Raw genomic sequence first — 57,671 nt, 5'->3', positions numbered from 1 at the left:
TCTCTTTGTTATTTAAGTAGTGCTCATGAAAGGTAAAGCAACGTCATTTGATATAGCCCATTATGCTGGAGTGTCGCAATCAACTGTATCTCGTGCTTTACGTAACAGCCCCTTGGTAAACGAAGAGACCCGTAAGCGCGTTTTCGATATAGCTAAAAAACTCAACTATAAAGTAGACAAAAACGCCAGCAATTTACGCACCCAACAAAGTAGCACCTTAGCGCTATTATTGTTTGAAGATCCAACCTCTGATGAATCACAAATTAACCCGTTTTTTTTAGCCATGCTAGGCAGTATTACCCGCGCTTGTGCTAAAGAAGGTTACGATTTACTGGTGTCGTTTCAATCGGCCAGTGCCGATTGGCAAGCCGACTACGAAGATAGCCACCGCGCCGATGGTATTATTTTACTCGGTTATGGTGATTACTTAGATTATCAACCTAAATTTAACACCCTGCTTGAGCAAAACACCAAGTTTGTTTGTTGGGGTGCAACGGTCGACAATCGCCCCGATCTAACGGTGTGCTGCGACAATTATGGTGGCGGAAAACTAGCTGCAGCGCATTTAATTGCGCGCAACAGAACCGACTGTGCGTTTATAGGCGACGCATCGGATCATAGCCCTGAGTTTTTTGCCCGTTTTCAAGGTTTTAAAGATGAACTAAGCGCTAATAACGTAACCTTAAACGAACGTAAAACAGCAAATGCAATATCGACTGAAGAGTCGGGGTATCATGCCACTCGCTCACTAATAGCCAATAACATAAAATTTAATGCACTCTTTGCAGCCAGCGATTTAATAGCCATTGGTGCAATACGCGCACTCAAAGAAGCCGGTATTAGCGTACCAAAAGATGTTGCCGTAATAGGTTTCGATAACATCGCCATTGCCAGCTATACCAACCCACCTTTAACCACAGTAGAGCAAAACACCACTATAGCCGGGCAAATGTTGGTAGAAAACCTATTAAAACTAATTCGAGGCGAAGCAGTACAAAGTACCCTACTCCCGCCAATATTAATTGCCCGAGGCTCAAGTTAACAGCCTGCATTACCTTGCTTTTAAATACCACCCAACAATATAAAGTGGCTCTAGGGCAATAACGGCTTAAAATTCAAAGTAACTTATTTTATTGTTTGCGGCCTATTGTCCTTCACCTTTTACAACCAACCCAAAGGTTTACCCCAATTTAACAGCCTATTTACGCATAAGTTTCGTATTAGTTTTTCTTATCTGAAGTAAGCGTTTTTAGCGTGATTTCTCACTCGTTATTTTGCTATTTTATCTATACAATCACGCCTTTATTATAAGTGTAAATTTCAAGTGACTATCTCATGCTATTAAGTATTGTTTTTATTATTGGTATTACAGCAGAAGCCATGACCGGAGCGCTAAGCGCTGGCCGAATGAAAATGGACTGGTTTGGCGTTAGCTTGGTGGCCAGTGCCACCGCCATAGGTGGTGGTAGCGTTCGAGATATTTTACTTGGTAACTACCCACTTACGTGGGTGCAACATCCAGAATATTTATTAATTACCTGTATGGCCGGTATTATCACCACTTGGTTGGCTAAATGGGTAGTTAAGTTTAAAGGTATATTTATGCGCTTAGATGCCCTTGGCCTAGCTGCATTTAGTATTATTGGCTGCCAAGTTGGGCTAAACATGGGTTTACACTATGGTATTTGCGTAGTTGCAGCCATAGTTACTGGCGTATTTGGTGGTTTGTTACGTGATTTAATATGTCGTCAAGCGCCATTGGTATTACACCACGAGCTGTATGCCAGTGTTTCACTTATCGTGGCGTGTTTATACCTAGCACTGCATCACTATAATATTGATGACAATATAAGTATTATTGTTAGCTTAGTTACAGGGTACTTAATACGTATGGCATCGGTACGCTTTAAATGGCGCTTACCTGTGTTTAGTTTATTAGAACCCGCTAAGTAACTAATATTGCATGTTGTTATATGAAAGCTAACTTAATAATGGCACCACTATAAAGTAAGGTGATTAGCAGCCCAATTGCTAAAGTAACTTTAGCTTTCATTGTTTGCTTTGGCTTTTGCGTAAATACAAAAACAGTTCTATACAGCGTACTAGGCACTATAAGCAACATGCTAAGTAACGCAGGAAGTACCCCCATAATAAAACCAAAACCGAATCCTGAATTTTCTACTTGAGAATATAAAGCTACAAACCCAAACCAGGCGATAGCTATTAAAAAGAAAACAGTTCCGAGTGAAATATAAAAAAGTGCCATTATTAAAAATCCCTTTTCACATAACGAGCCTGTATATTAACTCGTTTTTTATTTGTTTTTATTAATAAACAAACCATAGCCGAGTTCCTATTTTGGTTCAATTTATTACGTTATTTTATGCAGAATATAAAGTGAGAGCTAGGTATTGTTTTAATTGGTTGTTTTAATTGGTGTTTTAATTGGCTTTTTTAAAGATCCCCCTCATTTTCATGAGGCTAGCTGTTGAGAGAACTGGCTTTTTATTGGTTATTCGTTTTGGGCTAAAGCGTATTATGAGCAACAAAAAGCTAAGGGCAAGCCACATAAAAGCATTATTAAATCGCTGGCATTTAAATGGATAAGGATTGTATTTAGGTGTTGCAAAACGAATACACCCTACGATGAATCGACGTATTTAGCAGCATTAAAACGCAGAGGCTCACCACTAGTAAAATTTGCAATTAATAGCTAAATTTTAAAAGTGGTGAGCCTCTGGGCGTGTTGTTAGGGCTTGACCTGTCTTTATACACAGCTACAATGGTACTCATTATAGGTTTCGATAAGGAAACTCTGCATGAGTACCGAAATTAGCATCAAAGATGCAGCTAAGCAACTGAATATTAGTGAACAAAGAGTAAGAACATTGTGTAGACAAGGCGAACTAGAGTCGAGAAAGTTTGGGAACTCATGGATTATTAATGCAGAAAGCATTGATAAATATGGATTACGAACAGCCCATACAATTGCAGAAGATCACCCTGTTTATAATATTAATGAGAAATGTAAGAAGCCAATTGCACTAAGCTTTTTTTCTGGTGCTATGGGGTTGGACTTAGGAATAGAGAAGTCTGGATTTGATGTCAGGCTTGCTTGTGAAGTAGATAAATATTGTAGGCAAACCATTGCACTGAATAAACCAGATACCGCATTACTAACTGATATAAATAAATACAGTGCCAACGAGGTTAGATTGGCTGCTGGTTTAGGAAAAGAAGAAGAAGAAGAAATTGATCTAATAATGGGCGGCCCTCCTTGTCAAGCCTTCAGTACTGCTGGAAAAAGAAAGGGACTTAATGATGAAAGAGGAAACGTGTTTCTAAAATATATAGACCTCGCACTAGAATTAAGACCAAAATACTTTGTAATAGAAAATGTTCGGGGGCTTTTATCTTGTCCTATGGAGCATCGCCCACATGAAAAAAGAGGTGATGACTATCCTGAGCTTGGATTAGATGAGTTAAAAGGTGGCGCACTGAATTTTATTATTAATAGATTAGAAAACTCAGGTTACTCGTACTCTTTTAATTTATACAACTCAGCTAATTTTGGCACTCCTCAGATAAGAGAACGAGTGATCATAATTTGCTCTAGAGATGGAATAAAACCTCCATACTTGGTGCCTACCCATTCTGAATCTGGAAGTGATGGATTGCAAAAATGGAATACTGTAAAAAAAGCTATTTCTAATCTAACCAATCATGACCATTTAACTTTTCCAGAAAAAAGACTTCAATATTATAGAATGTTATCTGCCGGACAAAATTGGAAAAATTTACCTATTGAAACTCAAAAAGAAGCAATGGGAAAATCTTTTTACTCTGGTGGTGGCAAAACAGGGTTTTTAAGACGATTAAGTTGGGATAAACCATCTCCAACTTTGGTCACCCACCCAGCAATGCCTGCAACAGATCTTGCTCACCCAGTTGAAGATCGTCCTTTGTCTGTTCAAGAGTATAAAAGAATACAAGAATTTCCTGACGATTGGGATTTAGCCGGCCCTATAATTCAACAATATAAACAGGTTGGAAATGCAGTTCCAATTAGCATGGGGAATGCTGTAGGGACACTTATAATGAATTTATTAAATGGCAATAAAATTACAAGTTTTAATAATTTTAAATACTCTAGGTATAAAAATACGAGCGATGTTGATTGGAAGAAGCAGTTTGAAAAGCTAGTAAAATCCCACGAAGATAAATTTGAGCAACAATCATTAAGTTTAGCTGCTCAAACCTGAATGTTTAAAGTGCTATAAATACATTTTCAAGATCTACAATAAGGGATTTTACTTTATCTTCAAATATAGGGTAGTCAATACCAATTCTATTCCAAAATTCTGGCCCTGATATTCTAGGAATATTAGGGTCATTAAAAGTCCAGCCCCCTAAAGAAAAACAAGCACAGAATACTGGATTTTCATGTATTTCTAACTCCGAAACTGATCGTCCTTTTTGTGAACCGGTCAGAGTATCGTGTTTTGTTTTTAATTGTTGATATTCGACAATATTTGATTGTTTATTTTTAGAAATTAAATCTACCCCTTTGATTTTAATGTTAAATTCAATTTCAGGATTAACAGCATAAGGACTTATATTTGCAACTTTCTCCCAAAGTAAGCCCATCGTAGTGCTTAAATTTCTTGTTGCTTTATTTGCTCCGGCAAGTTTTGAAGCCCCCGCTAATTCATATAAATTTTTAGCATTTCTAATTAGGTTGGCTCTAGTGGGGTTTGCTTTATTCAATTCAGCAATAGCCAGAGGTCTGAATGATGCTATTTCAGCATCAATTTTTTGCCCTATATTTACTCTATCTAAGACACTGCCATTAGCATTGCTTTGATCGTTTTGAATCAGTAATACAAAATAATCATCAATAAAAGTGTTTATAACTCCGGATAGTTTTCTTGAAACTTCTATTTCGTTATCTGTAGCGAGTATTCCAGCTTGATTAGTTATTCTTATCTTTCTTTGTGCTGGTGTACAAGAAAATAAATCTACTGCATTTATCATTTAAACTCCATTTTGGATTGATACTCTGAGAGCCCTAACGCCTTGCTAAGCGGAAATTAATGGTTGGCTAAAATCGCGAAGCGATAGCCAACTGTTAATTTTCCGTTTAAGCAACTTGTTAGTTTTATTGGTATGAGACAAGCACACCATCCAAATACCCTTGAGCAAATGCGGCTTGGACACTTTTATGTCTCACTGTACCTGCTTGGCTATCTGGCAAAGTAGCATAATCAATATTAAGTGTTTGAATTTTATTAAGTCCAAGGTCGTAACCGTGATCATAAGCACAACCGGCACATTTATGACGACCATTAAATTTACTTTGATCATGTGGAAGACGGCTAAAATCTGGTTCATAGCGGTGTTGTTGTTGACAAGTCATAATTAACTCCAATTTAATTAGTTTGAGGATAAAGCTAATAGCTTATTGAACACCACTATGGGGTTTATAACACCCAAAACGGCGTATATTACATAATTCAATAGTTGCACCAAACAACTCCAATGTAAACAAGTGATTACGTGTGTTATAAAATTGCCTTTGTTAAAATATCCCAAAACGATTTTTAATAATGTTATAGGGCAAAATGCAAGTAAGTGCTTATATGCGCAGCTTTACTTTCATGTGATGTGATCTGATGTGTGACTTTGTGAAACTTCCCTTTAAATCGAGTTTCTACAAAGGCCAAACGAGAGGAGCTGTGCGTAGTAACAAATAGGGGCTAACGCATGTTAACCCCTATAATAAGTATGTTATTTACAGTGTGTTATTGAGCAACAATAAACCATAGCCTGCAAGTTGATCGCCATTGAGATCGTGCTGCCAACTGGCTATTAAACCGTCGCGTGCAATACTGCTGATGCTTTGAGCTTTATCGGTTAGGTTAAGTACAAAAACACTTTTGCTGCCGTTTAACTCTCGCGCTATTTCTACTATGCCATTGTCGTGCTGCGTTAACTGGTAACTGCCGTTAATAGTAAATTCTGGGCGCTGCTTTTTCATTGCGATTAAGTGCTGATATAAACGCCAAACTGAGTTTGGTTGTGCTTGCTGCGCTGCAACGCTGCGATCGCCTGCTGCTAGTTGCTTAGCAAGAAACTCTGGCCACCAGTTTTCAAAGTCATCACCAAATAATGCCGTTTCTTCAACCCAACTATTGTCACTTTGCGTAAAGCCCGCTTGATGACTATTGTCCCATTGCATGGGCGCACGTTTATAAACATCGTCACCGATGCGCTGCTGCGTTAAGCCTATTTCTTCACCGTAGTAAATATACGGTGTACCTGGTGAGCTAAATAACATGGCCGCAGCTAGTTTTGCTTTACCATCGTGCTCTTTAAGTTGATAAGCAACACGTTCTTGATCGTGATTAGTTAAAAACGGTGTAAAAAAGTGCAGTGGTGCTTGTGAGTCTTTACGTTGTTGTAGGTTTTCATCAAGGATGAGTGCATTTTTACCTTTGTGCTGCTCATTAGATGGCATAGTACCAAAGAGCACATCTGTGTCGGTATCGGTTTTAAGTAAGCTCAAAATTTTATAGCCTACTTCAAAGTCAAAGCCTTGATCTAGCCCCTTACCTTCCCCATAGTACTTTGCGGCAATCGGAAGGTCGGCCCATGCTTCGCCTACTAGGTAAGCTTGTGGATTTACACTTTTTATATATTGATTAAAGTCTTGCCAATATTCTATCGTTTCTTGGGTGTCGGCTTGTGCATTTGCACCGCCTTCCATAGCAAAGCGTACTGCATCAAGCCTAAATCCTGCTACGCCTTTGTCGAGCCAAAACTTTGCCATTTTTTTCATTTCATTAGCCACATCTGGGTGGCGTAAATTTAAATCGGGTTGGCTTGCACCAAATGCACCATAATAATATTGCTTACGCGTTTCACTCCAATGCCATACGGCTTCTGGCTTGTCGTTATCGCTCCAAGCATGCCCCCAACCACTGCCTGCTTTAGGCATATCGTCACGCCATACAAAATAGTCGCTAAATGGCGCTTGTTGTTTTTCAGATTGTTGAAACCAATCATGCTGACTAGATATATGATTGATCACTAAATCTAGTATAACTTTCATACCTTTGTCATCAGCCGCTTTTATAAACGCTTCAAACTCAGCCATGCTGCCATAGTCACTTTCAACTTTATAAAACTCTGTAAAGTCATAGCCATGATAAGAAGGCGCTTCGAAAATAGGCGTTAACCACAGTGCATTTACACCTAACTCTTCTAGGTATGGGAGTTTTGCGGTCATGCCATTAAAGTCGCCATGACCATCGTTATTGCTGTCGTAAAAGCTGCGCGGCCAAATTTGATAAAATATGGCAGTTTGCCACCAATCTGCTGGCTGTTCTACTGCTTTAGGTTGCGCAGTAGTTACTGCGTTATTAGTGTTAGTATTTGTTGATGGCGCTGGCTTACAACCAGTTAATGTTAGTGCCAGTGCTAATGCACTCAAGGTAAAGGTTTTCATTTTATCCCCTTTGTTTTTGTTGTTTATGCTAATTGCTGTATACCATTCAATTAAAGTGCACTGTAATATGTTGCGAATGGTTTTAGCCTAATGGTTAGTTATTTTGCTGCCTCTGCCCTTGCCTTAAAAATGCAATGGTAGAGGCAGTAATTTGCTTTTATTTATAAAAATTAAGATTGTTTAACGCGCAATACGGCAACGGCTGCCAGTAAAAACGACACCGCGCCTATTAACAAAGCGTATATTGGTTGATTCTCAAAAAAGTGGCGTAATATAAGCCCTAAAATGCTGGCGGCTAACAGCTGGGGTATAACAATAAAAAAGTTAAATATGCCCATATAAACACCCATTTTACTGCTCGGCACCGAGGTACTTAACATGGCGTATGGCAGTGATAAAATAGACGCCCACGCAAAGCCAATACCTATCATTGGCCAAATAAGTAAGGTGGGATCTTTAATAACAATAAAGCTGGCTAAGCCCAGCGCGCCTAAAATTAGGTTAAAACAATGGGCGAGCTTTAAACCAACGCGCTTAACTATTATCGGAATACATATTGCAGCAAGTGCTGCAAAGCCGTTATACGCGGCAAATAATATACCTACCCAGTCAGCGCCGTTGTTATAAGCTGGGGAACTGGTGTCGCTGCTGCCGTAATGAAAACCCGTTACCGCTGAAGTGGTATAAATCCACATTGCAAATAACGAAAACCAGCTAAAAAACTGCACCCACGCCAGCTGCTTCATGGCTTCGGGCATAGTAAATACGTCGTTTAATACCTGATAAAAACCGCCCGATGTAAGTTGTTTAGTTTGCAAGGCTGCCGCTATAAACTGAACAACCCCAAAACTCACTAAACCACCAGCCAATAAATACAGTTCTTTTTCTAAATTTAAGGCGCTTACCAAGGCTAAAACGGCTAAGCCTAAAACACTAAATATTATGCCCCCTTTGCTAAAGTTAATATTAGCTGTTGGTTGGCTTTGAGAAGCAGGCTCTTCTTGTTGATTAAATGCAGCGAGTTGCTCTGGCGAGTATTCTTTGGTGGTTAGAATACTCCAACCTACAGCAACCAGTAAAATTACCGCGCCAAAGTAAAACGAATATTTTACTGAATCAGGAATTTGCCCAGCCGGTGCAGTATTGGCAATACCAAACCAGTTAGCCATCATCCATGGTAGTGCTGATGCAACTACAGCGCCAATGCCGATAAAAAAGCTTTGCATGGCATAACCTGTTGCACGCTGTTTTTTAGGTAGGTTGTCGCCAACTAAAGCACGAAACGGTTCCATAGTAACGTTAATTGACGCATCCATAATCCACAACATACCGGCAGCAACCCACAGCGTTGGTGAGTTAGGCATTATAAATAACGACAGTGTAGTTAAAATTGCACCATATAAAAAAAACGGACGGCGGCGACCTAACTTACCCCAGGTTTTATCACTCCAGTAACCAATAATAGGCTGTACAATTAACCCCGTTAGCGGAGCGGCTACCCATAAAATAGGTATATCATCAATGTCGGCACCAAGCGTTTGAAATATACGACTAACGTTACCGTTTTGCAGGGCAAACCCAAATTGAATCCCTAAAAAACCAAAACACATGTTCCATATTTGCCAAAAGCTTAGGTCAGGTTTATTGCTATTATTATTGTTCATTATTTACCTTATTGGTTAATACCGCGCTACTTAGTGCATTAAGGGTAAGTGTAAAACTTGCACCTTGATCGTTATTGCTCACTAACACACCGCTATGTGTTTCGAGTAAATCGTGTAACGCTGAATTTGCGCCTATATTTGCAGTTGTTTGGCTATTTAAGTTAATAGTGATTGTTTGTTGTTGCTCGCTAAAGTTGCTTAGTACCAAAATAACTTGGCGACCTAAACTACGTGAAAACGCAACAACCCTGTCGCTACCCTGTACGTTTAAAGCGTGCATATCACCGCCCACTACCGCAGGTAAGTTATTTAACGCCATTATGGCTTTGTAGTATTTTTGTAAGCTAGCTTGCTCAGGTGTTAAATTAGCACCATCGAACTGGCCGTTATTCATCCACGCTTGATGCGCAGGAACGCCAATATAATCAAAAATACTGGTACGGGTTGGCGTGCCAAACCCGGCGTTTTCAGAGCCATCTTCGCCTACATCTTGGCCAAAATATAACAAGCTAGGCGAGCGGCTAATTAACGTAGATACCACCATGGCTGGTTTGCCCCATAGCGCGTTACCTGCAAAATCGGGGCTGGCAATACGTTGCTCGTCGTGGTTTTCTAAAAAGTGCAGCATGTGCTGTTCTATATCGGCAACTTGCTGTTGTGCATCAAAAATAGTGCTCGCAGCTTGCTTATTTTGCATAATAGCTTTTAGCGTGTCGTAAAAACCCACCTTGTCGTATAAGTAATCCATTTTGCCCTGATGAATATAACCTCGGTACATTTTTGGGTTATATACTTCGGCAAGTAAAAAGGCATTAGGGTTTTGCATTTTGATTGCCGAATTTAAAAAGCTCCAAAATTCAACTGGCACCATTTCGGCCATGTCATAGCGAAAGCCATCTACGCCTTTATCTAACCAAAATAGTGCAATATCGCGAAATTTATACCAGCTGTTAGGTAGGTTTTTGTCTTGCCAAAATTCATAGTGCGCTCGGGCATCTTTAGTTGCAAAGCTTGCAGGTAGGGTTGGAAAGTCATAACTGCCATCGGGTTTAACCCCGTAGTTTACTTTTACAGTTTCGTACCAGTCGTTTATATCGGGCTTGGCTGCACGCGCGCCGTTTCCTGTCCATTTAGCAGGGCTTTCGTTAAACAAGCCATCGGCTAATGGGTGTGCATCTCCTCCTAAAACTTGGTATTGATCAGAGCTAGGTACTTGAAACGACTGCCCTGGCACATAATAAAAGTTATTATCACGCGCATATTCTTTGCTGGTATCGTCTTGCTCGCCAAAGTCTTTTACACCAGCAGGCCTAGCAATTGAATGATAGTTACGCGCCACATGGTTTGGCACAATATCAATAACCACTTTCATACCATGTTGATGAGTGCGCTCAATAAGTGCAGAAAACTCCACTAAGCGACGCTCTGGGTTTACTGCAAGATCTGGGTTTACATCGTAGTAATCTTTTATTGCATAAGGCGAACCCGCACGGCCTTTAACTACATCAGGGTCGTCTTGTTTTATCCCGTATTGGCTATAATCGCCCACCAGCGCATGATGCAACACGCCGGTATACCAAACATGGGTGGTGCCTAAATCTTTAATGCCTTGCAATGCGGCGTCATTAAAGTCGGCAAATTTGCCAACCCCATTTTGCTCCTTAGTGCCCCAAGGTACATTCACCGTTTGGGTGTTACCAAACAAACGAGTGAATACTTGGTATACAACTGGTTTGCTGATCTCATCTGCAGATTTAGTTAATTGCTCATTAACCTGATTAGCTTGTGTTTCGCTATCTGAGCAGCCTGTTAGGTAAATGCTGCTGGCTAAAAACAAAGGGCTATATTTAATTATCTTCATTATTGTCATAGTCTACTCTACTACTTTGTCGTTTTTGTTATGAATTTAATACTAGTGTGAAGCGCGACTGACTGACAGTCGCTGCATACGTATTCAGTTAAGCAATTTACTCTATCACTAATACTGTGGCGCTCATGGGTGCTAATGTTATTGCATCAGTTAAATTAATTTGCTGCTTAGTAAACAAGTTTGTTGCTGTTGTATGCAGCTTAAGCACCTCTTGCATATACTCTAATGACCAATTTTTAGCCTGCTTATTTTTATTCAAAAATACCAACACTATTTGCTCATCGGCTATACGTGCATAACTGTAAATACCTTGATGTGGACTAAAATGCGTTAGCTTGCCATAACCTAATGCAGGGCTTTGCTTTCTAAAATTAAGTAACGTACGTAGGGTTTGGTGCATATCACGCTGTGCATTTGTGAGCCCTTTACCTGTAAAGGCATTAACTGTTTGCCCAGCAAAGCCGCCCGGAAAATCAATACGAATATCGCCGTGGTCATTACTGCCTGTGTTATCGAGTAATACTTCGGTGCCATAATACATTTGTGCAATACCGCGGGTGGTAAGCAGCATGGTCATCGCCATTTTGGTTTTATTTAGATTTTGCTTTAGCTCAGTATAAACACGGCTCATATCGTGGTTATCGGCAAATACTAAAAGGTTATTTGGATTAGGGTATAAAAAATCATTGGCAAGTGATTGGTATACTTTAACCCAACCTGTGTTCCAGCTTTCATCTTCGTTTAAAGCTTGAATGAGCGCCTCTTGCAGCGAAAAGTCCATCACACTGGGTAAACTTGAAGTATAACCGTCGCTGTTATTTTTGCCCGCTTGCCAATACGATGCAATTGCTGGATTGGTAGTCCACTCTTCAACAACAATATTAAACGCTGGGTATTCGCTCATAATTGCTTTGGTCCAATTGGCTAAAAAAGCTTTGTCTGAGTATGAATATGTATCTACTCGAATACCGCTTAAATTTGCATACTCAATCCACCAAATGGTGTTTTGAATTAGGTAGGTTGCCAACAAAGGTTGACGCTGGTTTAAATCGGGCATGGTTTCTACAAACCAGCCATCGCTAAATTGACGTTTATCGAACTGGCTGGCGTGAGGGTCTTGAATGGTTTGCCTTGCATGACTAGTGGCATGTTTACCATTGGCAAACTCACCATTAAAATTAATCCAATCAGACGTTGGCTTGTCATTCATCCACACATGCTCAGAGCCAAAGTGATTAAGTACAAAATCCATCACTAAACCAATCCCCTGTTGCTGCGCTTTATTTGACAGCTCTTGGTAGAGTTCATTACTGCCCATACGGGGATCTATATTATAAAAGTCAGTAATAGCATAACCATGGTAAGAGTAGCTTGGCATATTGTTTTCAAGCGCTGGGGTTAACCACAATTGAGTTACCCCTAAATCATTTAAATATGGAAGTGCATTGATCACCCCTTGTAAGTCGCCACCGTGGCGCCCGCCTTTACTTTTTGGATCAGCGGCCTCTAACATGCCTGCTGCGGTGTCGTTACTGCTATCGCCATTTACAAAACGGTCTGGGTTAATTAAATAAAGGGTATCTTGGCTGTTAAAGCCTTTACGCTTGGCACTGTTGCGAGTATGTAACGGGTATTCAAAGCGCTCACCCGTTGGGCTGGTAAACACTAAGTCACCAGGCTTTGCTTGCGGCGTTATTTTTAGGTTTAAAAACGCATAATTAGGGTTATCTGTTTTGCTAATACTGATTAACTTAATCCCATTGTAGGGGATTAATTGCCACTGTTGTTTAGCAATGTTTGGCTCATGCAACATAACTTGCAATGCCTCATTTTGCATGCCAACCCACCAATTTTGTGGCGATACAGACATGGCCTGTGCCTTTGTTGCAGTAAATGGTATTGCAGTAAACAATGTTGTAGCAAACAGTGCTTTAATTAGCTTTTTCATTTAATTATTTTTCATCCTAGATAAAAATTCACTATGGGAAGGGAGTTGTTCAACCGTGTGGTTAATCAAAGCTTTTAAATCAGAAAATAATGCGAGCAGCTGCTCATCAGTTAGGGCGTTGGCTAATGGGTGATAATCATCTGCTTCAAGCCCCTGACCTATCATTACTTGCTGCCACGCTGGCTCGGAAAAAAGTTCGTCGTCTTCTCGAATGAGCTTGCCTGTTTGCTTGAACAAGGTTATTTTTTGTTGCAGAGTTTCGGGAATACTCATTTGCTGACATTGACGCCCAAATGCGCTATCTGTGCGGGTGGTAAGCTTATAATGTAAAATTATAAAGTCGCGTATGCGTTCTATTTCGGTTTTACTTTGCAGGTTATATGTAGTTACTTGCGAGTGTTTAATCCCATTATGCGGAAACAACTTAATTAATCGAATAGCCGCTGTTTGAATTAAATGAATACTGGTTGACTCTAATGGCTCTAAAAACCCACTTGAGAGTCCAATAGCAACTACATTTTTATGCCATTGTAAGCGTCGGCGCCCCGTTTTAAAACGGATCACCCGCGGCTCTGTTATTGCTTTGCCGGGCAAATTAGCGAGTAATTGCTGCTTTGCTTCATCATCTGTTAAATAGCGGCTCGAGAACACTAAGCCGTTACCAACTCTGTGCTGTAAAGGTATTTGCCATTGCCAACCAGCATTTTGGGCAATAGAGCGAGTATAAGGTACTGGCTCATTCGCTGATTCACTTTGCACTGCTACTGCGCTGTCGCAAGGTAGCCAATGCGACCAGTCTTCAAAGCCTGTATTTAAGGTTTTTTCAATTAATAATGCACTTAGCCCAGTGCAGTCAATAAATAAGTCGCCCTTAATTACTGAGCCACTCTCAAGTGTTAATGCTTGTATATCACCTGACTGCTGACACTGCTGCACGCTTTTTATTTTACCTTCTACACGTTTAACACCGCGCTGCTGCGCAAGTTTTTTTAACAGTTTGGCATATAAGGTTGCGTCAAAATGATAAGCATAATGTAACCCTGGTAATTGGGTATTAGGCAAATTACGTAAATGGGCGAATTTACCTGCTTTTGCCGCTTGGTAGTTAACAGAAAAATCCCACAAGTCGGGGGCGTGGTTTTGCTGTTTTGCTTTTAGCCAAAAGTGATGAAACTCACAAAATGGAAAATCTTTACCTATGCTGCCAAAGGCATGCATGTATTTATGATTTTGCTCGCGCCAGTTTTCAAACTCAATCCCTAATTTAATCGTTGCTTGAGTGGCATTAATAAACTCATGTTCATTTATGCCCAACGCGCCATTTAAATGCGAAATTGGCGGAATACTCGCCTCTCCTACGCCAATAGTCCCTATTTGATCAGACTCAACTAAGGTGATGTTGATCACGTTACCCAATACTTTATTTAATAAGGCTGCCGTGATCCAGCCTGCAGTGCCCCCACCGGCAATTACCACATTTGTTATTTTATTATTCATTTAGTTTTCACCATGGTTGTTGAATAAACCAGTATTGAATGTGATATAAAAAAGCCCTTGTAAAGCAAATCACAAGGGCTTTTCAACGCTAAATAAAACTAGAGTTTATAACTAAAGCCTAGTAAAAATGTACGGCCATAATCTTGGTAGTCACGTATTTGTAGGTCGTTATCGCCTTGCAGCGATACAAAAGGTTCTTCGGTAATATTTTGCACTTGGAAGGTAACACTTAAGCCAGCTAAGCTATCAAAACCGCCTTCGCTAAAGTCATAACCTAATTGTGCATCCCAAATTGTTTCGCCTTTGATATCAACTTGAGTGGTTTCAAAGCCTAAACCATATACGTCACCTTTAAAGTCACTACGTTTGCGCATACTGGTACGTGCTTGAAAACCGCTGTGCTCATAATAAAAGGTTAAGCTGTCGATTTGGTCTGATAAGCCTGGTAACTCATATTCGTTACCATTTTGATCACTCAAGTCTTGCTCTACACCTGTATGGCTAGCAATTAAACCAAAACCTTCTAGGCTTGGATGAAATACGCTAAATGGTAATGATAAAGATAGCTCATAACCCCAAAGGTCGCCTTCACCGCCATTTACTTTACCTGAGCCTGTGCCGGTAGACGTAGCTGGAATTTCACCTGTAGATGGGTCTGCAACACCTGTCATATCTACATCATAGGTACCATCAAAAATCCATTGCGTAATATCTTTGTAGAAGAATGCTGCAGCAAAGTAACCTTCTGCATCAAAATAGTTTTCGTAGCTTAGGTCAAAGCCTGTCGCTTCTTTAGGCTCAAGCTTTGGATTACCACCCGAAATGCTCCAAAAATTACCGTTATCGTCTGGTTGTGTTTGGCTGTAAGTGGCATTTATTGATGCATTCATTTCATCAAGACGTGCGCGCGAAATTGTTTTTGCTGCACCAAAACGTATTGTTTGCTCTTCATCAATTGCAAACGATAAGTTTATGCTTGGTAAAAAGTGGCTATAGTCATGGCTAACATCGGTAGGCGTTACAACCACTAAGCCATTAACTGTATTAGCAGCAGAGCCTTGTGATGATTGATCTGTTTGTACATAACGCGCACCAATATTACCCGTTACCGGAATTGAGCCAATTTCTGCGTTAATATCTAGCTGTGCAAATACTGCAATTACTTCTTCTTGAACAGTCCAAGATTGCGTTTTGTGTTTTTGGTTTGTAAGGCTTTCTTGTAATAGATCGTAGTAGCCATCGTTTACTAAGCCGTTTGTATCGTAGGCAACCATGTTACCCATACCAATAAAATCTAAGCTAGCAGACCCTTCACGGTATTGCTCAGGAATAGCCAACATACCTGGATTGGCAAGCGAGAAGTCTTTTAAGGTCATGTAATACCCTTCAGACAACTTACTTTTTTCGCGATCCCGATATGAAACACCAAAGCTTACTTTACTAAAATACTCATTTTCGAGTGCTTTGCTCGCAGCAAGCTTTAATGTTTGTAGTTCATCGTTAATTTCTGGGGCATTAATAAAACCGTCTTGTGCTGTGTTTTCATAAGCAGTGCCCATTAAACCGTATTTGTCGTTAAGGGCTGAACTCGCTCCCCAAGATAACGGGCCGCCTAATTGAATAAGATCATAATCACTGTAATCTAATTCATGACTAAATTGCGCGCCAGTATTGCCACCATCAAAGGCATAACCTATGTTATCAGCCACGCCATTTGCATCGCCACGCCCTGTACCAGAGTAACTTTCGATACTCCAAATTTGACGTTTTACTTCAGATACACTGGCATCAAACTCTAACGACCATGAATCATTAATATCGTATTTAGTGTTAAAACCAAATTGCGTTAGCTCAGCATTACGTTCTTCATAATCGTTACGAACGACAACTCGTTGCCCTTGTGTCACTGCACTGGTGATAAAACCAGACGACTCATCTATTTCAGCGCTTGAAGCATCTATTGTGCCTTGGCCCCATGCAAAAGGTACTTCTATACCACGTAATATCTTCTCATCTGAAAAATCAACATAAAGCGCATCAAACGTCATGTTTAAACGATCAGTTGGTGCGGCTTCAAGTACAAACATTGCTGAATCACGTTCAAGTGTTGATGAGCGCACATAAGGTTTTGCACCACCTAATATAGAATATTGCTCGCCAGCTGCTTCAAATTCAGGGTAGCCCCATGAGTTCCATCGTTTTTCTTGGTTTGGTGAACTCATTTTATTATAAGCAAACGCAACACCTATGGTGTCATCTGCAAACTGGTCAATGTACGAAATTGTGCCGCGGTAACCACTGTCGTTGCCATCAGGGTTTAATTTATCAAAACCTGTTTGCTCTAATTGGCCATTAAACATGATCACACGCTCACCTTTACTTAAAGGCTTAACGGTTTGCATGTCGATTACACCAGCAATACCTTCTGCATCAAGACTTGCATTAGGCGTTTTATAAACGGTTACACCGCTCATTATTTCTGATGGGTACAGGTCAAATTCAACACCACGGTTGTCACCAATAGAAACTTGCTCGCGACCATTAAAGGTAGTGGCACTTTCATTTTCGCTAAAGCCACGCACACTTACACGACTTGCTCGGCCATCAAGACGCTGCGCGGTTAAACCCGGTAAGCGTGCAATAGATTCTGCAATAGATGAGTCTGGTAATTTACCAATATCTTCAGCAGAAATTGACTCTACAACCTGTGTAGAAAAACGTTTGGTGTTTATTGACTCAACTAAACTGCCACGAAAACCTTTAACTTCGATGATTTCAACGTCTTCTTTTTTTATTGTATTTTCTTGCGCGGCAGCAGTAGCAAAGCTTGATAAACCAGCAGCTGTTAATGCCAACGTTAATATACTTGGTTTGAACATAGACATGATGTTTTTCCCGTTACCCATATTGTGATCCTCGCTTTGTTTGAGTGATAGTCAAACAAAGTGAGCTAATTTTGTTGTCAGGATTAATGTTAACGCTCTCTTCATTTTATTAACAACTTTATGCATACGTATTCAACACTTGCACATTGACATCATATTAACATAAAAACAACCTGAAACACCATAAGTCATTGTTTTTATTGCTTTTTCGTAACTTTACATTAATTTCTTAATAAATTTGGTTAAGTAATTATATTTATCAATAAAAGGAGCATGTTGTTAAATTTAAACTGAATAAAAATAACCATATTTAAGCTGATCCCTGCTCTGTATACGCTTATTGTTGGGCGTACAATTGGTAAGACCAATGAAGTATAGAGGCGATTAACTCAAGCCATTGTTAATAATGATTAAAATAAGAATTAACCTATAAATCAATTTAAAAACCTTAATTGGTAAGGTTGTTTTCTCGCTAATTTAAAATATTTAATTGGTTTTTAGTGATTTTTTTAATACTTAAAAAGTGTGTATTTTAGTGCATACGTATGCAGTATTTTTACAGAATCACGGGCTTCACGTATGCTTTTTAGAAATATTATATGGTGAGTTAACAAACCATATTTAGCGTAATCGAAATACGGTGTGCAATGACGGAGAAAAGCATGGCCCAACAGCAGTGGTACAAAGGTGCGGTAATTTATCAGGTTTATCCGCGTAGCTTTCAAGATAGCAACAATGATGGTATTGGTGACTTAAAGGGGATAATTAATCGCATTGATTATATTAAAAGCTTAGGTGTTGATGCTATTTGGATTTCACCTTTTTTTAAATCGCCAATGAAAGACTTTGGTTACGATATTAGCGACTACCGAGATATTGACCCAATATTTGGTGATTTAAACGATTTTGATGCGCTAATTGAACAAGCGCATGCCCGCGATATTAAAATTATTATTGACCAAGTACTCAGCCATACCTCTGATCAACATCAATGGTTTTTAGATAGCCGCGAAAATACCACTAATGATAAGTCTGATTGGTATGTTTGGGCTGAGTCAAAAGAAGATGGTACAGCACCTAATAATTGGTTATCTATTTTTGGCGGCCCGGCATGGCAGTGGGAGCCGCGCCGAGGTCAGTATTATTTACACAACTTTTTTACCGAGCAGCCCGATTTAAACTTTCATAATCCAGATGTTAGACAAGCTGTGCTTGATAACGTGGAATTTTGGCTGAAAAAAGGTGTAGATGGCTTTAGGCTCGATGCAATTAACTTTTGCTACCACGATGCGCAATTACGCGACAATCCTGCAAAACCAAAAGATAAGCGCCAAGGCCGCGGTTTTAGTGAAGATAACCCGTACGCGTTTCAGTATCACTATTACAACAACACCCAACCAGAAAACATCGAATTTATGCAAGATATTCGTGCCTTACTTAATAAGTATCCAGGTGCGGTTTCATTGGGTGAAATATCATCTGAAGATTCACTCGCTACCATGGCGCAGTATACCCAAGGTGACGATAAGCTACACATGGGCTACAGCTTTGAATTACTCACTGATGACTACTCTAGTGAATACATTAGAACAACAGTGCAAACGCTTGAGCAGCAAATGACTGAAGGTTGGCCTTGCTGGGCGTTTAGTAACCATGATGTAGAACGTGTTGCGAGCCGTTGGAGCGACAATGGCGAAATTAACCCTGCCCAATGTAAAATGCTTACAGCCCTACTCGCTTCACTGCGTGGTAGTGTATGTATGTATCAAGGGGAAGAGCTAGGTTTGGGCGAAGCAAACGTGGCCTTTGAAGACTTACAAGACCCTTACGGAATTACATTTTGGCCTAACTTTAAAGGACGTGATGGCTGTAGAACTCCAATACCTTGGGAAAATGAGCAAGTAGATTATGCTGGGTTTAGTGAAAATAAGCCTTGGTTGCCTGTAGACACAGCACACAAATCTCAATCGGTAGCAGAGCAAAATAGCGATAAAAACTCTATTTTAAACGCGTACCGTGAATTTATGGCTTGGCGTAAAACGCAAGCGGTGATGATTACAGGCGATATTGAGTTTATCCAAACGGCTGAACCGATCCTGGCGTTTTATAGAACACTTAATAATGAAAAAATGCTGTGTGTATTTAATTTAAGTGCGCAACAAGCAAGATTAAGTTTGCCGGTAGCTATAACTAAAGCGTATGACACGCTTTCGCATCACAATGCTACTTTGAGTAATAACCAGCTAATAATGAATGGTTTTGGCTGCTATTACGCCCAATGTAGCTAAAAGTCATTTAATATAAAAAGCCCCCAGTAATTGGAATATCCAACTATTGGGGGTCACTTCAGAGTAACTCAGGCTTTTTGTAGCTAACGAATATAAAACACTCCAATATCGATTCTATTTATTTGTTTTGGTTGGCTTAGAGCTTGATGATTCGTCCATGTATGATCCTAATTACCATTAAAATTTAACACTCAACTTACTTATCCTGACGATAAAAATATTTCGTTATCTTTTATTTCAAATTCGATTAAAAATCAGCATACCAACAGAGTTGTTCTGGCTTGGGTACACTTGTTTTAAATAACAATTGTCATAACATTTTTTAGGAATAAACAAATGAACAAAGCATTGCTAGCATTAATCATAGCACCTCTATTTGCACTGTCTGCACTTAATGTGGTTGCAGAAGATGCGGCGGACGCTTCAGCTGAAACAGTTAAAGAATACACAGAAATGTGTGTTAACTGGGCTAAAGATGACGACGTAAGCAATGAAGAGCTTTATGGCTATGTATTAAAGTGCGTGAATGATGAGCTTGTATCTGAAGGCTACAAAAAGGTCTCTGCAGTAAAAATTTAATTAAGTTTATTGTCTAATTAAGTTTATTGCTAATAAAGCCGTTGCGAACACTTTTAATTAGATATAAAAAAACCGGAATCGACACTCAAAGTGTATTCCGGTTTTTTATTGCTTTCAAAAAGAGAAAAATTAAATACTTATATTAGTATTATTTATTCATCATCTTTTTTAGTTTTTGCTTTAGCCTTAGTTTTAGCAGGCGCTTTTTTGACAGCTGCTTTCTTTTTTGGTGCTGCTTTTTTCTTCGCTTCTTCAACCCACTTACCCGCAACATAATGCGCAGTCCAACCGGTCGCTTTACCGTCGACTTCGGTCATTACATACTGCTCTTTATTTTTACGGCTGTAGCGTACAACAGCTAAGTTTCCATCTGGATCTTGTGCTGGTGCATCGGCTAAGTAATAAAACTTAGGTGAAATACGGTCTCTAAAGCGTTGTAACTCTTCAACCTTAGGCGCACGTGTTTCGCGCGATTTAGGGAAGGTATTTGCAGCCAAGAAAATACCTGCAGCGCCATCACGTAAAACAAAATACGCATCTGACTTTTCACATTCTAATTCGGTAATGTGAACAGGGTCTTCTTTTGGCGGCGCAGCTTCGCCGTTTTTAAGTAACTTACGGGTATTTTTACACTCATCGTTATTACAACCAAAGTACTTACCAAAACGTCCCGATTTTAATTCCATATCCGCGCCACACTTATCACATTCAATAAGTGGCCCGTCATAGCCTTTAATTTTAAACGTGCCCTGCTCAACTACGTGTCCACTACATGCTGGGTTATTACCACATACATGTAATTTACGGGTTTCGTCGATTAGATATGAATCCATTGCCGTTTCACAAATTGGGCAACGTTTCATTTGCATTAATGTTTCGGTTTCAAGATCTTCTGCATCGGCACTGTCTGCGGCAACTGCTTCATCGCCCGATACTAAGTTCATCGTTGTTGTACAACGCTCTTTAGGCGGTAAGTTATAACCAGTACACCCTAAGAACACGCCAGTAGATGCGGTACGGATACCCATTTTACGGCTACAAGTCGGACATTCAATATCAGTTTCGACCATTTCATTAAGACGCATTCCGCCATTTTCAGGCTCGTCTTTCGCAACAGTTAATTGCGTTGAAAAGTCGGCATAAAACTTATCGAGTACTTCGGTCCAAATGCGCTCGCCTTCGGCGATATCATCTAAACGACCTTCCATTTTGGCGGTAAAGTCAAAGTTCATTAAGTCTTCAAAATTTTCTACTAAGCGGTCGGTAACTATTTCACCCATTTTTTCAGCGAAGAAACGACGGTTTTCAACCCGTACATAACCGCGATCTTGAATAGTAGAAATAATAGATGCATAAGTAGATGGGCGGCCAATACCACGTTTTTCAAGCTCTTTTACTAAACTCGCTTCGCTAAAACGCGCTGGCGGTTTAGTAAAGTGTTGCTTAGGGTCAAGTTCAATTAACGTTAATGTTTCGCCTACTGTTACTGCAGGTAAAGACTGATCTTCTTCGTTCTTTTTACGAATAGCAGGCTGTACTTTAGTCCAACCATCAAAGCGTAGTACACGGCCTTTGGCTTTTAGTTGGAAGTCATTTGCTGCTACCGTTAATGTCGTTAAGTCGTATTCTGCAGGTACCATTTGGCACGCTACAAATTGACGCCAAATTAGCTCATATAGTTTTTTAGCATCGGCATCAACCCCTTCAATATGCCCCGAAAGCACAGTTACACTAGATGGACGAATTGCTTCATGCGCCTCTTGTGCATTGCCTTTTGAGCTATAATTAATAGGATCTTTAGGTAAGTATTTTTCACCAAATTGCTCTGTTACATATTCGCGACACATAGCAACCGCATCTTTTGACAGATTAGTTGAGTCGGTACGCATATAGGTAATGTAACCGCCTTCGTACAAGCGCTGCGCTAGCATCATGGTTTTTTTAACGCCATAGCCTAAACGTGTACTGGCTGCTTGTTGCATAGTTGAGGTGATTAAAGGCGCACTTGGGCGACTTTTACTTGGTTTTTCGTCAACGCTTATAACTTTATATTCTGCATTCTCAAGGCTTTTAACTGCTGCGCTTGCCTGAGCTTCATTTACTGGCTTAAATGGCTTGTCTGCTTGTTTGGCTACTTCTAAGCGTAACTCTGACTCTGCATTTTTAACGTCAGCATGAATATCCCAAAACTCTTCAGGTATAAACGCTTTAATTTCGCGTTCACGCTCAACGAGTAAGCGCACTGCTACCGATTGTACGCGTCCAGCCGAAAGTCCACGTGCCACTTTTGCCCACAGTAAGGGCGATACCATAAAACCAACAACACGGTCTAAAAAGCGACGTGTTTGCTGTGCATATACCATATCGGTATTAAGCTCACCGGGTGTTTCGAATGCTTGCTGAATTGCGTTTTTTGTAATTTCGTTAAAAACTACACGCTTATATTTTGCAGGTTCACCGCCAATAATTTCTTGAAGGTGCCAAGCAATTGCTTCCCCTTCTCTATCCAAATCCGTTGCGAGATATATTTGGTCAGCGTTTTCGGCAAGCTTTTTAAGCTCTTGTACTACCTTTTCTTTTCCTGGCAGTATTTCGTAATGTGGTTCCCAGCCTTTATCAGGGTCAATGCCCATACGCGCGACTAAGTTAGAATAGTCTCGTTGCTTTTTATACGCTGCTTTCTCTTCAGGTGGTAATTTACGCACTTCAGCCGGCGTTTTAGTCGCTGGCACTTTGTTTTTTCCAGAACCTGAAGTAGGTAAATCTCGCACGTGTCCAATACTGGACTTTACGATGAAGTCATTACCTAAATATTTATTAATTGTTTTAGCCTTAGCAGGTGACTCTACAATTACTAGCGATTTGCCCATAGTTGCCTATTTCTAACCAAGTTTTTTAAAATGTGTTTAGCCGACATAAGCGGCACGAATATTTATAGGTATATCTACAAACACTAATTGTTACAAGCTTTTAATACAAACTTTTCAGTTTTAAGCGAATAAACGAACAATTTCTGCGTTTAATTTAAACAAACAGGTGTTTTTAGAGTAATTGATGGGGAATATATAGAATAGAAACAAAAAATGCCAACCTTATGGTTGGCATTTTTCAATTTAGTTTTTATTTACTGTCAAATATCGCGATACCTTTTTTAACTGTTTTAGTACTACCCGACTGAGTTTTGAACTCGAATGCTATAGATAGTATGCCATCAAACTTATCGTTACCATCGGCTTCTCGTGAGATCCTAACATCTGAATACATTGGCGTATCGCGGTTAGTATTCGGAACCACATCACTACTTTCAATGATGGATAAGTCACCATTAGTAGTTGAAAGCGAAATAGTTGTACCTGCTGGTAATGGATTACCAAATTCGTCAGTATAATGGATACGAACTGTGATGCCGCCTAAACCAATATCTACTTTTTCTGGTACTGAAGGATCGGTCCCATCGTATGCCGGATTATCGACACTCACCGTAGATAAATCGATTGCATCAACATCACAACGCTCTATGGTATCTGAGGTTTCGAAATTACCCGCAATAGAAGCGGAACAATCTGCCGGCACATAAACTTGATAAGGCGCTGGTAATATATTGTTAGTTTTTAATACTGAAAAACGCAAATATGGATCATCGCCTGACATTACTAGCTCAAACTGCTTGCGTACTTCAATCAATTCGCGTGAACATTCTCCTGCTGTACTAGCCGCTTCACTACATAGTAAACCATTGTATTTACCATCGGCTAAATTATAAATTCCGTCATTATTTAGGTCACGCCAAGTTTCGTTATGGCCGCCACGTGAATTGAGTTCTGAACACGCATCACTTGCTGGATCATTAGCGTCACCGCAATTAACTTTATCGAACGAGGCATTTTCATTATGGTCAATAAACGCTTCTGGTAAGTCGTAACTTGCATAGTATTCACCGATATCAAATAAGCCATTTCTGCGTTGCACTGTCGCTGTTGACTCTTCATCAACAAAGTTTTCTTGACCTTTTGTAACAGCCAGAATGCTCACGCGACCACCCATAACAACACCATCGGGACTATTTTTAGCGCGCTTAATACCATTAATACACGGCGCTGCAGAGCCAAAGTAAGGGTCACAGTTTACTAACCCTGTTTTTGGGTTAATTCCTTCTGTTGTTGAAGGATCGTTGTCAATTTCGCCAATACGATTACCCCATTTCTTTTCATAAAAAGGGCGGTCGCCTTGTGATCGCCAAGTAACAACACAGGTCGCATCATTTGTTTTACAGGTAACTTCATTACTTGATGAGCCTATAACGCCAGCTTCTGCTAAAATGGTGGCTTCAACACCGTCGCCATTATAGTTATTAAACTGGTCACCAAAAAACACCGTAATATCAGTAGTTACGCCATTATAATTTAATGAATTTGTATTGAATATAACTGGGCTCGCATCAAAACTATTTTGATCAGTTACTCCAGATGCCAAAGTTAATTGTGATGAAACTGAGCTAATTTGCTCCGATAGTGGTACTAAGTTAAGTGTACCTTCCGGACAAATTGCATTATTTGGATCCGTTTGGCAAAGTTCAAAATCATCAACCCAACAGGTTAAATCATCACCTGCAGGTAAATTGCTTACATCAACTTTAGAAATGTAACAGGCTTTAACAACTAACGGGCCTGGAACTATACCTGACGTTACAGTAGTTTGGACAAAGCCATTACTATCTGTGTTGCCACTTAACGATGTTAACTTAGCAGCACCAATTGAATCGGTTAGTTTAAAATCGATACGTTGTTGTGTTGATACAATGCCGTCTGCATCTAACAATTTAAATTTAACAATAGATTGTGTTGGCGCACCGCCTTCACCCGGAGGAAGCGCTATAAATGTTTCACTTACATCAACAAATTGAATTGACTGCACCGCTGAGGTTTCTACTGGGATAGTCGTCGCTATAGTAAAGTTTTTACCGCCAGTTTCTACCGTGATATTAATATCGTCATCAATGCTACAACCTGTTGCACGATACGTGGAGGTCGCGATACCACCAGAAGATTTAACCGAGGCGTCTATTACTGACTGACCACTAATAACACAAGTTGAACTAAACTCAACATCCGTCGGGGTTAAATATAAATTGCCTGCTTCATCACGCAGTGTTACTTCGATAACTGTACTGCCGCCTGCTTTTAAAGGAATAACATTTCCAGCAGCATCTTTATTTAAACCGTTGTTAACCTCAAGGGTTAAATCTGCAATCCCTACTGCAAAGTTAATGGCTGCACTTTCACCTAACGATCTCGCTGTTACAGTTCCTGCACCGCCTGTATTTCCTGGTTGTAATTTAAGTAATGCAACACCAAAATTATCGGTAAGTGCTGTACCAGAAGAGGGCAATACTGACCCTAAGTTAGTCGATATATTTACTAGTGAACTCTTAGTACCTTCGCCACTTTGCTCATCTGTTACCTCTATAAATAACTCACCTAACTCAGAAGATGAAATAGTATTCGCTATTGTACATCCAGATGAAACTTGAGTTGGATCGAGCTTAACCGCATCTCGATTATCATCCCAGCCAGGCAAACATCCGGTTAATAATTTAACCGATACCGAAAAGCGTGCCAAATTAATTGGGGCAGAGTCACCCGATGAATAAAAAACGGCTGTATTACTTACTGAAGCTGAATTACTTGATGTATAACTAGCAACAACTTGGCCAGCACCTTTAAAGTTACCACTAGAGAGTGTTACACGTGCTTCGCCTGCGCTATTTGTAATCGCAGTACCAAGATCTGGAGTGATTTTGCCAGTAAACTTAGTTGTAAACGTGATCAGTTGTTCACTAAGTGCAACGCCATCATTTTGTAACGTAGCTATTACTGTGCCTGGATTAATTGCAGTGACTGGATTAGTGTCTGAAAACTTTTCACCTATCTTATCAACAATATTAACCGTTAGCGTGGTGGAACCAGACACGCCAGTATCGTCGCCCTGACCTCCTGTTGATTGAAAAGCAAAGGTCCCCTCATAACTCTCACCATCAACAATGTATGACGCAGTAACTTCACCAGCTCCGGCATCTACGCCTGCAGTTAATTCCACGGTAGCAATACCATCATTTTGTGTAAGTGCTGACAAAGGATTCAAATCACCAATATCGTCAACAAGGGTAAAAGTAATTCGTTTACCGGCAACCACTTCACCATCTCGTTTTAGTGTAGCCCGTAAATCTAGCGCAGAGGCCGCTGTAACAGTATTCGATGCGCTGCCATCCTCTTGGGAGTAGCCTTGAAGTGTAACGGCGTAGGTGGGTACATCAGGTGTTGTTCCTCCGTTACCATCACCTATACTGCCCTCCTTTTCAAGTGAGCCACCACCACCACAAGCTGTGATAAAAAAGCTGAGCATCATAATGCTTAGCAGTCGTGTTAAAGGCATAAACCTCTCCCTAGCGTTATTATTATTAACTTTGTATTGTTTACCTCATGTTAACCTATAACTTAGTCTAAAATCACAGTTTTTTGATACTTTCTTTGATAAAAAAATTTAAATTATTAATAAATTTTTCTGTATAAATATTTACATGCTGGTAGGCTGTGCCAAATTTATAAAAAATAGATTGGAAATATGTCGAAAATACGTTCAATGAGCTTAACAACTCGCATAATGATAGGCATGGCATTAGGTATTGCCGTAGGCTTTTTATTTCAAGCTATATTAGCTGGTGAAGACGATTACCTAATACCACTTGGGTTATTCTCTTTGCCAATTAAAGCTTTTTTTGTTGATGGAATTTTTCACATTGGTGGGCAAATATTTATTGCCAGCTTAAAAATGCTGGTTGTTCCTTTAGTATTTGTATCTTTAGTGTGTGGCACATGTAGCTTAAGCGATCCTAAAAAATTAGGCAGCTTGGGTGGTAAATCAATTGGTTTATATTTAATTACCACAGCCTTAGCTATTACTCTGGCTATTACTTTGGCTTTACTGTTTAGCCCTGGCGTAGGTATTGACTTGCCAACAGATGCAAGTTACGACGTATCTGAGGCACCTACCTTAGCGCGCGTTATTATAGATATGTTTCCAACCAACCCTTTTGAAGCTATGGCAAAAGGTAATATGCTTCAAGTTATTGTTTTCGCATTACTGTTTGGTATTGCTATGGCACTTAGTGGTAATGCAGGAAAACGCGTAGCGGTGGTTTTTGAAGACCTTAATACGGTAATTTTAAAACTAGTTACTTTGTTAATGAACGTTGCGCCTTACGGGGTGTTTTTCTTAATGGCAAAGTTATTTACTACCATAGAGTTAAACTTAATTGTTAGCTTGGCTAAGTACTTTTTTGTAGTGGTTGCCGCTTTATTATTACATGCGTTTGTAAATTACAGTTTGTTATTAAAACTATTGACGGGTTTAAACCCTGTAACTTTTTTAAAGAAAATGAAACACGCTTGTTTATTTGGTTTTAGTACTTCAAGCTCAAGTGCAACTATGCCAATTACTCTTGAAACAGCCACTAAAAAACTCGGGGTTAATAACTCTGTTGCTTCATTTACAATTCCGCTAGGTGCAACCATAAACATGGATGGCACTGCCATTATGCAAGGGGTTGCCACTGTATTTATTGCACAAGTGTTTAGTGTTGATTTAACCATTTCTGATTACTTAATGGTAATTTTAACGGCTACGTTAGCGTCTGTTGGCACGGCCGGCGTACCGGGTGTTGGCTTAATTATGTTAGCAATGGTACTTAATCAAGTAGGCCTACCAGTAGAGGGTATTGCAATAATTATTGGTGTAGATAGATTGCTAGATATGACCCGCACTGCAGTTAATATTACGGGTGACTGTATGGTTACCTGTGTGGTTGCTAAATCTGAAGGTCAGCTAGATGAGTCTATTTATAATGACCCAAATGCAGCGAAAGATTTAGAAAACATAAGTAAATCTATGAATTAGTAAATAACTTCGCATTAAAAAACCCTTGATTAATTCAAGGGTTTTTTATTGGTCAAAGCTAATTAAGCTTAAAGTAATCCACTATTTATGGATTTAATGATTTAAACTTAGAAACTAAATTAACCCCTGCCTTATTAACTGCACTACTAAAGCCAAGTGCTAACTTGTCACTTAAACCTTTTTTAATCTTATATTTAATCTTATAAATTTGACGCTCATCTTGTTGTTCAAGCAAAGCATCATCACTGGTTTTTATAACATCCACCAAGCCTTTCTCTATTGCTTGAGTTGCAAACCAATGCTCACCTGTAGCCACTGAGCTTATATCTAAACTTGGGCGCTGTGTGCTTACGAAAGTTTTGAATAAGCCATGAGTTTGCTCAATTTCTTCACGAAACTTTTCACGCGCTTTATCGGTGTTCTCACCAAATAAAGTAAGAGTACGTTTAAACTCCCCCGCAGTAATTTGCTCAAATTCAACATCGTTTTTCTTTAATATTTTATTAAAGTTAGGTATTTGCGCTATTACGCCAATCGAGCCTACAATAGCAAATGGCGCTGCAATAATTTCATCAGCAACACATGCCATCATATAACCACCGCTTGCTGCTACTTTATCTATAGCAACACTCAAAGGTATACCTGCATTTTTAATGCGCTGTAACTGTGAAGCTGCAAGTCCATAACCATGCACTACTCCTCCACCACTTTCTAAGCGAATAAGTACTTTATCTTTGCTCGCATCTGCAATAGAAATAATAGCGGTTATTTCCTCTCTTAAACTCTCTACTTCATGTGCATCCATACTGCCTATAAAGTCAACCACATATAATCGCGGTTTTGGCTCTTTACTGTCATTTTTTTTATTGTCTGCCTTAAGCTTTTTTTGATGTGCTTTAAGTTCTTTTTTACCTAAAGTATTGTGTAAAAAGCTGTGTTTAATATTATCTAGTTGCTCAGAAATATTATCTATTTGTATTTCACCCTTTTTAGCTTTTGGCTTAACTGCCGCGCCAACTATCAGCATTAAAATGATGGCTATAGCAATAACAAAAGTAACCGTTTTAGCGAAAAACAAACCGTATTCGTATAAAAATTCCAACACTTTTCTCCATTTATAAATTTCAGCTAATTTAGCATGCTTTTTAACAAAAAAAAGCCACTAAACAGTGGCTTTGGTTACTTAATTGCGTTGTAAGCTATTAATCGGTCACAACATCACTATTTGTAATTAACAACAAACGACCACGAGCGGCTAAGTAAGTTGCAATTTGCAATTGCATTTCAGAGTTAGCAGCAAAGCTACCTGCAGCATCCGATCCCGCCTCTTCACTAGGCGCTGGTGTTAATACTGAACCGTGATGCCCTTTTGTAAATTTAACTAAATAGCTAGACGGCGTGGCACTAGGTGCTTGTGATGTGCTCACTGTTTCTAAGCCCATAAAGTTGGCCAGTGGTAAACTACCTGCAAGCGGATTGCTAGCAACACTTGGAGGTATAACTTGGTCTGGCTTATTGCCTGCGCCATCGCCCACTACCACGTTCATATATACAGGCGTTTCGAGTGCTTTAACGGTTACGGCATAATTAGTTGGGTCGCCACTATCTAGTGCAGTTTGTGCTGCAAAAGCAAATTGTGTCATTACGCCTTTAATATTTGCCAGCTTACCCGTTTCGCCAGCCATAGTTAAAGCCGTTGCATATTCGGTGTAACCACATGATAGGAAATCTTGCATATTTGGCAGTAATACACCGCAGTTAGAAATTGCATCACCTTGTAAAAATGCATTAAATTCCGTTGCTTCGGTTGTACCTGCTTGTGATAACACCGAGCCTTGAATAAATGGGCCAAACGCAGGTGATTCTAATAAGAAACTGGCAATACCACCGCCGCCACTTGCAAGCGCAACTGTATTAACGTTAAACAGTGGGTCAAGTGTTTCAGCCATTGGGCTATTTGCTTGGGCAATAAACGCCGGCGCTACAATTGAACCCAGTGAGTGACCAACATAGCTCACATCTTTACTGTTTATACTTGTATCATTAATAAAGTTTAGGCCAAGACGCAAGCCTAATAAATCGGCGCTTGATTGACGTAGACTATCACGGGCAACAAGCAGTGAGCTTAGGTTCATATAACTAAGTACCGAACCTGTGGTTGCATTAAAGTCATCGTTACCGTCTGCATCTACGTCAATTCCTCGCTCGCCATGGCGCGGGTGATCAATTGCAATTGTGGCAAAACCCTGAATAGAAAGCTGCGCCGTTAATGTCAGCATGGTTTCTTTATTGGTAGTAATACCGTGCTGCATAATAACCACAGGCCAGCCACTTTCAGGCATAGCAATAGGTGCTAATTGTAAACTTGCGCGCACACCATTAATTATAGGCAAAATAGGTTTAGTCACTTGCACTGGCACATTGGCCATACTTTGCACTTTAGGAATTGAATTATATTTGGTTAAATGACGCGTGCTATCTAACCCTAAATCACGTAATTTACCACCGCTTAATGCGGCACATGCGCCGTCATTTTCACTAATTGGATCAGTAGGAAATGCAGCACCTGCTTGTGCTTTATAACCCAATACAGCAACTGCGTTATCACACATGCCTTGCCAATAAGTGTCGTTTAAATCGCTAATTTCTTTACCTGTAGGCGTACCTAAATACATAGGTAACATAATGCTACCTTTTTGGTATTGCACACCTTGAAAGGCATCACTAACAGTAACACCTTGTGATTGAAATACTTGCTGTACATTTACCATTGGCTGAGTAGGTACAGTAATTGCTGGTGTCGGTAAATTTGGATTTTGCAGGCTCGCTGCTAATAACTTTTTAATTGTACCAAGCACAGGGCCTGCCGATTGCATGGTCATTGCAGCAGAAAAAATAATTTCATCTTTAGTAATATTGCCTGAACTAATAACCACATTTTCGTAGCTATTAACAGCCCCCTGTAGCGCTAGTTGTGATGGCGTAATTAACGGCGCTTCTTGTTTTACTGTAGCGTAAGTAGATGACGGCTCAATAGCACGCCCTTGTGAGTCTTTAAGCTCTGTGGTTAATACATTAATATAAGAGCTGCCGGCTTTAAATGGCTTAAGTGGAATAACCGCCACCGCATCACCAGATGCCTGGGTGATAAAGTCCACACCAAATTGTAGTTCACCTACTAATTTACAGGCAGCACCTGCAGGTGCTTGTGAGCATTGTTCATCTGTTAAACTTGCTCCCATTATTACTTCAAAAATACGTACTGAACCTGGTGTACCTGCAGAGGTGGCATCTAGGCTTACATTTGGTGGGAAAGTTAAATCTATTTTAAAAGGAACTTGAGTAGACCAGCCATCAAGCGCACCTAGTGCAAGTTGAGGGTTAGCATAAGCAGCACGAGGAATTGACACATTAGCGTCATTTAACTCCCCAGGAATATTTAAAGTACCATCTTGGGTACCGCTCATTAATAAATCATTGGGTACAGATATAACCCCATTAGCGGGATCAAACTTTACCGTCGCCTTTGGGATAACTGTAACCGAATCGTTTTTAACATCTTCTAGCGTTTCTCCGCCGCCACAACCTGCAAGAGCAGCTGTAACCGAGAGTGAGAGTAGCATTTTTTTCATATTGTTGGCTCCGCACATATCTTATTTTTATAGTGTGTTTATTAAGTATATTAAGTTAAAACAATGTAATCAGTTTATTAATGAGACATTAGACCAGTTAAACTTAACGTAAACTTTCTACTTTCGCCACCTAAATTTACAATAAATTCGATTACTTAATGTTTTGCTATGTTAAAATCAAAAAAAATTCATCCATGGGTACTTTTATGAACACCTATCAAGCTGCTGAAAATGCACTTAAAGATAAAGTTATTTTAATCACCGGCGCAGGTGATGGAATTGGCCGAGTAGCTGCAATTACATACGCTAAATACGGCGCAACTGTTATTTTATTAGGCAAAACAACTAATAAACTAGAATGTGTTTATGATGAAATTGTTAAAGCAGGTTATCCACAACCGGCAATAGTCCCTATGGATTTAAAAGGCGCAACTAAGCAAAACTACCGCGATCTAGCTGCCACTATAGAGTCTCAATTTGGCTGTCTTGATGGTTTATTAAATAATGCGGGCATTTTAGGCACGTTAGGGCCACTTGAGCATTTTTGTTCGTCAACCTTTGAAAACATAATGAAGGTTAATGTCACCGCGCAAGCTATGATCACTAAAGCGCTGTTTCCGGTACTGCGCAAATCTAAAAATGCATCCGTGGTATTTACATCATCTGGCGTGGGCCGCAAAGGTCGCGAATTTTGGGGGCCTTATGCTATTTCGAAATTTGCTGTAGAGGGCATGATGCAAACATGGGCATGTGAAGTAGGTAAAACCAATATACGTATTAATTGTATTAACCCTGGTGCTACACGCACTTCAATGCGCGCTAGTGCTTATCCTGGTGAAGACCGAGATAAACTTGCAACACCTGAAGACTTAATGCCTACTTACTTATATTTAATGAGTGATGATTCGAGTAATGTGAATGGCGAGTCGCTTGACGCTCAAGTAAAAAAATAGCTATTACTCTAATGTAGATACAAAAAAAGCCGCTCAAAATTTTGAGCGGCTTTTTTAATGCCTAACTAATTTAACTAATTTAACTAAATAGCAGGTTACTTACGTTTAGTTGGTTTAACACGCTGATTGTGCTTTTTAACCGCTTTACGTATTTGGTTTATTTTGGCACGCTTATCTTTGCGTTTTTCAGGCATTACAGAAAGCTTAGTTTGTGTTTCACGTCCTAACTTAACTGTTTTTCGTAAATAGTTTACAGTGTCTAGGTCGTATTCAATCCAACCACCTTGTGGTACGCGCTTATCCAGCTCTAATTTACCGTAACGAATACGAATTAAGCGAGAAACTTCCACCTCTTGTGATTGCCATAAACGACGAACTTCTCGGTTACGTCCTTCATTAAGCGTTACATTGTACCAACGGTTTATACCTTCGCCGCCCATAGGATTAACCGTTAGAAATTTTGCTGGGCCATCTTCAAGTTCAACACCACGGGTTAAATTTTTAATGGTTTCTTTGGTTACTTCACCAAATACACGGGCTGAGTATTCACGTTCAACTTCGTAACTTGGGTGCATGAGTCGGTTTGCTAATTCACCATCGTTAGTAAATAGCATCAAGCCTGCGGTATTAATATCTAATCGGCCAACCGCAATCCAGCGCTCGCCATCAATACGAGGGAGTCGGTCAAATACAGTACGACGACCTTCAGGATCTTTACGCGTGCTTAACTCACCTTCAGGCTTGTTATACATAATTACGCGACAAATTCTATCCGCTTTTTCTTCAATTTTTACTGTATGGCCATCAACGCGAATTGAATCTGTTTCTTCAACACGATCGCCTAATTTAGCCACTTTGCCGTTAACGCTAACGCGGTTTGCATCAATGTATTTTTCCATTTCACGGCGTGAGCCTACGCCAGCACGGGCTAGGACTTTTTGTAACTTTTCACCTTGTATAACACTCATTCGGATGGTTCTCTCACAGAAGGATCACTTAATAACTGGTTAATTTTACTTTGCTGTTGCTCTGGCAAGGCAGGTAAATTATCTAAACCTGTTATCGAAAAATAATCTAAAAATTGTTTAGTAGTCGCATATAGCGCCGGCTTACCCGGCACTTCTTTGTGGCCTACCACTTTAACCCACTCTCTTTCGAGTAGTGTTTTAATAATATTTGACCCCGTAGTAACACCACGCACTTGTTCAATTTCGGCGCGTGTAATTGGCTGCCTATAAGCAATTAGCGATAATGTTTCGAGCAAAGCACGCGAATATTTGGGCGCGCGTTCTTGCCATAAATTACTTAGCCAAGGGCTTAAGCTACTACATGCCTGAAAACGATAACCACTGCCTACTTCTACCAAACGAATACCACGGGTCTGAAAATGTGTTTGTATTGCTATTATTGCATCGTTTATACGCACCATAGATATTGCTAAATCGGCTAAAACAACATCCTTTAGATGACGTTTACTTAATGGTTTGTCAGCAACAAAAATCGCCGCTTCAATGATCTCAATTAATTGCTCATCACTAACTCGCCGACCCACCATAAACGCTCTTAAACTAATAAACACACACAGCCAACTATTATGCCAGAACTACAGCAAAGTAGGAAAACATATCGAGCAATTTAGTAAATCAAAGCCACAAAAAAAGCCAGTGCACAGCACTGGCTCCTTCCTCACACTTTAAAATGGTGTGCTTAGCTGTTATTGGCGCTTTTAAGTGCGTCGTCTTCAGCGACTGCATTGCGATATTTTTTTATGTAAGTTACAAATTCACGTTTGCTAACACGCTTGTCTTTATTTAAATCCATATAGCCAAAGTGATTTGAAATATCATCATCGTCTGCTTCTTCAACCGAAATATAGCCACTTTTATCGTTATCTAAACTCGAGAAGCTGCTTTGTATTTTATCAAATTTAGTAATATCCGCTTTAAATGCTGATTCGCTTACTTCACTGTCTGTGGCAACTTTTCCGGTATTTAATTGCATGTACGCATTAAATTCATTGCGACTTATTTGATTATCCATATTGGTATCAATATTTGAAAAGTGTTGCCAAATATTATCGTCATCGGCTTCAACTTTCGAAATAAAACCATCACTATCGTTATCTAAACTTGCAAAGTCACTATCAATTTTATCTAACCCTTGGTTAGATGCACAAGCTGCTAAGCTTAACGTTGCTAAAATAGTAGAGGCTAATGTTAACTTTTTCATAAGACGTATCCTTGTAGTTAATTAATGTCACTTTAACTAATACAAGTTAAATGCCAAAAACGCTAATCTATTAAAATCAATTAGTTACAACAAAAACATAAATAAAAAACTAACGTAGCGCATTATAGTAATGAAAGCTTTGCTTCATGCCTTGTAATTTTTGCAAAAAATATTGGTGTAATACCGGACATTACAGCGAGTGTTTTTACACTTAAAAGTTCAGCCAATAACTTCCTTGTTTCGGGCGTGTTATGTAAGTGTATTTACTGATATAATTTAACGCATTATATAGAACCAATTTTAAGGTATATGCTATGAAAGTGATTTCTTTCAATATCAATGGTCTGCGTGCGCGTCTTCATCAATTACAAGCTATTATCGACAAACATCAACCCGATATTATTGGCCTACAAGAAATTAAAGTTCATGACGAAGCGTTCCCACTAGAAGATGTACAAAAAATGGGATATCACGTTTACTATCATGGCCAAAAAGCCCATTACGGCGTAGCTATGTTATGCAAAAAAGAACCTAAATCGGTATTTAAAGGCTTTGCCACTGATACTGAAGAATCACAAAAGCGCATGATTAGTGTTACCATAGAGCAAGACAATGGCCGCGATTTAACGGTAATGAATGGTTATTTTCCGCAAGGTGAAAACATTAATCACGAAACCAAGTTCCCATATAAACGTCAGTTTTATAAAGATTTAATGACCCACCTGCAAACAAATCATACCCCTGATGAAGACGTGATTGTAATGGGCGATATTAATATTTCACCTACCAACCTAGATATAGGTATTGGCGAAGTAAATGCTAAACGTTGGTTAAAAACCGGTAAATGCTCTTTTCAACCGATAGAGCGTGAATGGCTGGCAACATTACTTAATTGGGGCTTTAAAGACACCTTTAGAGAGCAAAACCCAGAAACCAGCGATCAATACTCGTGGTTTGACTACCGCTCAAAAGGGTTTTTAGATAACCGTGGCCTACGAATTGATGTTGTACTTGCAACACATGAGCTAGCCGCGCGTTGTATAGACACAGGTATAGATTACGAATTACGTGGCATCGAAAAGCCATCGGATCATGCCCCTATTTGGTCTGAATTTAAATAACCCTATGCTTAGCCTCCCAATGCAAGGGCTACTTTGGGCCCTTGTAATCGCTATAAGCTTATTTAGTATTGATAAAGCGACCTATAAAGCACTCTACAATGTACCCATACGCCAAACAGGAGTACTTGCATGTGCGTTGGTGTTTGCTGTTTTATGGCGCATTAAAGCTGGTATTTTAACGGGCCTTGATTTACATATTTTAGGTATTACTGCAGCTACACTTATACTCGGTTGGCGTTTAACTATTTTAAGTAGTGTTCTGGCAACGGCGCTATTAGCCGCATTTGGTTTAATTGAGTTTGAGTTACTGCCAGTGCAATTGCTTATTGGCGCATTTATTCCTATTTTATTGAGCTACTTGGCTTTTATTGTTAGTTATCAGTATTTACCGCGCCACTTTTTTGTTTATATATTTGTATGTGCGTTTATTACGGCTGGGTTTATCGCCTGTATAAAAATAGCTTTAGGGGCATTATTTTATCTTGCTATTGGTCAATATAGCTGGCAACAATTAGCAGATAATTACGTTTACTTAAGCGCTATTATTTGGCTGCCAGAAGCCATGTTAAACGGTATGGCTATTACAATTATGATCACTTATCGCCCACATTGGGTAAAAACTTTTTACGATAAGGACTACCTAGGCTCATGAGTCTTGAATATAGCTGCCCACTGTGTAGCAACTCACTAATAAAAACAGCTAATATGCTTCGCTGTGAAAACAACCATAGTTTTGACTTTGCAAAAGAAGGCTATGTAAATTTATTGCCTGTACAGCAAAAAAACTCAAAACAACCTGGTGACTCATTAGAAATGGTGCAAGCCAGGCGCGCTTTTTTAGAGCGCAACTATTATGCTTTTTTACAGCACGAACTTGGCCAAATTATTAGTGATATAGCAGCTAATAATATTATTGATTTAGGGTGTGGTGAAGGGTTTTACACCCAAGCTTTAGCTAATAATACCCAAGCCACTGTGTACGGGGTTGATATATCGAAGGCGGCGGTAAAATATGCGGCAAAACGCTATAGCAATTGCCACTTTAGCGTGGCATCTATTAGCCAAGCACCTTTTAAAAGCTACTTTGCCGATGTATTGGTCAGTGTATTCGCACCATTATTTACTCAAGAACTAGCAAGACTTGCTAAACCCGGTTCAACACTCGTAGTGGCAAGCCCCGGACCTAAGCATTTAAAAGAGTTAAAAGAGTATATTTACTCCAGTGTTAATGAACATACACAAATAGAAGTGCCTGCAATGTTTACACAAACGTCGCAAACACTTATCACAGAGCAAGTTACCTTGAACTTTAGTGACGTTAAAAACTTAATAATGATGACACCATTCGCGTGGAAGTTCAGACCCGAGCACTGGCTAGCGCTCGAAGAAAAAGGTGAGCATAGTGTCACCTTATCGTTTTATATTACACAATTTACAAGAGACAAAAGCGTAGCTGTTGCGCATATATAAAGGCAACAGGCGCTTAAAATTGCTCTTTAGTGAACGTTTTGTCCATTTTATCAAACATATCGTTAAGTAATTCTTCAAGCTCCAAGTAACGGGGCTTTTTTTCGCTGCGCTGTGCTTGATAGCCATTAGCGACCATTTTAGCATAAAGCTCGTTATACCAACGTTGCATAGCAGGCTCTAACTCGGTTTGCGCTCGTTTTCCTAACCATAACAAACCTTGTAAAGGGAGCGATATAAAAAAAAGCGCGCTTGCAATTGCTTGCGGTAAAAAGTCAGAGCCAAGATAATTTAACTGAAAAAATAACGTTAGCATGGCTAATATTGGCATTACCGTAATCGCCAACTCTGTCGCCTTTATTACTTTAAACTCAGCAAACAAGGGGGCTAATTCTTTTCGCATTGGCCATTTTTTAGCGTACACACGCCCTATTTGTACTTGCGACATCACACTTTTTTGCATCATGACTCCTCATACATAATATCAACACTACCAATAATATTGGTTGTTTTTATGGTAGTGTAACACAAATTATTTTATATGGAATTTTCATAAAAACGCACTGAATGAGTAAAAAATCACTCATGCTTTAAGGCCTTTTAGTATGAACAGGTTTCACCTGAATATTAATACATACGCTATTAAGTGCTAAATGGATCTTTTCTAAACTAATAATTTTAGACATTATAATCAGTATGTTAAACCACTTATACGCCACAATTCCCACAGTTATCCACAGAAAATGTGGACAACATAATTACCCTTACTTTTGCTAACGTAACCACAACTCGCTTAGTTACTGTTACTGCTTTAATTTAGGGTTAATAATCTATACTATAACCTTATAGTTATTGCTGTTCGTCGGGCTTTTAATGTCAAAACAAACATTACAATTGCATAGCACTGTCGATACCGATTATATATTAATAAAAAAACACACTGTAGATTTAGCTATTACCGCTTTAAAAAAAGATGGCTATAACATAATTTTTGAGTGACTTATGAAACCGCAAACAATAGATTATTTAGCTCAAAATAAATTACCTCGTCATGCCATTAATATTACTAGCCCATTTTCAGGAAAAGTAATAGCACTTAACGAACACCCCGAACCTCTTTTTCGCTTTGGCACATTAGGGCCAGGCATTATGGTACAGCTAAGCAACCATAAAATTTTAGCCCCATTTGATGGCACTTTGCTGCAAGTAAAAAATGCCGGCACCGAATTTATTTTACAAGCTAAAAACGGCCTAAAAGTACTAATTAATTTAACTATTTTGAGTTCGCAACACATTACCCATACCCACATAGCTCAGTTAAATGGTAGCAAAATATGTAAAGGCCAACGCCTTGCTTATTTTGATTTACGCGAACTTGACGCACCTATGCTAGCAAGTTTAATTTTGCTCAATGGCCACAGCCTAGGTACATTTCACTTTTCACACTCGCAGGTAAATGCGGGTGTCGATACTTTATTAACTATTATTAAAAAGAAGTAGATTTATGATCACCCTTTACGGCATAAGCAATTGCGACACTATAAAAAAAGCTAAAAAATACTTAACCGATAACAACATTGAGTTTACTTTTCATGACTATCGCAAAGATGGCGTAAACGAGAGTATGGTTAGTAACTTTGCTGATAAACTTGATTGGGAGCAGCTTGTAAACAAGCGTGGCACCACTTACCGCGCCTTAAGCGATGATGAAAAACAAAGCTTAACTAAAGAAAAAGCGATACCGTTATTAGTTGAGCAACCTGCAATGATAAAACGCCCTGTATTGGTTAATAACAACGAGTACCACTTAGGTTTTAAAGCAGCACAATACGATGAGATTTTTAAATAATGACAGATGACGTAATCGCTCTAGCGCAAGCGTTAATACAACGCGAGTCGGTAACACCTGAAGATGCTGGCTGCCAACAAATGATGAACGATAGATTGCAAGCAGTTGGCTTTAACATCGAATCGTTATTTTTTACCGACACCTTAAATACCTGGGCACGCAAAGGGACGCAATCGCCACATTTTTGTTTTGCCGGGCACACCGATGTAGTCCCCACTGGCCCTGAAAAAAACTGGCAGTACCCGCCATTTTCTGGCCTAGTTGAAAATGGTTTATTACACGGGCGCGGTGCAGCCGATATGAAAGGCTCATTGGCTGCTATGCTGGTTGCTACTGAACGTTTTGTAACAAAGCACCCAGACCATAAAGGCTCTATTTCTTTTTTAATTACTTCAGATGAAGAAGGCCCATTTATAAACGGCACTACTCGGGTAATTGACACCCTTGAAGCTCGCGGTGAAAAAATAGATATGTGTTTAGTTGGCGAGCCTTCATCTCGTGATGTATTAGGCGATGTAGTTAAAAATGGACGCCGAGGCTCACTTACCGGCTTTTTAACTGTTAAAGGTATACAAGGGCATGTGGCATACCCGCAGTTAGCGCAAAACCCTATTCATTTAACTACCCCTGCACTCACTGAGCTAAGCCAAACACTATGGGATCACGGTAACGAGTACTTTCCCGCCACTAGTTTTCAAATTTCAAATATAAATGGCGGCACTGGGGCCGGTAATGTGATCCCCGGGGAGTTAGAAGTACAGTTTAACTTTAGGTTTAGTACTGAAGTTACTCATACGCAATTACAACAACGCGTTAACGCTATTTTACAGCAGCATAATTTAAATTATGAATTAAGCTGGATTGTAAACGGCCAACCGTTTTTAACAGAGCACGGCCCACTGGTTGACGCCACAGTAAAGGCAATTAAATCGGTAACCGGTTTAACAACAAATCTAGAAACGACTGGCGGTACATCAGACGGGCGTTTTATTGCTCAAACCGGCGCTAAAGTAATTGAGCTTGGCCCGCGCAATGCCACTATTCATAAAGTAGATGAATGTGTAAGTACCGATGACTTAATTGCACTGTGCGATATTTACGAGCAAATTTTAGAAAACCTACTAACGTAATGAACTCAAAAAAAATAACCACAATGTGTATTACAGGACAAAGTGATACGCATTTAACCCAAATTCAAAATCATCGTTTGCACTGCAATATCGTTAATGATTTTTTAGCACTGCAAAGTGCCGCAAAAACAGCAGGGTTTGAGCTTACAATAGCTTCCAGCTTTCGTGACTTTAACCGCCAAGCGGCTATTTTTAACGCTAAATTTTCAGGTGCACGCCCTGTTTATAATAAACAACAGCAAGTTGTTGAATTAGATAACTTAAGCGATATAGATAAATGTATTGCCATTATGCTCTACTCTGCACTGCCTGGCGCAAGTAGGCATCATTTAGGGACCGATTTAGATGTGTTTGATAAAGCGGCAGTGAGTGATGATTACCAGTTGCAACTCACGCCCGATGAATATCAACAAAGCGGCCCATTTGCCCCACTGAGCGACTGGCTAGATGCTAACTTAGCACTATTTGGGTTTTATCGGCCTTATCTGCATGACTTAGGTGGTGTAGCCCCCGAGCTTTGGCATATTAGCCATATTAAGCAGTCGCAATTACTGGTTAATATGCTTAGTCTGCAAGTACTGCATGAGTGTATAAGTAATAGTGACCTATTAGCCAAAGAGGCTATTTTAGCCAACTTACCCATGCTTTATGAGCGCTTTATAATAAACGTTAGCCCTGTTTAACTGGGCTGTTTTTTATTGAGCGTAAATACCAGCACTGCCCCCAAAATAATACTGCTGGCAACTATAAATTGCACGGTTAACTGCTCAGATAAAAACACCACGCCCGCAATGGCAGCAAGCACAGGTACACATAGCTGCACCACTGCTGCTTGGGTGCTTTTTAATTTTGGCATTGCCGTATACCAAATACTGTAACCAATACCTGAAGCTATTGCGCCACTGGCACATGCAAGTAACACCCCTTCTATGCGGATACTTTTTATATAACCCATACCTATTATTAGCAATATAGGCAAAGCAACTAAGCTGCGAATAAAGTTAAATGCAGAGGTTCTCAGTGGTGATATACAAGCTTTGCCTCGTATACTATAAACACCCCACGCTATGCCACTAATGGCCATAAGGGTCGCTCCAAATAATGAAGGTATTGCTGCAGAGGGCAACATTAAATAAACAAAACCGGCAAAAGCGCTTATAAATGCCAACCATTGTAATAGACTCAATTGCTCTTTTTTATAAATTCCCCAGCCAATCATAGTAAGTTGTACCGCGGAAAATAAAATAAGTGCACCAGTGCCGGTATCAAGCTCTATATACGCGATAGAAAAACACAATGCATAAACAAGCAAACTAATACTACTTCGCCAACTTCCTGTATCTTTTAATATTTCGCTATTAAACGTACCGTTACGTTTTGTAGTATTAGTATAAAGCAGCATAATAATGGCTAAACATACAGCCCCGCTAAGTAAGCGAATAACAGTAAAGTTCCATGCATCTATATACCCTTGTGCGAGCGCCATTCTGCACAATAAAGAGTTAGCGGCAAACGCAATTAAAGCACTTAAAGTGTACAACGTTGTTTTCAAAAACAATCCTTAGCTAAAATAAGTACAGTTAACACTGCTAATTTAATGATTTTTAGATTTAGTTATTATAATAACATTACAATATTAATACGATTAACGCTTCGTTCACTGCTCGGCAGTTATGCTACGCTTTTTTACAATATTTCACATATTTTTTTAATGGGTGTATGTTAATCTTATTAAGTAAATTTAAAGGAGTGCTCAGTGCGCCGTAGCTTAATATTTAGTTTTTGTTTTATTTTAAGTGGTTGTAGTACCATAGGATTTAGCGATCTATTTAATGACTATGCGACTCAAGTAACCCCTGTAAGACAAGCAATAGAGAGTAACAACATAGCACAAGCGCAGTCGCTTATTGCTAAAAATAGTAGTATGCACAGTAGCTACTTACTTAATCAACTAGAGCAAGCGCGCCTTGCCGACTTAGCTAATATGCAAACCGATGCGCAAAGCCAATTTGAAAACGTTTATCAACAAGTACAAAACAAGCGCGAGGCTGCCAAAGTTCAGCTCAGTAGTGGGCTTGAACAAAGTAATGCTTTATTTACCAACGACTCGGCTATTACTTATATACCCGCCCCTTATGAAATGAGCATGCTGCATAGTTATAAAGCGCTTAATTACGTATATAAAAATGATGTTGAAGGTGCATTAGTTGAAGTTAGGCGGGCTAATAAAGTACAAGTAGACGCACTTATTCAAAATCAGGCAGCGCTAGATTCCGCTACAAAAGAAGCGCAGCAGCATTATCCAAGTATGAGCAAGGTTACCCGAGACGTTAAAAATGGCTTTCAAAATGCTTATACTTTTTATTTATCCGCTTTATTGTACCAAAGCAGTAAACAGTATGATGATGCCTACATTGACTATAAAAAAGCACTCGAAATACAACCCAACAATATTTATTTGCAACGTGATGTACTTCGCCTTGCTAAAAAACAAGGCTTTGATCAAGACCTAAGCGACTTTAAAAAGCGCTTTGGTGAGGCAGCAAATATACCGTCTGAACAAGGCGAAGTAGTTATATTATTTGAACAAGGCTTAGTGCCTAAGCAACACGAATTTAAATTACGTTTACCTATTTTTACCTCTGGTGGTAATGCACGTTTTTATAGCTTAGCTATGCCAGTTTATAAAGACAACGCCTATGTTCGTAGCATTAATAACATCAGTATTAATGCCCAAAACTTAGTATTAAGCCCGCTAGTGCACATAGAATCACTGGCTGCTAAAACGTTAGAAGATCAAATACCTGCCAGAATAGCGCGGCAAATACTACGTTTAGTCGCCAAAGAAAAAGTACGAGCCGAACTGGCTCGTAGCACCGGAGACGTAGGTAATATAATTGCGAACATTTATAACTTAGCCTCTGAGCAAGCCGATACACGTAGTTGGCTCACGCTACCAAATCAAATAAGTGTGGCGCGAAGTAGCTTAAACAGCGGCGCGCATTCATTAACCATAGGCACGCAAGCGCCAATAAATTTTACCGTTAGTAAGCAAAGGTTAACCTTAATTTATCTAACCTCTATAAATAACTACTTTAATTATCATGTAGTACAACTCTAGGAGCGATTATGAGATACATAATGCCATTATTTGCGGTTTTAATACTCAGTGCCTGTGCTGGCAAACCAGACACATCGGGTATAGCAATTGAGCAAGGTAATAAAACATTTAATCAGCAACTACGTGTTGATAACCCAGAGCTTGGTGAGAAACTAGCTATTAGTGACGTAAAAACACGTCAAACAAACCAATTAACTGACGTGGTAGTTACCTTAGCAAGCCAATATAAAAAGTCGCAATACTTACAGTATCAATTTAATTGGTACGACAAAGACGGCTTTGTTATTAAGGGTAATCACTCCCCTTGGCAAGCAATTACCTTATTTGGCTTTGCACAAACACAATTACCAGGCCTAGCACCCAGCCCAGATGCAGTTACCTTCTCATTAGCAGTAAGAGAAGTGTCTACCGATGCGCAAGAATTTAAAGAATAAAGGAAATAACAATGATCATACGTAAAAGATTCAAAACAGCTTCAACTTACGCGCTTATTGGTTTAAGTGCATTAGTATTAAGTGGTTGTGCAAATAAAGCGGTAGTTAGTTATGGCGACGCACAAGCCGTAGAAACCACTGACATTAACTTTGGCTCTACCGATTTACAAAAAGTAGCCAGCCAAATGACCGATTCACTATTAAGCTCTCCGGTTGTTGGCACCATGACCGCCAATAAACGCCCTGTGGTATTTGTTGAAAGAATTAAAAACAAAACCAGCGAGCACATTGATACCGAATCAATCACCGACTCTATTTCAACTCAGTTACTGCGTAGCGGAAAGTTTAGATTTGTTGATATGACCCGAGTTGAAGCTATACGTGAGCAGCTTAAATTTCAAAACGAAGATGCATTAGTTAACCCCACGACTGCTGTGGCATTTGGTAAACAAATTGGTGCGCAGTATATGCTGTATGGCAACTTATCAAGCATAGTTAAATCCAATGCTGACAAATCAGACGTATACTATAAATTTACCATGCGTTTAATGGATATGGAAAGTGGCTTAGTTGAATGGGCTGACGAAACAGAAATTCGTAAAACGAAAGAAAAATCAACCTTTGGCTGGTAGTCAATAGGAGTTAATTATGAAAGCGATTACTGTATTAATGTGTACATTACTTACAATTAGCGCACCTGCATTGGCTAATTACGAGCGCAATAAAGCAGTAGCAGTACAACAAGTGCTATTTGGCGATGTGCAATCAGTGCGTAATATTACTGAGCAAGAGCTAGTACAAGATCAAAGCAATGGTTGGAAAACATTTGGCGGCGCTTTGCTTGGCGGCGTTGTTGGTAATCAGTTTGGCGGTGGCAGCGGGCGTACTGTTGCTACTATTTTGGGCTCAGTGATAGGCGGCAATGTAGCGCATAATCAACAGCAAAAAAGCCATTACCAACAAACTCGTTTAGTAGAGTTATTAATACAAGTTGAAAATGGCGATCAATTTATGGTGGTTCAAAATCAAGACCAATCAATGCGCTTTAGCAAAGGCGATAGTGTAAGGCTGGTGTATTTAAACGATAACAGCGTACGTGTTGATAAAGCCTATTAATAGCAATTATATTAACTTTAGCATAAGTAAAAACGAGCCTAAATTGGCTCGTTTTTTGTGTGTTTTAAAAGTTAGGCTTGTCGGTAATCTTTAAAAAAGCGCTGCATTTTAGTCATCGCATCCGTTAAATCATCTTTGTTGGGTAAAAACACCAATCTAAAATGATCAGGCTCAGGCCAGTTAAATGCACGCCCATGCACCAGTAATATTTTTTCAGCTTTGAGTAAATCAAACATCATTTGCTCATCGCTTTTAATATTAAAGCGCGCGGTATCTACTTTAGCAAAAGCATATAAGGCACCTTTTGGTTTTACGCAGCTAATACCCTCTATTGCATTGAGCCCGCGCCACGCTATATCACGCTGTACATACAAACGCCCGCCTGGATTAATTAGGTTGTCGATTGATTGTACTCCGCCCAATGCTTGTTGAATGGCATATTGAGCAGGTACGTTAGCGCACAAACGCATAGATGATAAAATTTCTAGGCCTTTGCGTAAGTCACTCATAACCGACGTACGCCCACTTAACACCATCCAGCCCATTCTTAGGCCAGCAGCACGGTACGTTTTTGCTAAACCGTTAAAGGTAATAATAGGCACATCGTCGCACAGTGCACCAATTGAGCTATGCGTAATGCCGTCGTATAAAATCTTTTCGTAAATTTCATCACTTAACAGTAGTAACTTGTGCTCACGCGCTATGTCAATTAACTGCTGCAGTAAATCATCGCTATACACAGCCCCTGTCGGGTTATTTGGATTGATCAATACTAATGCTTTGGTTTTAGAGGTGATTTTACTTTTTATATCAGCAATATCCGGAAACCAATCTTGCTCTTCATCACATAAATAATGCACCGGATTGCCACCAGAGAGCTTTACTGCAGCGGTCCACAGAGGGTAATCGGGAGCGGGGATCAGCACTTCATCGTCATTATTTAACAATGCCTGCGTAACCATTTGAATCAGTTCGCTAACGCCATTGCCAATATAAATGTTATCTACATCTAAATTATATAAACCGCGTTGTTGATAATGCTGATAAATAGCCACCCGCGCCGAATAAAGCCCTTTAGAATCACAATAACCTTGGGCTGAATATAAATTGCGAATAATATCGCGGTGCATATCTTCTGGCATATCAAAGCCAAACGCAGCCGGATTACCAATGTTTAGCTTTAAAACTTTTTGGCCTTCGTCTTCCATTTTTTTAGCTTGGACTAAAACAGGGCCGCGAATGTCATAACAGACACCGTCTAATTTATGACTCATTTTAATTTCTGACATTACTACCTCTAAAGGGCACGAATAACCCTTAGAATAACTTAGTAAAGACGTAAAACACTAGTCAATTTAGTAACTTAATACTGAAATAAATTCATGTTTAATGCCTAAACCTACGCCTTTACTTATCTGCTTAACGTGATGCCAACCAGTTATTTAATAGCGTTTGAGATTGCGCCACTTGCGTCATTAACTGCGCTGATGCAGCAGTGGCTTGAGCTAAGTTATCGTTATTTAAACTTTGTTCAATTTCACCCGCTACCGCGGCCAAGCTATCGGCACCAAATTGAGCCGCATTCGACTTTAAACTATGAGCGTGGCGCACCGACGCTTCTTTGTCTTGTCCTATTGTGGCCAACACTTCTGAGCCTAAGCGCTCAAATTCCACACAACAAAAGTCGAGAGTAGCTGCAAATTGCTCACCTAATAACGATTCCATACTCTCTAATGCTGCTTCGTTAATACTTACTTCTGTCATATTTTAACCCTTAAAAACAATCTATACTTAATTAACCTTAATCTATAACACTCTATAGCTAAGCGTAAAAAAATCCAACTTAATTACCTTATAAATGTATAATTACTCATAATGTACCTTCACCAAAAGTAGTTTAAATGGCTCGCCCACTGTGTAATTTTTGTTTGTTCGCACTTAATACTTGTATTTGCAGTGCTGTAACCTCTATTAACAATAAAGTAAAAGTAATTATTTTACAGCACCCTAGTGAAGAAAAAGTAACAAAAAACACGGCTAAATTATTAAATTTATGCCTAGCTGATTGCCAAATAATCAAAGGCGAAAGTAATAACGACTTTGCGCAGCTTCGTGCCCTACCTGCCAGCTCAACCGTTTTACTTTACCCTAATGAGCAGGCTATAAATTTAGATAATAACGACGCGCTAAACACACTACTGCCTATTACGCACTTAATTGTTATTGATGGTACATGGAAAAAAGCCTATAAAATTTTACAGCTAAGCTCGCTACTGCAACGGTTTCAAACTGTAAGCTTTGCTAATTTACCTAAAAATCGTTACACAATACGTAAAGCTCCCCGCGCAGATAGCTTGTCAACGCTTGAGGCCGTTGCACATAGCTTACAGCTTATTGAACAGTTAAACCCTGCCCCACTTTATAATTTACTTGATGAATTAATACAAAAACAAACCCAACACATGCCTGCTCACGTAAAAGCACGTTACTTATAATTTATGATTAGTTTTTATAAATGATATTAGCGATGCGTAACTATCAAAATAGATTAAAACGCGGCTTTAGCCGTCAAGGTCCCGATTATCGTTTTGACGATCAAGTTGATTTTAGCGATATAAGAGACACTTTCGGTTTTAGATCTATGGTGATAGGTAAATGGGTAAACAAAGAAGAGCGCTACATTAGTGCAAATTTAATTTATGATGCACTTGCCGACTTAGCACAAATACTGCACTTACCACCTAAAGCAATTGGCCTGCGCGGTAAACTCAATTTTGCGTTTGGTGCTGGCGGACAAAAGCATGTACAAGCACATTATAATGCAGCTAGCCAAACGCTTGCACTTGCAAAAAATGCCGGCGGTGGTGCGCTCGCCCATGAATGGTTTCATGCTTTTGATCATCATATAAGTGAGCATTTATTTGCAGCAAAACCACGCTTTGGTTTTGCGTCTAAACTGTGGTTATCAAACACACCTAATTTATCACATCCGCTCAATAATACGCTTAATGACTTTTACAAAAACGTGTTTTTAGATGTACAGGGCATTGCTGCAAACCGCTTTGTACAAACGTGCATTGAATACGATAAAGCAAAAAATATGAATTACATGAGTATGCCCGAGGAGCTAGCAGCGCGTTGCTTTGAAGCCTGTATAGCCAGCCACCCGCATATAAAAAATAGCTTTTTAGTCAGTGGGCTAAAAAGTAGTGATTTAATATACCCAGATGATGAGCACATTAACGCTGCAAATAAAGCGCTTAACCAATATTTTGAATTACTGGGTTATGCGCTTCATAAGTTAGATGAGTAAAGTGCTTTATTTAATCATTACCTGTCATCGCTAATACGACTTGCTACGGCACTGTTTTGATCTTTGTACTTAGCATCTTTACGCGTATTGTAAGGATTAGCACAAGGGCCTGTAAGTGTTTCAAAACTCATAGCACCAATTTTCATCATAGGTCTTAGTGCTAAAGGGAGTTTACCTGAGTTATAAAACTCTAAAACAATATTACCACTCCAACCGGGATCAATTCGATGCGCGGTTACATGCACCATTAAACCTAATCGTGCCAGCGATGAACGTCCATCTAGCCAGCCTACAATGTCTGCTGGCAGTGTTACTTTTTCATAGGTAATAGCCAGTGCAAGCTCGCCTGGGTGTAAAAAAAATGCTTCGCCTTCATCTAGCACAATTTCGTCGCTCATGATTGACTCCATGGCTTTATTGAGCTGATCTTTAGGGCCACTTAAATCTACATATGCTGCTGTATGTGCATGAAAAGTTCTAAATTTATTACCTAAGCGTAAGTCGGCAGTAACACCCGAAATCATCTCATCTGTAGGTGCAGGCTCAATAACAATACGGCCATCGTTTAGGTATTCTTTAATATGTGTATCTGAAAGTCTCATGGTGTATTAATCATCCGTAATCACAATCTCTACCGAGTTGTGATGCTGTTGATAGTAAAGCGTGCTGGCTATAAGCCGCGCTGCTGCGCTGTAAGTTTTGCTTATTGCTGCAGTGTTATCGCAAGCAATAAGTTTGCCCTGCTCAGAGTATTCTCGAATATCTATTGCAAGCGGAATATGTGATAGCACAGGAACGCCGTGCTTGTGTGCTAGTTTTTGTGCGCCATCTTTACCAAATACGTGGTTTGCCTCGCCGCAGTGGCTGCAAATGTAATGGCTCATATTTTCAATTAAGCCCAGCACTGGCACGTTTACTTTATTAAACATGGCGATGCCTTTTTGCGCATCGGCTAAGGCTAAATCTTGGGGTGTGGTAACAATTACTGTGCCACTTGCCGGTACTTTTTGGCTCATAGTAAGTTGAATGTCACCCGTACCTGGTGGCATATCAACAATAAGGTAGTCAAGCTCGCCCCAATCAGTTTCATTTAGTAGCTGGCTAAGCGCCCCCGATGCCATAGGCCCGCGCCATACAGTGGGGTCATCGCTGGGTACTAAAAAGCCGATTGATTGTGCTTTAATACCGTTTGCATCAAAAGGCTGTAACTGTTTGTTATCTTTAGTGATGGGCTCTGCGCCTACCAAGCCTAAAAGCATAGGGATTGACGGGCCATAAATGTCGGCATCTAAAATACCAACTTTTGCGCCTTCGCTGTGCAGCGCGCCTGCTAAATTAACAGCAGTAGTCGATTTACCCACCCCGCCTTTACCTGAAGCAATAAGCACAATATGTTTAATTGTTTTAAATTTTGCAGGCTCTTTAAGCTCTACCGTGGCCGATACAGTTACTGCCACCTTGAGGGCGTTAGTAACATGCTCTGCCACCATTGGCATTTCTGACTGTGCAGCAAATGGCAAAATTAAAGTAATAGTAAGCGATTTATCGTCGTTTTGGGTGATATTCTTAATGAAGCTTTCATCAATACCCACAGCAAAAGCGGCACTACGATACGCGGCTAAAGCAGCAAAGATCGGTTGTTTTTGCACCGATTTAGAAGAGAATAGTTTCGACAGTCCAAACATAGTAATTAAATAACGTTTCTTTGATGAAAAGTGCCTCGGAATTATGTAACATTCAGGGCATTAACACCAGTCAATTAATACAAATCCACAAGCTGTTGCGTTGTTAGCGCTTAGCTTGTAAATAAATTAATGATTTTCATCCGTTCCTTAATAGGAACCGTCAATTCGGAATGATTATGGCACAGCGAAAGATCCTGATTACCAGCGCATTACCTTATGCAAATGGCCCTACTCACTTAGGTCATTTATTGGAATATATTCAAACTGATATTTGGTCACGTTTTCAAAAACTACAAGGCCACGAAGCCTATTATGTTTGCGCCGACGATGCCCATGGCACGCCTATTATGCTTAACGCGCAAAAGCAAGGGATCACGCCTGAAGAAGCGGTAGAAAAAGTAAGTATTGAGCGTCAACGCGACTTTGCCGACTTTAATATTAAGTTTGATAATTATCACAGTACCCACAGCCAAGAAAACAAAGAGCTGAGTGAGCTTATTTATAATCGCCTAAACGATGCAGGGCATATTAAAAGGCACACTATTTCGCAGTTATTCGACCCAGAAAAAGGCATATTTTTACCCGATCGCTTTGTAACCGGTACGTGCCCAACCTGTAAGTCTGAAAATCAAAATGGCGACAACTGCGACTCATGTGGTGCAACATATAGTCCTACAGATTTAATTAACCCGCGCTCGGTTATGTCTGGTGCTGAGCCTATTTTAAAAGACTCTGAGCATTACTTTTTTGATCTGCCAGCATTTGAAGGCATGTTAAAAGAGTGGTTACACTCGGGTACTATTCAGCAAGAAATGGCTAACAAGCTTGATGAATGGTTTACTGATGGCCTGCAACAGTGGGATATTAGCCGTGATGCGCCTTACTTTGGTTTTGAAATACCAAACGCACCAGGTAAATACTTCTACGTTTGGTTAGATGCGCCTATTGGTTATATGGCCAGCTTTAAAAACCTGTGTGATAAAAAAGGTATCGACTTTGATGCTTTTTGGGCTGCAGATTCAGACGCTGAGCTTTACCACTTTATTGGTAAAGACATTATTTATTTTCATAGTTTATTTTGGCCTGCAATGTTAGAAGGCGCTAACTTTAGAAAGCCAACTAACGTATTTGCCCACGGTTTTGTTACCGTAAATGGCGAAAAAATGTCTAAATCGAAAGGCACGTTTATTAAAGCGCGTACTTATTTAGATAATTTAAACCCAGAATATTTACGTTACTATTACGCGGCAAAATTAAGCGGCGGCATTGTTGATCTTGATTTAAACCTAGAGGACTTTGCGCAACGCGTAAACTCAGACCTAGTAGGTAAAGTAGTAAATATAGCAAGCCGTTGTGCAGGCTTTATTACTAAAAAGTTTGATGGCAAGCTAAGCGCAACCGTTATGCAACCCCAGTTGCTTAAAGAATTTCAAGCAGCTGCACCAAGCATTACTGCCCATTACGAAAACCGTGAGTTTAGCCGTGCAATTCGTGAAATAATGGCGCTTGCCGACAAAGCAAACCAATTTATAGATGCCGCAGCACCTTGGGTACTCATTAAAGACGAAACTAAACAACAAGAAGCGCACGAAGTTTGCTCATTAGGGCTTAACTTATTCCGCGTGTTAATTACCTACTTAAAGCCTGTACTGCCTGAAATGGCCGATAACGTAGAAGCATTCTTAAATGACGACCTTGCATGGGACGGCGTGCAAAATGCATTAGTAAGCCACCCAATCAATAAATTTAAACCGTTAATGCAACGTGTAGAAATGGACAAAGTAAATAAAATGGTTGAGGAGTCAAAAGAAAGCTTAGAATCAAAAGTGACTATTGACCCTAATAGCCCACTGGCTAAAGAGCCAATTTGTGATGAAATTGAATTTGACGACTTTGCAAAAGTAGACTTACGCGTAGCAAAAATTGCTAAAGCTGAGCACGTAGAAGGCGCCGATAAACTACTTAAGCTAACACTTGATTTAGGCGGCGAAACGCGCCAAGTGTTTGCGGGTATCAAATCGGCTTACGCTCCAGAGGATATTGAAGGTAAGCTTACTGTTATGGTTGCTAACCTTAAACCACGAAAAATGCGTTTTGGTATGTCAGAAGGCATGGTATTAGCTGCAGGGCCTGGCGGTAAAGAGATTTACATTCTTAACCCAGACGACGGCTCAGAGCCTGGCATGCGTGTAATGTAAGCTTTGCTTATAAATTTATATTTGCGTTAATATTTTTGTTAATGTAAAAAGCCGCTGAATTTATTAGCGGCTTTTTTATTAACCCAGCTTGTAGGTTATATTTATTTTAGCTAAATGAATAACTAAGCATTGCGAGCTAATATAAATTATCCAATTTATATACCTAATTTGTGGAAAGTACCCTTCACCGCTGTTCCCATAAATCCAATATAAACCAATTAATGCATCGGCAATTGCCGCTAATACTAACCCTAAACTAACCAGCCATACTCCCAAAGGTGCGTTTAACCCGCAATATGTATTAAGCAGCACTAAACTCATTAATCCCACACTGGTTATAACAAAACTATGAAGCCCGGTTAATAGCAGTACATAATAACCTGCCTCTGGAATATGCATAAAATAAAAACAAAGCAGCGATATTAATAGCGTGCCCCCTAAATAAGCAGCCACATAATATAATGGATACATAACTAAACTACGGCTCGCCAACAACACAGCAATAAAGAGTAAGCTGTATCCGGGTACAAAAAACCATACAGAGTCAGCTAAATAGTCGTGCTTAATTACCTCGTTATAACGGTAATATTGATTATTTAAATTAAAATTTACCACGTCTCCACAAATGCATAGCACTAAGGAGGCTATGCATAATAAGGCAATATAACGTTGTTGTTTGTTTTTAGTGTGTTTATATACCCAGCAGGTAATACTGGCGCTATTAAATAACAAAATAATTAAGGTTATTATTTCAATAGCTAAAAGCACTTTACTCTGTGGTGAAGGCCATAAACCATATATACCTGCAGCTCCCACAAAAAGAGCCGCTAACCAAGCTAAAAACGAAAGCGTAATGTGTTTATTCATAAAACAAATCCAGTAAGCTGTTTTACGTTATTGTTTATTTTTGTCAGGGGTAGATTCTGCTTTCATAGTTTGCATCTCTTTTTCTGCTTTTAGCTTACATACGGCCAACTGCTCTAAACGCATGCTTTTAATTGCTTCTAGCGGATCATCAAGCGGTTTACTTTGCTGCGATAATGCATATTTAGCACTGTCATCGTTTTTAGTTGTCATTATTAGCTACCTTTTATGTAATTTATATTTTGGGTTTATCACCATTTAGCTAAGCTCTTTGCAGCTATAATTTATACAGTACTTAAATTAACCAGATATCCGGATAATTAGCGATAGAAAAACTTGAATAAATTATTGCTCAGCTGTACATTAGAATCCTCTAATGTACAAAGGTGTATTATGCGCTCTATTTTATTATTTACCAGCTTGGTTGTTTCATCAAGCGTATTAGCTAATAGCGACGATGCATACTTTGCTCGCAGCACTGTTAAAGCATTTTCAACTGATTTAAAAAATGTTTTAGTAAGTACCATGAAAGCGAGCGGGCCTGTTGCAGCAATTGAAGTATGCAATATTAGTGCGCCGGCTATTGCACTACAACACAGTGCGAATGAGTGGGAAATTAGTCGTACATCATTAAAAGTGCGCAATCCTAATAACCAAGCTAACGAGTGGTTAAATTCAATACTGCTCGATTTTGAGCAGCGTAAAGAAAATGGCGAACCTATAGCAAATATTGAACATCAAGAACAAAAAGCCGATGCTTGGTATTTAGTCAAAGCAATTCCTACTGGGCAGGCTTGCTTAGCCTGCCATGGTAGTGAATTAAAGCCTGAAGTAAAAAACAAATTAACTGAGCTTTATCCAAGCGATAAAGCGACTGGTTTTAATTTGGGCGATATACGAGGCGCTTTTGTTGTAAAAAAGCACCCTTAAATACTATTATTATTCAAACTGTTAAACCTCTTACCCTGAGTGCTGATTAAGTATTAATATTGGGGTTACCGCCTTATTTAACACATATTAAAGTAAGTGTTCTACAGGCAGGTAGCCAAATAACCAAGCCTGAAAACGTACCCAGGTGCTGGCCTCTGGCTCAGAGTTTTTACTTACCACTTTGGTGGGTGTAATTGATTCATCTAACCACAGTAAGTCGTGATTAAAACCCCACCAATTCTCAGTTTTAGTGATATCTAATCGCCATGCATGGCGAGGTAACTCTTCTAAAAATATATCTGCTGCTGTGCTTGCCATTTTGTCACTGTAAATTACAACACCTATTTCGGTATTTAAATTAATTGAACGTGGGTCTAAGTTCATTGAGCCAACAAAAAGCGTATTACGATCAAAAATCATTGTTTTAGCATGTAAGCTCGCTTTTGATGAACCAGCTAAATCGGTGATTTTTTTATGTTTTGCTTTATCTTTAGATTTAATTTTAGGCTTAGACTTAGGTTTTACTGTAGCGCGTAACTCCCATAATTTAACGCCCGCCTCTATAAGTGACTCACGATAGTTTGCATAGCCGGCGTGCACAACGGGTACGTCGTTGGCCGAGAGCGAATTGGTTAAAATGGTCACATTAGCACCGGTATTAATCCAACGTTTTAAGCTTGCAACGCCTGCATCACCGGGAATAAAATAAGGTGAAACAATTAATGCTTCACTATGTGCATCATTAAGTAAATTACTTAATGCTGGGGCCATATAACCGGTATTATCATCACTCACATTCATTATTTTATCAGGATGATCGTATACTAATTCAGAGTTTGCCCAGTAAAGTGCTAGCTGTCCGCGTAGCAAATTATCAATAATATCCAGTGACTCTAAACGCCGTAGATAGGCTTTACTTTGCTCACTAGTATATATTTTAGCGAGTTGTTTTCGTACTTGTTCTAGTTTAGCTGCACTCGATGCAGGCGCTATATATTTAATCGCTACCGAGAGTGAATGATTCCAATATAAATCAAATGCAGTGGCCACACGCGGGGCAAATTCCCCCACGCCAAGTACATCTAAATCAGAAAAGTTAGTGTAAATATTGGCAGAAAAATAAGTATCTCCAATATTACGGCCACCAATAATAGCCGCCTGATTATCAACAATAAACGACTTGTTATGCATGCGCCTATTGATCTGTTTAAAATTAGTTAAAAAATCAACATAAGGTAAAGTGCGATTTGAAAACGGATTAAATAACCGTACTGACACATTAGGGTGTTGCACCAAGGCACTAAATAAAGCGTCTTGGCTTTCGTGGCCAAAGTCATCTAGTAACATGCGTACCCGCACGCCTCTATCGGCTGCACGAAGTAAGTAATGAGTGAATATTTTGGCCGTAGTATCGTTATGAAATAAGTAATACTGCACATCAATAGACATTTCGGCTTTTTCTATTAATAACAGCCTAGTTGCAAATGCATCAAGGCCATCACCAAGTAGATAGAACCCTGAGCTCGCAGGGTGTTTACTCGCCTCTAATGCTATGCCTTTAGCTAAGCTAGTATTTTGCGTTTTGCTAAATGCATAGCTAGGTTCGGCTTGAACCTTAGGATAACTAGCGCAGCCAAAAAGCATGCTTATAACCATAAATAAACAAAGGGAAATTGCCGATAAATATCGCATAAATGCTATCAGTTCTCATAATATGTGAGCCTAGTTATATAGGTGATTTAAATGATTATACTATTATTGGGCTGGTTTCTCGATAGTGTTAACTTTACTTGCCCTTTTTTTAACTGAGTAAATTGTAAAAGGTAGCATAATTAATTGATTTAATAAAAAACCAAATACTAGCCCAAACGCAATACCGGTAAAAGTAAGCGGTATGCCTAATTTAAAGTTATCAATAGTATTTTTTAATATACCGAAACGGGTGGGAGTAAACATATAAATTAGTTTTTCAAAAAAGTTACCCTGTTTAAATATAGTCATTCCACCTTCTAAATCTGCAAATAAATCAAGGGTTAACAGCTTTTGTTGTGCATCAGTTTTAACACTTGGCTCGCTATTGCGTAAGTGTCTATCAATCATTGCTTTAACACTGGGAAACGCATGCATTTGGGCGGTGGCTTTATAACCATCAACTTGCCATTTTGTTGCCTGATACAAGCCTGCTAAATGTTGCTGATAATGATCCGTAAGTTGCGGTACTTGCAACGCTATAATTAACGCAACAGCAAAGGTTAGCTTATCAAATATTCTTACTATCATGATTAATTCCCCTTAGCATTTGCGTATTAAAGTTAAAAGTCTATTTATAAATTTAATCTAAAAAGCGATCACTTATGTCCTCTGCTGGCAACCAACAAGCATTTGTACGCCCAAACCACTTATAACGTCTAGCACCAATAAAATCATAACCCCAATCTCGTAATGGCCGAGGTATTATGAGTAACACTTGCAACAACGGCCATAAACCCGATAACTGCCCAGCAGTACGAAGTGCCGCTGTTGACTTAAACCAAATGCCACTATCGTCAATAAGCACCACAGAACCCAGCTTACTTGTAGCTTCACTTCCCTGCTGCTTGAGTAAGTTTTTTGCTACAGTTGACTGCAATGACGCAAAGCGAAATTTTTTATATGGATCATGCTCAATCACGAAGCGTACCGAGCCTGTGCATAAATTGCATACGCCATCGAACAGTAATATAGGGGTTTTTTTAGTCTTTAAGCTCATATTATTGACTCTGCTGAACAGGTGTTAAAAAATAGCAGGAATATCAAGCTACTATAATTACCATCAATTTACATTCGTTTTATTACTTTATGCAATACAACTCAATGGGTATAACCCGGGTTTTTATTTAGCTGCTAAAATACAAACACGCTTATTCAAGCGCTTTTAATAATCGATCAGTTCGCGGTAAATAATAGTTATCGTAATCAAGCGATACAATTACTCGCTCTGCTTTACCTAACATTTCGCTACGCGGGATCAAGCCTATTACGCGAGAATCGGCACTGTTATCGCGGTTATCCCCCATGGCTAAATAGTAATTATTCGGGATTGTGATTTTATCAAACCCTGCTAATCGCGACGCTCTATTGGCTACTCTTATTGAGTGTTTATGACCGTTTAAGTTTTCAATTTTATCAAGTGAACCTAAATTACTGTGCAAACGAGCATAGTTAAGCTTTTTACCATTAATAATAAGCTCGTTATCCTCAAGCGACACAGTATCGCCAGGTACGCCTATTACCCGCTTTATTAAGCGGTTATCAGCTTTTTTTGAATCAAATACTATGATATCACCTGCTTGTGGGTCGCCTAACTTCATTAGTGGTATATGCGTAAAGGGTAAGCGTAAGTCGTAAGCCATTTTATTTGTTAAAACTCTGTCGCCTACTTCAATGGTGGGCCGCATA

General features: G+C 39.5%; 50 protein-coding genes and 2 pseudogenes (1 of these 52 cut by a window edge). 24 read left to right on the top strand and 28 right to left on the bottom strand.

Features of this window, described 5'->3' with window-relative positions; all coding sequences use genetic code 11:
* Positions 1 to 25: 25 nt before the first annotated feature.
* The gene (locus RB215_RS06870; RefSeq protein WP_309217077.1) at positions 26 to 1,042 is read left to right on the top strand and encodes a LacI family DNA-binding transcriptional regulator; all 1,017 of its coding nucleotides are present in this window, start codon (positions 26 to 28) and stop codon (positions 1,040 to 1,042) included.
* A gap of 293 nt (positions 1,043 to 1,335) precedes the next feature.
* Positions 1,336 to 1,953 (top strand): trimeric intracellular cation channel family protein, encoded by a 618-nt coding sequence (locus tag RB215_RS06865; protein ID WP_041454410.1) that lies wholly within the window; start codon positions 1,336 to 1,338, stop codon positions 1,951 to 1,953.
* Between the two features lie 16 nt (positions 1,954 to 1,969).
* Here the strand turns inward: RB215_RS06865 and RB215_RS06860 are convergent, their stop codons facing one another.
* On the bottom strand, positions 1,970 to 2,266 hold the full coding sequence (locus RB215_RS06860) for a hypothetical protein (protein WP_309217076.1): 297 nt from the start codon (positions 2,264 to 2,266) through the stop codon (positions 1,970 to 1,972).
* A 250-nt stretch (positions 2,267 to 2,516) separates the two neighbouring features.
* Here RB215_RS06860 and RB215_RS06855 point away from each other — a divergent pair.
* Positions 2,517 to 2,717, top strand: a pseudogene (locus RB215_RS06855) (IS110 family transposase); the annotation flags it as partial.
* A 102-nt stretch (positions 2,718 to 2,819) separates the two neighbouring features.
* Positions 2,820 to 4,262, top strand: a complete 1,443-nt coding sequence (locus tag RB215_RS06850) for a DNA cytosine methyltransferase (RefSeq protein ID WP_309217075.1) — start codon at positions 2,820 to 2,822, stop codon at positions 4,260 to 4,262.
* A gap of 4 nt (positions 4,263 to 4,266) precedes the next feature.
* On the opposite strand, the gene RB215_RS06845 is transcribed toward RB215_RS06850, so the two are convergent.
* From RB215_RS06845 to RB215_RS06810, 8 genes are all read right to left on the bottom strand, one after another.
* Positions 4,267 to 5,034, bottom strand: a complete 768-nt coding sequence (locus RB215_RS06845; RefSeq protein ID WP_309217074.1) for a hypothetical protein — start codon at positions 5,032 to 5,034, stop codon at positions 4,267 to 4,269.
* A gap of 124 nt (positions 5,035 to 5,158) precedes the next feature.
* Positions 5,159 to 5,416 (bottom strand): hypothetical protein, encoded by a 258-nt coding sequence (locus RB215_RS06840; protein ID WP_309217073.1) that lies wholly within the window; start codon positions 5,414 to 5,416, stop codon positions 5,159 to 5,161.
* Between the two features lie 375 nt (positions 5,417 to 5,791).
* Positions 5,792 to 7,507 carry an alpha-amylase family glycosyl hydrolase gene (locus RB215_RS06835; RefSeq protein WP_309217072.1) on the bottom strand — a complete coding sequence of 572 codons (1,716 nt, stop codon included), beginning with the start codon at positions 7,505 to 7,507 and terminating at the stop codon, positions 5,792 to 5,794.
* A 170-nt stretch (positions 7,508 to 7,677) separates the two neighbouring features.
* Positions 7,678 to 9,171 carry an MFS transporter gene (locus RB215_RS06830; RefSeq protein WP_179806619.1) on the bottom strand — a complete coding sequence of 498 codons (1,494 nt, stop codon included), beginning with the start codon at positions 9,169 to 9,171 and terminating at the stop codon, positions 7,678 to 7,680.
* Positions 9,161 to 11,032 (bottom strand): alpha-amylase family glycosyl hydrolase, encoded by a 1,872-nt coding sequence (locus RB215_RS06825; protein WP_182677900.1) that lies wholly within the window; start codon positions 11,030 to 11,032, stop codon positions 9,161 to 9,163. The genes RB215_RS06830 and RB215_RS06825 overlap by 11 nt, the downstream gene beginning before the upstream one ends.
* Before the next feature lie 106 nt (positions 11,033 to 11,138).
* Entirely contained in the window at positions 11,139 to 12,989 is a 1,851-nt protein-coding gene (locus tag RB215_RS06820; protein ID WP_309217071.1) for a glycoside hydrolase family 13 protein, read from the bottom strand.
* Positions 12,990 to 14,486, bottom strand: a complete 1,497-nt coding sequence (locus tag RB215_RS06815; protein ID WP_309217070.1) for a tryptophan 7-halogenase — start codon at positions 14,484 to 14,486, stop codon at positions 12,990 to 12,992. It abuts the gene before it with no gap.
* Positions 14,487 to 14,584: 98 nt separating this feature from the next.
* On the bottom strand, positions 14,585 to 17,371 hold the full coding sequence (locus RB215_RS06810; protein WP_309217159.1) for a TonB-dependent receptor: 2,787 nt from the start codon (positions 17,369 to 17,371) through the stop codon (positions 14,585 to 14,587).
* Between the two features lie 662 nt (positions 17,372 to 18,033).
* Between RB215_RS06810 and RB215_RS06805 the strand changes: the two genes are divergently transcribed.
* Positions 18,034 to 19,659 carry an alpha-glucosidase family protein gene (locus RB215_RS06805; RefSeq protein WP_179806623.1) on the top strand — a complete coding sequence of 542 codons (1,626 nt, stop codon included), beginning with the start codon at positions 18,034 to 18,036 and terminating at the stop codon, positions 19,657 to 19,659.
* A gap of 336 nt (positions 19,660 to 19,995) precedes the next feature.
* Entirely contained in the window at positions 19,996 to 20,238 is a 243-nt protein-coding gene (locus tag RB215_RS06800; RefSeq protein ID WP_309217069.1) for a hypothetical protein, read from the top strand.
* A gap of 152 nt (positions 20,239 to 20,390) precedes the next feature.
* Here RB215_RS06800 and topA read toward each other — a convergent pair whose 3' ends face one another.
* Positions 20,391 to 23,108, bottom strand: coding sequence for a type I DNA topoisomerase (topA, locus tag RB215_RS06795; protein ID WP_309217068.1), 2,718 nt, complete (start codon positions 23,106 to 23,108; stop codon positions 20,391 to 20,393).
* Positions 23,109 to 23,358: 250 nt separating this feature from the next.
* On the bottom strand, positions 23,359 to 26,670 hold the full coding sequence (locus RB215_RS06790; protein ID WP_089368194.1) for a hypothetical protein: 3,312 nt from the start codon (positions 26,668 to 26,670) through the stop codon (positions 23,359 to 23,361).
* Positions 26,671 to 26,859: 189 nt separating this feature from the next.
* Here RB215_RS06790 and RB215_RS06785 point away from each other — a divergent pair, with 189 nt between their 5' ends.
* Positions 26,860 to 28,191: a dicarboxylate/amino acid:cation symporter gene (locus tag RB215_RS06785; protein ID WP_089368193.1), complete on the top strand. Its 1,332-nt coding sequence runs from the start codon at positions 26,860 to 26,862 to the stop codon at positions 28,189 to 28,191.
* An 85-nt stretch (positions 28,192 to 28,276) separates the two neighbouring features.
* Here RB215_RS06785 and sohB read toward each other — a convergent pair whose 3' ends face one another.
* Together sohB and RB215_RS06775 are read right to left on the bottom strand one after the other, a co-directional pair.
* Complete coding sequence (sohB, locus tag RB215_RS06780; RefSeq protein ID WP_309217158.1) at positions 28,277 to 29,293, bottom strand: protease SohB; 1,017 nt, start codon at positions 29,291 to 29,293, stop codon at positions 28,277 to 28,279.
* 100 nt (positions 29,294 to 29,393) lie between these two features.
* Positions 29,394 to 31,823, bottom strand: coding sequence for a VolA/Pla-1 family phospholipase (locus RB215_RS06775; RefSeq protein ID WP_309217066.1), 2,430 nt, complete (start codon positions 31,821 to 31,823; stop codon positions 29,394 to 29,396).
* 206 nt (positions 31,824 to 32,029) lie between these two features.
* Here RB215_RS06775 and RB215_RS06770 point away from each other — a divergent pair, with 206 nt between their 5' ends.
* Entirely contained in the window at positions 32,030 to 32,776 is a 747-nt protein-coding gene (locus tag RB215_RS06770; RefSeq protein ID WP_011328024.1) for a YciK family oxidoreductase, read from the top strand.
* A gap of 95 nt (positions 32,777 to 32,871) precedes the next feature.
* Here the strand turns inward: RB215_RS06770 and rluB are convergent, their stop codons facing one another.
* From rluB to RB215_RS06755, 3 genes are all read right to left on the bottom strand, one after another.
* Positions 32,872 to 33,744, bottom strand: coding sequence for a 23S rRNA pseudouridine(2605) synthase RluB (gene rluB, locus RB215_RS06765; RefSeq protein WP_011328023.1), 873 nt, complete (start codon positions 33,742 to 33,744; stop codon positions 32,872 to 32,874).
* On the bottom strand, positions 33,741 to 34,331 hold the full coding sequence (gene scpB, locus RB215_RS06760) for an SMC-Scp complex subunit ScpB (protein WP_182683282.1): 591 nt from the start codon (positions 34,329 to 34,331) through the stop codon (positions 33,741 to 33,743). The genes rluB and scpB overlap by 4 nt, the downstream gene beginning before the upstream one ends.
* A 152-nt stretch (positions 34,332 to 34,483) precedes the next feature.
* Positions 34,484 to 35,005: an EF-hand domain-containing protein gene (locus RB215_RS06755; RefSeq protein ID WP_309217065.1), complete on the bottom strand. Its 522-nt coding sequence runs from the start codon at positions 35,003 to 35,005 to the stop codon at positions 34,484 to 34,486.
* A 314-nt stretch (positions 35,006 to 35,319) separates the two neighbouring features.
* On the opposite strand from RB215_RS06755, the gene xthA reads away from it, so the two are divergent.
* The 3 genes from xthA to RB215_RS06740 are packed head-to-tail and all read left to right on the top strand — an operon-like array spanning position 35,320 to position 37,596.
* On the top strand, positions 35,320 to 36,126 hold the full coding sequence (gene xthA, locus RB215_RS06750; RefSeq protein ID WP_309217064.1) for an exodeoxyribonuclease III: 807 nt from the start codon (positions 35,320 to 35,322) through the stop codon (positions 36,124 to 36,126).
* Positions 36,127 to 36,130: 4 nt separating this feature from the next.
* A complete protein-coding gene (locus RB215_RS06745; RefSeq protein WP_041454686.1) occupies positions 36,131 to 36,778 on the top strand; it encodes an energy-coupling factor ABC transporter permease in 648 nt (215 codons plus the stop codon).
* On the top strand, positions 36,775 to 37,596 hold the full coding sequence (locus tag RB215_RS06740) for a putative RNA methyltransferase (RefSeq protein ID WP_309217063.1): 822 nt from the start codon (positions 36,775 to 36,777) through the stop codon (positions 37,594 to 37,596). Before RB215_RS06745 ends, RB215_RS06740 begins: the two co-directional genes overlap by 4 nt.
* 13 nt (positions 37,597 to 37,609) lie before the next feature.
* Here RB215_RS06740 and yfbV read toward each other — a convergent pair whose 3' ends face one another.
* Positions 37,610 to 38,056, bottom strand: a complete 447-nt coding sequence (gene yfbV / locus RB215_RS06735; RefSeq protein ID WP_011328017.1) for a terminus macrodomain insulation protein YfbV — start codon at positions 38,054 to 38,056, stop codon at positions 37,610 to 37,612.
* A 437-nt stretch (positions 38,057 to 38,493) separates the two neighbouring features.
* Here yfbV and RB215_RS17845 point away from each other — a divergent pair.
* From RB215_RS17845 to RB215_RS06715, 5 genes and pseudogenes are all read left to right on the top strand, one after another.
* A pseudogene (locus RB215_RS17845) lies at positions 38,494 to 38,592 on the top strand (ACT domain-containing protein); the annotation flags it as partial.
* A gap of 3 nt (positions 38,593 to 38,595) precedes the next feature.
* Positions 38,596 to 39,093: a PTS glucose transporter subunit IIA gene (locus RB215_RS06730; protein WP_309217062.1), complete on the top strand. Its 498-nt coding sequence runs from the start codon at positions 38,596 to 38,598 to the stop codon at positions 39,091 to 39,093.
* 4 nt (positions 39,094 to 39,097) lie between these two features.
* Entirely contained in the window at positions 39,098 to 39,442 is a 345-nt protein-coding gene (locus RB215_RS06725; protein WP_086994314.1) for an ArsC family reductase, read from the top strand.
* Positions 39,442 to 40,572 carry a succinyl-diaminopimelate desuccinylase gene (gene dapE, locus RB215_RS06720; RefSeq protein WP_309217061.1) on the top strand — a complete coding sequence of 377 codons (1,131 nt, stop codon included), beginning with the start codon at positions 39,442 to 39,444 and terminating at the stop codon, positions 40,570 to 40,572. The genes RB215_RS06725 and dapE overlap by 1 nt, the downstream gene beginning before the upstream one ends.
* Complete coding sequence (locus RB215_RS06715) at positions 40,572 to 41,255, top strand: M15 family metallopeptidase (RefSeq protein WP_309217060.1); 684 nt, start codon at positions 40,572 to 40,574, stop codon at positions 41,253 to 41,255. Before dapE ends, RB215_RS06715 begins: the two co-directional genes overlap by 1 nt.
* Here RB215_RS06715 and RB215_RS06710 read toward each other — a convergent pair.
* Positions 41,252 to 42,124, bottom strand: coding sequence for a DMT family transporter (locus RB215_RS06710; protein ID WP_309217059.1), 873 nt, complete (start codon positions 42,122 to 42,124; stop codon positions 41,252 to 41,254). The genes RB215_RS06715 and RB215_RS06710 overlap by 4 nt on opposite strands.
* Positions 42,125 to 42,328: 204 nt before the next feature.
* Between RB215_RS06710 and RB215_RS06705 the strand changes: the two genes are divergently transcribed.
* The 4 genes from RB215_RS06705 to RB215_RS06690 are packed head-to-tail and all read left to right on the top strand — an operon-like array spanning position 42,329 to position 45,243.
* The gene (locus RB215_RS06705; RefSeq protein WP_179806631.1) at positions 42,329 to 43,693 is read left to right on the top strand and encodes a COG3014 family protein; all 1,365 of its coding nucleotides are present in this window, start codon (positions 42,329 to 42,331) and stop codon (positions 43,691 to 43,693) included.
* Between the two features lie 8 nt (positions 43,694 to 43,701).
* Positions 43,702 to 44,127 (top strand): YcfL family protein, encoded by a 426-nt coding sequence (locus RB215_RS06700; RefSeq protein WP_058373255.1) that lies wholly within the window; start codon positions 43,702 to 43,704, stop codon positions 44,125 to 44,127.
* Positions 44,128 to 44,138: 11 nt separating this feature from the next.
* The gene (gene lpoB / locus RB215_RS06695) at positions 44,139 to 44,759 is read left to right on the top strand and encodes a penicillin-binding protein activator LpoB (protein WP_192531688.1); all 621 of its coding nucleotides are present in this window, start codon (positions 44,139 to 44,141) and stop codon (positions 44,757 to 44,759) included.
* A 16-nt stretch (positions 44,760 to 44,775) separates the two neighbouring features.
* Positions 44,776 to 45,243, top strand: coding sequence for a glycine zipper 2TM domain-containing protein (locus tag RB215_RS06690; protein ID WP_086994301.1), 468 nt, complete (start codon positions 44,776 to 44,778; stop codon positions 45,241 to 45,243).
* A 71-nt stretch (positions 45,244 to 45,314) separates the two neighbouring features.
* Here the strand turns inward: RB215_RS06690 and RB215_RS06685 are convergent, their stop codons facing one another.
* Together RB215_RS06685 and RB215_RS06680 are read right to left on the bottom strand one after the other, a co-directional pair.
* Positions 45,315 to 46,532, bottom strand: coding sequence for a pyridoxal phosphate-dependent aminotransferase (locus RB215_RS06685; RefSeq protein ID WP_011328004.1), 1,218 nt, complete (start codon positions 46,530 to 46,532; stop codon positions 45,315 to 45,317).
* 130 nt (positions 46,533 to 46,662) lie between these two features.
* A complete protein-coding gene (locus RB215_RS06680) occupies positions 46,663 to 47,007 on the bottom strand; it encodes an Hpt domain-containing protein (RefSeq protein ID WP_011328003.1) in 345 nt (114 codons plus the stop codon).
* Between the two features lie 137 nt (positions 47,008 to 47,144).
* On the opposite strand from RB215_RS06680, the gene RB215_RS06675 reads away from it, so the two are divergent.
* Positions 47,145 to 47,738 (top strand): tRNA-uridine aminocarboxypropyltransferase, encoded by a 594-nt coding sequence (locus RB215_RS06675; RefSeq protein ID WP_309217057.1) that lies wholly within the window; start codon positions 47,145 to 47,147, stop codon positions 47,736 to 47,738.
* A 32-nt stretch (positions 47,739 to 47,770) separates the two neighbouring features.
* The gene (locus tag RB215_RS06670) at positions 47,771 to 48,556 is read left to right on the top strand and encodes a CLCA_X family protein (RefSeq protein ID WP_011328001.1); all 786 of its coding nucleotides are present in this window, start codon (positions 47,771 to 47,773) and stop codon (positions 48,554 to 48,556) included.
* Positions 48,557 to 48,573: 17 nt separating this feature from the next.
* Here the strand turns inward: RB215_RS06670 and dcd are convergent, their stop codons facing one another.
* The gene (gene dcd, locus RB215_RS06665) at positions 48,574 to 49,158 is read right to left on the bottom strand and encodes a dCTP deaminase (RefSeq protein WP_011328000.1); all 585 of its coding nucleotides are present in this window, start codon (positions 49,156 to 49,158) and stop codon (positions 48,574 to 48,576) included.
* Between the two features lie 6 nt (positions 49,159 to 49,164).
* Entirely contained in the window at positions 49,165 to 50,241 is a 1,077-nt protein-coding gene (gene apbC / locus RB215_RS06660) for an iron-sulfur cluster carrier protein ApbC (protein ID WP_309217055.1), read from the bottom strand.
* Positions 50,242 to 50,417: 176 nt separating this feature from the next.
* On the opposite strand from apbC, the gene metG reads away from it, so the two are divergent.
* The gene (gene metG / locus RB215_RS06655; RefSeq protein WP_011327998.1) at positions 50,418 to 52,439 is read left to right on the top strand and encodes a methionine--tRNA ligase; all 2,022 of its coding nucleotides are present in this window, start codon (positions 50,418 to 50,420) and stop codon (positions 52,437 to 52,439) included.
* A gap of 78 nt (positions 52,440 to 52,517) precedes the next feature.
* On the opposite strand, the gene RB215_RS06650 is transcribed toward metG, so the two are convergent.
* Both RB215_RS06650 and RB215_RS06645 read right to left on the bottom strand, forming a co-directional pair.
* The gene (locus tag RB215_RS06650) at positions 52,518 to 53,306 is read right to left on the bottom strand and encodes a hypothetical protein (protein ID WP_011327997.1); all 789 of its coding nucleotides are present in this window, start codon (positions 53,304 to 53,306) and stop codon (positions 52,518 to 52,520) included.
* A gap of 27 nt (positions 53,307 to 53,333) precedes the next feature.
* Entirely contained in the window at positions 53,334 to 53,516 is a 183-nt protein-coding gene (locus RB215_RS06645) for a hypothetical protein (RefSeq protein ID WP_011327996.1), read from the bottom strand.
* Between the two features lie 180 nt (positions 53,517 to 53,696).
* Between RB215_RS06645 and RB215_RS06640 the strand changes: the two genes are divergently transcribed.
* Positions 53,697 to 54,233, top strand: coding sequence for a DUF3365 domain-containing protein (locus tag RB215_RS06640; RefSeq protein WP_197108040.1), 537 nt, complete (start codon positions 53,697 to 53,699; stop codon positions 54,231 to 54,233).
* An 87-nt stretch (positions 54,234 to 54,320) separates the two neighbouring features.
* Here RB215_RS06640 and RB215_RS06635 read toward each other — a convergent pair whose 3' ends face one another.
* The 4 genes from RB215_RS06635 to lepB all read right to left on the bottom strand — a co-directional run.
* Positions 54,321 to 55,877, bottom strand: a complete 1,557-nt coding sequence (locus tag RB215_RS06635) for a phospholipase D family protein (RefSeq protein WP_309217053.1) — start codon at positions 55,875 to 55,877, stop codon at positions 54,321 to 54,323.
* A gap of 111 nt (positions 55,878 to 55,988) precedes the next feature.
* A complete protein-coding gene (locus tag RB215_RS06630) occupies positions 55,989 to 56,513 on the bottom strand; it encodes a DUF2937 family protein (RefSeq protein ID WP_011327993.1) in 525 nt (174 codons plus the stop codon).
* A 52-nt stretch (positions 56,514 to 56,565) separates the two neighbouring features.
* The gene (locus RB215_RS06625; protein ID WP_011327992.1) at positions 56,566 to 56,982 is read right to left on the bottom strand and encodes a thiol-disulfide oxidoreductase DCC family protein; all 417 of its coding nucleotides are present in this window, start codon (positions 56,980 to 56,982) and stop codon (positions 56,566 to 56,568) included.
* A gap of 151 nt (positions 56,983 to 57,133) precedes the next feature.
* Positions 57,134 to 57,671 carry the 3' portion of a signal peptidase I gene (lepB, locus tag RB215_RS06620; protein WP_309217052.1) on the bottom strand. Its footprint extends 113 nt past the window's final position, so 538 of the gene's 651 nt are visible here — the last part of the coding sequence; its start codon lies off the right edge, out of view; the stop codon is at positions 57,134 to 57,136.

Origin of the sequence: Pseudoalteromonas sp. HL-AS2, from assembly GCF_031198805.1 — a bacterium.
Taxonomy (GTDB): domain Bacteria; phylum Pseudomonadota; class Gammaproteobacteria; order Enterobacterales; family Alteromonadaceae; genus Pseudoalteromonas; species Pseudoalteromonas nigrifaciens.
The sequence above is the reverse complement of the archived record's forward strand: the minus strand, read 5'-3'. Positions and strand labels throughout refer to the sequence as shown.

Excerpts from the sequence above, each read along its gene's own strand:
- RB215_RS06845 (WP_309217074.1), bottom strand. The coding sequence starts at position 5,034 with ATGATAAATGCAGTAGATTTATTTTCTTGTACACCAGCACAAAGAAAG.
- RB215_RS06680 (WP_011328003.1), bottom strand. The coding sequence starts at position 47,007 with ATGACAGAAGTAAGTATTAACGAAGCAGCATTAGAGAGTATGGAATCG.
- RB215_RS06715 (WP_309217060.1), top strand. The coding sequence starts at position 40,572 with ATGAACTCAAAAAAAATAACCACAATGTGTATTACAGGACAAAGTGAT.
- RB215_RS06700 (WP_058373255.1), top strand. The coding sequence starts at position 43,702 with ATGAGATACATAATGCCATTATTTGCGGTTTTAATACTCAGTGCCTGT.
- RB215_RS06640 (WP_197108040.1), top strand. The coding sequence starts at position 53,697 with ATGCGCTCTATTTTATTATTTACCAGCTTGGTTGTTTCATCAAGCGTA.
- RB215_RS06670 (WP_011328001.1), top strand. The coding sequence starts at position 47,771 with ATGCGTAACTATCAAAATAGATTAAAACGCGGCTTTAGCCGTCAAGGT.
- RB215_RS06870 (WP_309217077.1), top strand. The coding sequence starts at position 26 with ATGAAAGGTAAAGCAACGTCATTTGATATAGCCCATTATGCTGGAGTG.
- RB215_RS06830 (WP_179806619.1), bottom strand. The coding sequence starts at position 9,171 with ATGAACAATAATAATAGCAATAAACCTGACCTAAGCTTTTGGCAAATA.
- RB215_RS06840 (WP_309217073.1), bottom strand. The coding sequence starts at position 5,416 with ATGACTTGTCAACAACAACACCGCTATGAACCAGATTTTAGCCGTCTT.
- RB215_RS06800 (WP_309217069.1), top strand. The coding sequence starts at position 19,996 with ATGAACAAAGCATTGCTAGCATTAATCATAGCACCTCTATTTGCACTG.
- RB215_RS06850 (WP_309217075.1), top strand. The coding sequence starts at position 2,820 with ATGAGTACCGAAATTAGCATCAAAGATGCAGCTAAGCAACTGAATATT.
- yfbV (WP_011328017.1), bottom strand. The coding sequence starts at position 38,056 with ATGCAAAAAAGTGTGATGTCGCAAGTACAAATAGGGCGTGTGTACGCT.
- RB215_RS06820 (WP_309217071.1), bottom strand. The coding sequence starts at position 12,989 with ATGAAAAAGCTAATTAAAGCACTGTTTGCTACAACATTGTTTACTGCA.
- RB215_RS06825 (WP_182677900.1), bottom strand. The coding sequence starts at position 11,032 with ATGAAGATAATTAAATATAGCCCTTTGTTTTTAGCCAGCAGCATTTAC.
- RB215_RS06630 (WP_011327993.1), bottom strand. The coding sequence starts at position 56,513 with ATGATAGTAAGAATATTTGATAAGCTAACCTTTGCTGTTGCGTTAATT.
- RB215_RS06785 (WP_089368193.1), top strand. The coding sequence starts at position 26,860 with ATGTCGAAAATACGTTCAATGAGCTTAACAACTCGCATAATGATAGGC.
- RB215_RS06725 (WP_086994314.1), top strand. The coding sequence starts at position 39,098 with ATGATCACCCTTTACGGCATAAGCAATTGCGACACTATAAAAAAAGCT.
- RB215_RS06740 (WP_309217063.1), top strand. The coding sequence starts at position 36,775 with ATGAGTCTTGAATATAGCTGCCCACTGTGTAGCAACTCACTAATAAAA.
- apbC (WP_309217055.1), bottom strand. The coding sequence starts at position 50,241 with ATGTTTGGACTGTCGAAACTATTCTCTTCTAAATCGGTGCAAAAACAA.
- RB215_RS06690 (WP_086994301.1), top strand. The coding sequence starts at position 44,776 with ATGAAAGCGATTACTGTATTAATGTGTACATTACTTACAATTAGCGCA.
- RB215_RS06645 (WP_011327996.1), bottom strand. The coding sequence starts at position 53,516 with ATGACAACTAAAAACGATGACAGTGCTAAATATGCATTATCGCAGCAA.
- RB215_RS06770 (WP_011328024.1), top strand. The coding sequence starts at position 32,030 with ATGAACACCTATCAAGCTGCTGAAAATGCACTTAAAGATAAAGTTATT.
- xthA (WP_309217064.1), top strand. The coding sequence starts at position 35,320 with ATGAAAGTGATTTCTTTCAATATCAATGGTCTGCGTGCGCGTCTTCAT.
- RB215_RS06835 (WP_309217072.1), bottom strand. The coding sequence starts at position 7,507 with ATGAAAACCTTTACCTTGAGTGCATTAGCACTGGCACTAACATTAACT.
- RB215_RS06625 (WP_011327992.1), bottom strand. The coding sequence starts at position 56,982 with ATGAGCTTAAAGACTAAAAAAACCCCTATATTACTGTTCGATGGCGTA.
- RB215_RS06730 (WP_309217062.1), top strand. The coding sequence starts at position 38,596 with ATGAAACCGCAAACAATAGATTATTTAGCTCAAAATAAATTACCTCGT.
- RB215_RS06685 (WP_011328004.1), bottom strand. The coding sequence starts at position 46,532 with ATGTCAGAAATTAAAATGAGTCATAAATTAGACGGTGTCTGTTATGAC.
- RB215_RS06635 (WP_309217053.1), bottom strand. The coding sequence starts at position 55,877 with ATGCTTTTTGGCTGCGCTAGTTATCCTAAGGTTCAAGCCGAACCTAGC.
- RB215_RS06675 (WP_309217057.1), top strand. The coding sequence starts at position 47,145 with ATGGCTCGCCCACTGTGTAATTTTTGTTTGTTCGCACTTAATACTTGT.
- RB215_RS06865 (WP_041454410.1), top strand. The coding sequence starts at position 1,336 with ATGCTATTAAGTATTGTTTTTATTATTGGTATTACAGCAGAAGCCATG.
- RB215_RS06775 (WP_309217066.1), bottom strand. The coding sequence starts at position 31,823 with ATGAAAAAAATGCTACTCTCACTCTCGGTTACAGCTGCTCTTGCAGGT.
- rluB (WP_011328023.1), bottom strand. The coding sequence starts at position 33,744 with ATGAGTGTTATACAAGGTGAAAAGTTACAAAAAGTCCTAGCCCGTGCT.
- topA (WP_309217068.1), bottom strand. The coding sequence starts at position 23,108 with ATGGGCAAATCGCTAGTAATTGTAGAGTCACCTGCTAAGGCTAAAACA.
- RB215_RS06745 (WP_041454686.1), top strand. The coding sequence starts at position 36,131 with ATGCTTAGCCTCCCAATGCAAGGGCTACTTTGGGCCCTTGTAATCGCT.
- RB215_RS06805 (WP_179806623.1), top strand. The coding sequence starts at position 18,034 with ATGGCCCAACAGCAGTGGTACAAAGGTGCGGTAATTTATCAGGTTTAT.
- RB215_RS06650 (WP_011327997.1), bottom strand. The coding sequence starts at position 53,306 with ATGAATAAACACATTACGCTTTCGTTTTTAGCTTGGTTAGCGGCTCTT.
- RB215_RS06815 (WP_309217070.1), bottom strand. The coding sequence starts at position 14,486 with ATGAATAATAAAATAACAAATGTGGTAATTGCCGGTGGGGGCACTGCA.
- lpoB (WP_192531688.1), top strand. The coding sequence starts at position 44,139 with ATGATCATACGTAAAAGATTCAAAACAGCTTCAACTTACGCGCTTATT.
- metG (WP_011327998.1), top strand. The coding sequence starts at position 50,418 with ATGGCACAGCGAAAGATCCTGATTACCAGCGCATTACCTTATGCAAAT.
- scpB (WP_182683282.1), bottom strand. The coding sequence starts at position 34,331 with ATGGTGGGTCGGCGAGTTAGTGATGAGCAATTAATTGAGATCATTGAA.
- RB215_RS06790 (WP_089368194.1), bottom strand. The coding sequence starts at position 26,670 with ATGCCTTTAACACGACTGCTAAGCATTATGATGCTCAGCTTTTTTATC.
- dapE (WP_309217061.1), top strand. The coding sequence starts at position 39,442 with ATGACAGATGACGTAATCGCTCTAGCGCAAGCGTTAATACAACGCGAG.
- RB215_RS06860 (WP_309217076.1), bottom strand. The coding sequence starts at position 2,266 with ATGGCACTTTTTTATATTTCACTCGGAACTGTTTTCTTTTTAATAGCT.
- dcd (WP_011328000.1), bottom strand. The coding sequence starts at position 49,158 with ATGAGACTTTCAGATACACATATTAAAGAATACCTAAACGATGGCCGT.
- RB215_RS06810 (WP_309217159.1), bottom strand. The coding sequence starts at position 17,371 with ATGTCTATGTTCAAACCAAGTATATTAACGTTGGCATTAACAGCTGCT.
- RB215_RS06755 (WP_309217065.1), bottom strand. The coding sequence starts at position 35,005 with ATGAAAAAGTTAACATTAGCCTCTACTATTTTAGCAACGTTAAGCTTA.